This is a genomic window from Chthonobacter albigriseus (assembly GCF_013839445.1).
Lineage (GTDB): Bacteria > Pseudomonadota > Alphaproteobacteria > Rhizobiales > Pleomorphomonadaceae > Chthonobacter > Chthonobacter albigriseus.
In genome coordinates this window covers 1-56,797 of record NZ_JACDIT010000001.1, presented here as the reverse complement: position 1 = coordinate 56,797, position 56,797 = coordinate 1, and the positions used below count along the sequence as shown (strand labels likewise).

Here is a 56,797-nt window from a genome sequence, read left to right as displayed (position 1 = left end):
CGGCGACTTCGGCGTCGCCAACCAGCTGATCGAAGCCTTCGGCATCCCCGGCTTCGACTGGCTCGGCTCGCCCACGGGCGCCTTCATCGCCATCGCGGTGATGGACATCTGGCAGTGGACGCCCTTCTGCGCGCTGATCTTCCTGGCCGGCCTCTCCATGGTGCCGGTTGAGATCGAGGAGGCGGCCCGCCTGGAGACGCCCTCCAAGCTCGCCATGCTGCGCTACGTCCAGCTGCCCTACCTGCTGCCCGGCCTGACGGCAGTGCTGATCCTGCGCTCCGCCGACGTGCTGAAGCTGTTCGACATGGTGTTCGTAATGACCCGCGGCGGCCCGGGCTCGGCCACCGACCTCGTCTCGGTCTACATCCAGCGCGTCGGCTTCCGCGTCTTCGACATGGGGCTGGCCTCCGCACAGGCGATCCTGCTCCTCATCATGACCATCGTGCTCAGCCGGCTCTACATCCGCCTGCTCTACCGGGAGATCGAGTGATGCAGACGACGCTCGGAAGAACGCTGCACGCGCTCGGGCTGACGCTGGTCATCCTGTTCACGATGTTCCCTTTCTACTGGATGGTGACGTCCAGCCTGAAGGACCAGTCGGACCTGCTCGCCTCGCCGCCGGTGTGGCTGTTCGTGCCGACGCTGGAGCACTACGGCGAGATCTTCGCCGACCAGAAGGTGGTGAACGCCGTCATCAACTCGCTGATCGTCTCGGTCTCCACCACGGCGCTCGCCGTGCTCCTCGGCGCACCGGCCGCCTACGCGCTCGCCCGCTTCGAGTTCCGCGGCAAGCAGGACCTCTGGTTCTGGTTCATCTCCAACCGGATGATCTCGCCGATCGTGCTGGCGCTGCCGGTCTACCTGCTGGCCCTGCAGGTGAAGCTCCTCGACACGCACCTCGTGCTGATCCTGATCTACCTGACGTTCAACCTGCCGATCGTGGTGTGGATCTGCACCGACCAGTTCCGCTCCATCCCCAAGGAGCTGGAGCAGGCCGCGCGCCTGGACGGCGCCAACCAGTGGATCATCTTCCGCAAGATCTACGTGCCGCTCGGCATCCCGGGCATCGCGGTGTCGGCGATCTTCTCCTTCATCTTCTCCTGGAACGAGCTGCTCTATGCGCTTGTGCTGACTCGCAGAACCGTACAGACCGCGCCGGTGATCGCGACCAGCTTCATGTCCGGCTACGAGCTGCCCTGGGGGAAGATCATGGCCACGGGCACGGTGATCGTCCTGCCGGTGATCATCTTCGCGCTGCTGGTCTCCAAGCACATGGTCCGCGGCCTGACCATGGGCGCGACGAAATAGAAGGCATCAGGAGGAACGGGCGGACGGGCCCGACGAACAACAACAGCAAGGTGGGAGGGACCATGGGAACGCCGCTGGGCATAAACCTGTCGTTCTGCGTCAAGCGCTGGGTCACCCCGGAGCTCTGGGCGCCTGTGGTGCGCGACACGCTGGGCCTCGACCTCGTGCAGTTCTCCTTCGACCTGGTCGACCCGACCTGGCCCGACGACGTGCTGGCCGGCGCCGCCCGCGATATCCGCACCGCCGCCGACCGCCACGGCGTGACCGTGCACAGCGCCTTCATCGGCCTGGCCCACTATACCTTCAACCAGATGCTCCACCCGAACCCGCGCGTCCGCGACCTCGCCGAGGCGTGGCTCGTCAAGGCCTACCGCTTTGCCGCCAGCGCCGGCATCACCCGCGTTGGCGGGCCGCTGGGCGCGATCGCTTCCCGCATCGACGGGGTGGAGCCGGACAGCATCTCCGAGGCCGACTACCAGGACCTCCTCGCCCGCATGCTCCGTCTCGGCGCCGCGGCGCGCGAGGCCGGCATCGTCGAGCTCTACGTGGAGCCGACCCCGATGCGCCGGGAATGGCCGTGGACGATCGAGCAGGCCCGCCGCATGGCCGCCGACGCCAAGGCCTCGCCGGTGCCCTGGAAGTTCTGCGTCGACTGGGGCCACGGCACCTTCGAGCCGCTCTACGGCCGCTACCGCGGCACCATGGAGAGCTGGTTCGAGGCGATCGGGCCGGAGATCGGCGCTGTCCACATTCAGCAGACCGACTACCAGTACGACCGCCACTGGGACTTCACCGAAGCCGGCGCGGTGGATCCTGCCGCCGCCGCCGCCCTCCTGAAGCGCACCGGGCTTGCGGACCGCCCCGTCTTCCTTGAAGTGTTCTATCCCTTCGAGCGGGACGACGCGTCCATCCTGGCGGCGGTGAAGCGCTCGATCGAGATCCTGAAACCCGCTTTTGCGTGAGGGCCCCTTGAACGAGCGCGTGATGAGGGACGTTGCGGGCGATCCGCCCGACGCAGACGCCGAGCACATCCGCGCCCGGGTCGCCTGGTACTATTACGTCGGCGGCCTCACCCAGCAGGAGATCGCCGACCGCATCGGCATCACCCGCCTGCGCGTGAACCGGATCGTCGGGCAGGTGCGCACCGACGGCTCCGTCCAGATCGACATCCGACTGCCGCTCGCCCGCTGCGTTGCGCTGGAGGAGAAGCTGAAGGACCGCTTCGGGCTGATCGACGCCCGCGTCGTGCCCGCGATCGACGACACCCAGGATCTCCAGCGCGTCATCGGCGAGGCGGCCGGCGCGATGCTGGACCCGCTGCTCCTCGACGGCCAGGGCTTCGGCGTCGGCTGGGGCCGGACCCTCTCCGCTGCCATCAAGCGCCTGACCCCGCGACGCTTCTCCCGCGCCTGGGTGGCCACGCTGATGGGCGGGCTGACGCGCGGCTCGGGCACCAACACCTTCGAGGTCTCCACCGAGTTCGCCCGCGTGCTCGGCGCGGAGTGCTACTACGTGGCCGCGCCGATCTACTTCCCCTCCGAGGAGAGCCGGCAGGCGCTACTGGTGCACTACGGCCTCGCCGAGGCGCTGCGCCGGGCCCGTCTCGCCGACGTGGCGCTCGTCTCCTGCGGCGACCTTTCCAGCCGATCGCTGCTCGCCTCCACGCAGATCGTCTCGGAGAACCTCGCGGGCCTCAAGGAGTCCGGCGCCGTCGGAGACCTCCTCGGTGTCTTCCTCGATGCGGACGGCAAGCCGGTGGATCATCCGCTGAACCAGCGGGTGATGGCGCTGCCGCCGACCGACCTTAAAGCGATCCCCTCCACGATCCTTGCCTCCGGCGGCCTGCACAAGGCCCCGATCGTGCGGGCGATCCTGAAGGCCGGATACGTCAAGCGCGTGGTGACCGACGAGGACACCGCGGAAGAAATGCTCTGAGCCAAGACCGGAGACTGCCCATGACCTACCTCTTGGCCATCGACGTCGGAACCCTCTCGGCCCGCGCCGGGCTGTTCGACGCCTCCGGTCGCTTCTACGCCGCCGCGTCCTGCGGCTTCGAGCTGATGCGCCCGGCCGAACACCACGTCACCTACCGCATGGCCGACATCTGGCGCGCGGTGACCACGGCCGCCGCCGACTGCCTCGGCCGCGTGCCCGGCGCCGGCGCCAAGGTGGCCGCCATCGCCTTCGACGCCACCTCTTCGCTCTACGTGGAGACGGCCGACGGCGCCCCGCTCGACGGCGGCGGCGACGTGATCTGCTGGATGGATCACCGCGGCGAGCACGAGGCGTCGGAAGTGGACGCTACCGGGCACCGCTTCCTCGACAACGTCGGCGGCGCGATCTCTCCGGAGATGAACCTGCCCAAGCTGCTCTGGCTGAAGCGCCACCGTCCGGCCACCTGGGGCAAGGTCACCGCCGCGCGCGACCTTTGCGACGAGCTCGCCCATCGCACCACCGGCGTCGACCGCCATTCCGTCTGCGGCCTCGCCTGCAAATGGCCCTACCTGCCGAACGACCCGGAGCCCTGGTGCCAGGATCTCCTGGACCGTCTCGGCCTCGGCGAACTCACCGCAATGGGTCGCCTTTCTGAACGGCCGGGCCGCGTCGGCGAAGTGCACGGCCGCACGTCTGCTGACGGCGCAGCCGCGCTCGGCGTGCCGCCGGGCATCCCGGTCGCCGTAGGCCTGATCGACGCGGAAGCCGGCGCCCTCGGCGTGCTCGGCCGCGGCTTCCGCGATCGCATGAACGGTACGCTGCCGATGATCGGCGGCACTTCCACCTGCTACATGCCCTTCGCGGTCGATGAGCGGCGCATTCCCGGCGTCTGGGGTCCGTTCAAGGACGCGGTCTTCCCGGGCTTCTGGATGCACGAGGCCGGGCAGAGCCTGTCCGGCGCCGCACTCGACGCCGTCCTCGCCGATCATCCCGCAAGCCCGGGCAAGCCCTCCGCCGAACTCCACGCCGAGACCGCCAAGGCGGTGTTCGAGGCGCTCGAGGCCGAGGGTCCGGCCTTCGGCGCCCGCCGCCACGTGGTGCCCGACTGGCTCGGCAACCGCGCCCCGCTCGGCGACGGCCGCGTCCGCGCGCTCCTCACCGGCGTCGGCACGGAAACCGGCCGCCGCTCCTTCCTGGAGGCCTACTACGCCACGGCCCGGTCGCTCGCGCTGCAGAGCCGCCACATCCTGGAGCACCTGAACGCCCACGGATTCGCCATCGAGCGCGTCGCCCTCTCCGGCGGCCACCTGCGCAACCCGCTGCTGGTCCGCCTCTACCGCGACGCGCTCGGCGCGGACCTCGTCATCAGCGACACCGCCGAACCGGTGCTGCTCGGCACCGCCATGGTCGCCTCCGTCGCCGCCGGTACCCACGCCGACCTCTTCGCCGCCCTCGACGCCATGGCGCCCGAGCAGCGTGTTGAGAAGGCCGACCCGGCCTGGAAGGCGGCCCATGAGGACGCCTACCGCGCCTATCTCAAGCTCTTCGCCGTACGCAACGAGATCGAGGCGGCTGCCCGCCGGATCGAGTCCGCGGCGCCAACCCATGCCCAAGGAGCCGCCTGACATGTCGTTTCTGCGTCTGGACAACGTCGTCAAGAGATACGGCGACCACAAGGTCATCAACGGCGTCAGCTTCGGCGCCGAGAAGGGTGAGTTCGTGGTCTTCGTCGGCCCATCCGGCTGCGGCAAGTCCACCCTGCTGCGCATGATCGCCGGGCTGGAGGACATCACCGAAGGCGACGTCTCCATCGACGGCGCGGTGGTCACCAACGTGGAGCCCGCCGCCCGCCAGGTCGCGATGGTGTTCCAGTCCTACGCGCTATACCCGCACATGAGCGTGTTCGAGAACATGGCCTTCGGCCTCAGGATGGTGAAGACGCCGCAGCCGGAGATCGAGCGCCGGGTCAAGGAGGCCGCGCGGATCCTGCAGATCGAGCCGCTCCTGGAGCGCAAGCCGCGCCAGCTCTCCGGCGGCCAGCGCCAGCGCGTCGCCATCGGCCGGGCGATCGTGCGCAACCCCAAGCTCTTCCTGTTCGACGAACCGCTCTCCAACCTCGACGCCGAATTGCGTACCCAGATGCGCGTGGAGATCGCCCGCCTCCACCGCGACATCGGCGCCACGATGGTCTACGTCACACACGACCAGATCGAGGCGATGACGCTCGCCGACCGCATCGTGGTGCTTCGCGCCGGCCTGGTGGAGCAGGTGGGCGCGCCGACCGAGCTTTACGACAACCCGGCCAACACCTTCGTCGCCGGCTTCATCGGCTCGCCCAAGATGAACTTCCTGACCGGCACCGTCACCGCCGCCGAAACCGGCCGCGTGATGGTCGCCAACGCCAACTTCGTCGGCGGCTCGCTCGTCATCCGCCCGCGCCGCGGCGGCGTGCCCAAGGTGGGCGACATGGTGATCGTGGGCCTGCGCCCGGAACACCTTGATCTCGCCAGCCCGACGCCCGCCCTCCAGCTGCGCACCGACTTCGCCGAGAACCTCGGCGGCGCCACCCAGATCTACACCCAGCCCAAGGACGGCGAGATGATCACCATCGTCGCCCAGGGCCGCCCCAAGATCACGCCGGGCGAGACCCTGACCGTCGGCGTCGCCCCGGAGTACGTCTACCTGTTCGACGAGCGTGGCGTGGCAGTGTGAGGGGATGACAAAAGTAACGAGAAGAATACAGAAGTTGCTAGTCGAGCGGTCAGGAAGGGTGGGTACCGCCGGCTGACCGGACGGCGCCCACCGCTCGCCGCCCTCACTGCGTCTTCACTGCCTCGTCGCCGTCCAGGGCGAGTTCTGCCTTGCCGCGGAGGGGATCCGGCGCTTCGGCCACGGCGGGTGCGGTCTGGAAGTGCTTGTCGATGAAGGCGAGGCCGTTCTCGATCTCGCGGGCCCACAGCGACCAGACGTGGGCGCCGTCGGTGACGCGGAACTCGGCCGAGACGCCGCTGTCCTCCATCATCGTGTAGAGCGCGAAGGCGCCGCGCCACAAGGCGTAGCCGTCGTCGTCCCCGCAGGAGATGTAGAAGGCCGGCAGCTCGGCCTTCTCCTGAAGCCGCATGGCAAGCAGCGTGAACACGTTGTCGGCGTTGAAGTAGCGCCCCTCGAAGGGCTTGCCGAACGAGCCGGAGTAATGGTCGCCGACGGCCGGCAGGATCACCCCGGCGGTCACCGTCGCTGCATCCTGGCGTTGGAAGAAGGCGGCGTGCTGCGCTTCCTTCAGATCGTCGGGCGTCTTCTCCAGGTCGGCCTTCGGCACGTTCTGCCAGATCGCGCCGGAGAAGCTGGCCGACGCCACGTAGAGATCGGGGTGGGCGAGGGCGAGCCGCAGCGCGCCGAAGCCGCCCATCGACAAGCCGGCGATCGCCCGGCCCTCGCGGTCGCGCCGCACCGGATAGCTCGCCTCGATCGCCTTGCGCAGGTCGCGCGTGATCGCGGTTTCGTAGTCGCCGGGCCCGCCGCGCTCGGCGCTGTCGACGTACCAGCTGTTCTTGGCGTCCGGCATCACGATCACGGCCGGCCGGATCTCGCCGTCCGCCATCATGCGGTCGAGCGTCGCTTCCACATCGCCGAGGTCGGTCCAGGACCGCTCGGTGCCATTGTGGCCATGAAGGAGGTAGACCACCGGCCAGCCCTCGAAGGGCGCGGTGCCGTCGGGCGTGTAGACCGCCGTGTTCATCGGCGTATCGAGAGCCTGAAGGTCGAACGACCGGTAGGTGACGGTACCGGCGAAAGCCGGGAGGGTGCCGGCCATGAGAAAGGCCGTGGTCTTGAGAAGAACGCGCATGGGTGCTCCGAAAGCAATGTTTTCGGACGGTCGCGTCTTCGATTGTCTTTGAATTGTCCGCCACCGCACGGGCGGAGAAGAGCAAAAATGGCCCCCTCGCGAAACCTGTCGGTTTTCGCTTCGGGCGTTTTGGCCAGCCGCTATCCGCGCAGCCTGTCGCTACGCACCTCATCGGACGCAAAACGCCCGTCCAGGCGATTGGTTCCAGCGACCTGCTGAAAAAGATGAAGAGAGTGTTAAGGCCCGCCCGCGACCGAGCCGACAACGGCCATCGTCAGTTCATCGAGATCGATTCGGCCGGCGAGGGCGATTTTGTCCGGATTGTCGGGGTCGGGACGGTAGTCGCCGTTGCCGTCCGACAACTGGCGCTGCAACTCGGCCGCGAGCGCCTCGCGTATCTGATTTTCGATGTTCATGAGGTCGCCATCTCGTTGCGGATGGTGACCAACCGAAGCTTCGTGCAGTTGTTCCGCCGGGCTCAGGGCTGGGAGGTGCTGGTTGCCACGGAGACGGGGGTGTGGAACGCGCCGCTGCCGGCGATCGTGGTGGCGGCGATGAAGCCGAACACCGCGACGATCAAGACGACGTCGAGAACGGCGCGGGCGCGTTCGCGCGCGGTGCGGGCCGAGAGATGGCGGGTCCGGGGAGCGGTGAAACCGACGGGGCCGAGCGGCGTGTCGAAGGTGCTCATGGACAGGGCCTCTGTGCCGTTGGACATGGCCCTATTCTCGATAGGATTGGTCGTCTTTGTCCATTCCATATTGCGGCGGGATCGTGGCACGCTTTGCCCGCGGCACGGGCTCCCCCGGAATGAAATTCCTAACGGAGCGTTAATTGCCCGGCGGCTCGGCGGGCCCGGCGATCTCCCCGCGGCGCTGCAGGACGAGTGCCACGGTCCAGCAGAGGCCGGCCCAGGCCGAGCCGACCAGCCATCCGGCCAGCACGTCCGTCGGCCAGTGGACGCCGAGATAGACGCGGCTGAGCCCGACCAGGAAGGCGATGCCCGCGGCCGCGGCGAAGACGTAGATCCGCGCCGATCGCGCGCCCTGGACGCGCATCAGGAGTGCGCCGAGAGTCAGGTAGCAGACCGCGCTCAGCATGGCGTGGCCGCTCGGAAAGCTGGCGGTCTGCACGTCCACGAGGTGGGGCACGACGTCCGGCCTGTCGCGCTCGAACACGAGCTTCAGCCCGGTTGAGAGCAGCGCCCCTCCCGCGATGGAAAGGGCGACGAGCACCGCGGCGCCCTTGCGGCGGGTGATCAGGAGATAACCGACGGAAAGCAACGTGATCAGCGCCAGCACGGGGAACCCGCCGAGCGCGGTCAGATCCACCGCCGACCGCTCCAGCCAGGCGGGCCCGATCGGATCCGACGGGTCGGCGGCCGACCGCAGCGACAGGAGGACCATGCGGTCGATGCCGTGGGTCTCGTTCTCCATCACCTCGTCGGCGATGCCGATGAAGGCGAGCAGGAACCCCGCCACCAGAGTGGTCCCGAGGAGAACCTTGGCTTCGCGCCGGGCTATCTGGGCCCAGCGCGAAACAAGGGGCTGCCGGAGGGTTGCGGAGATCCAGTTCATCGGCAGGCGACGCCGTGACGATCGACGGCCCGGTTCTCTGCAGCCGATGGCATGGACGGCTCCTCAGCGATTCAGCGTGTTCGTGTTCCTGCGCCCGGCGATCATGCCCCAGATGACGAGGACGATCACGGCGCCGACGATGGCTCCGATCAGGCCGGCGCCGTCGTTGGGACCATACCAGCCGAGGGCCTGGCCGAGATAGGTGGCCACGAAGGCGCCGATGATGCCGAGAATGGTCGTCAGGATGAACCCGCTCGGCTCGTTGCGCCCGGGGGTCAGGAACTTTGCGATCACGCCGGCGATGAAGCCGATGATGATGGTCCAGATGATGCTCATGAGGGCTGTCTCCGATGTTGATGCGGAGACAACCAGCAGGAGCCTGTTTTGTTCGGACCGCGGCCGATCAGAAACCGTAGCTGCGCGGACGGAACATGCCGCGATCGATCTCGCGCTGGCGGTATTCCAGGTCGATCCGGTCGGACGACTCGTTGAGATAGGCGAGCTCGCGCTCGGTGGCAGTCATTCCCTTGAAGACCCGGGCGGCCCGCTTGAGGGGAGCGAACATCGGAGAAGCTCCTGTGTCTGGTCGTTGTTGATGAGCGGAATATGGCCCGTTCCTCTCAGTTCAGGCAGAGGTGATGTTGCAATGCACAAATGCGCCTGACGCATAGGAAGGCCGACATCTGGTAAGGAAGATGCAACGATTGCATGGGTCGCACCGCGAACCGCCGGTCTCCGGCGAGTGCCGGGATCGATGCGCTTCAAGCGACGGGCAAAGGTCGGGACAGTTGGCGGCTGCCGACGATGCGCTCGGCGCATCGGGTTTTTTGCGACGAGGCCTCGGAACAACGGCGGTCCCTGCCAGTACGTCCCTACCAGGAACACGACGAAACGGAGGCCTACCCGATGAAAGCTCTCTGCTGGCACGGCAAGGAGGACATCCGCTGCGACAGCGTGCCCGACCCCCGCATCGAGGAGCCGCGCGACGCGATCATCCGAATGACGAGCTGCGCGATCTGCGGTTCAGATCTCCACCTCTACGACGGCTTCATGCCGGGCATGAAGTCGGGCGACATCATGGGCCACGAGTTCATGGGCGAGGTGGTCGAGGTCGGCTCCGGCAACAAGAAGCTCAAGGTCGGCGACCGCGTGGTGGTGCCCTTCACCATCGTCTGCGGCGACTGCGATCAGTGCCGCCGCAGCAACTTTTCCGTCTGCGAGCGCACCAACCGCAACAAGGATCTCGCCGACAAGGCCTTCGGCCACACCACGGCCGGGCTGTTCGGCTACACCCACCTGACCGGCGGCTATCCGGGCGGCCAGGCCGAATACGTCCGCGTGCCCTACGCCGACGTTGGTCCGGTCAAGGTACCGAGCACGCTCACTGACGAGCAGGTGCTCTTCCTTGGTGACATCTTCCCGACCGGCTGGCAGGCCGCCATCCAGTGCGACATCGAGCCGACCGATACGGTCGCGATCTGGGGCGCCGGTCCGGTCGGCCAGATGGCTGTCCGCTCCGCGGTCCTGCTCGGCGCGCGCCAGGTGATCATGATCGACAACGTCCCGGAACGCCTGTCGATGGCCGCGGCCGGCGGTGCGATCACCATCAACTTCGACGAGGAGAGCGTGGTCGAACGCCTCAACGACCTGACCGGCGGCAAGGGTCCGGAGAAGTGCATCGACGCCGTGGGCATGGAGGCCCACGCTTCCGGCTCCGTCGACAGCCTCTACGACCGCGCCAAGCAGGCGCTGATGCTGGAGACGGACCGTCCGCACGTGCTCCGCGAGATGATCTACGTCTGCCGCCCGGCGGGCGTGCTCTCCATCCCGGGCGTCTACGGTGGGCTGATCGACAAGATCCCCTTCGGCGCCCTGATGAACAAGGGTCTGACGATCCGCACCGGCCAGACCCACGTCAACAAGTGGACCGACGACCTTCTCCGCCGGATCGAGGAGGGCGAGATCGACCCGTCCTTCGTGATCACCCACACGGCGCGGCTGGAGGATGGACCGGAGTTCTACAAGACCTTCCGCGACAAGAAGGACGGCTGCATCAAGGTCGTGCTGAAGCCATGAGGAGAAACCCATGACCCGGATGAAGACGATGCTCGGTTATGCCGGTGCGAAGAGGCTCGCCCGCGGCCTCGGCTGGTTTTCGATCGCGCTCGGCGCGCTGGAACTGCTGGCGCCCCGCCGCGTGGGGGACGCGCTCGGCATGCAGCACGAGAGCGGCGCGATCCAGGCCTACGGTGCCCGCGAGATCGCCTCCGGCATCGGCATCCTGGCTGCCCGCGACCCGACGCCCTGGATCTGGGCGCGCGTCATCGGCGACGCGCTCGATCTGGCCACCCTCGCGCCGAATGCCGATCCCCGCAACCCGCAGCGCCCCTACGTGCTGATGGCGATCGGGGCGGTCGCGGGCGTGGCTCTCCTCGACTACCTGTGCGCCGACGGCCTCGCCCGCAAGGAAGACGACCACCGCAGCCGCCGCGACTACGCCGACCGTTCCGGCTTCCCGCAGTCCCCGAACGCCATGCGCGGCGCGGCGCGAGAGCCCGAGATGGTGAGCACGGCGCGGCATTGACGGCAGGGCCGGGGAGGCAGCCGCCGTTCCATGACGGCGGGTAGGTGGCCTGCAAAAAAGGAATGCGGGGCCACCCGCCCGATCCTCGCCTCGTCTTCCCTCTTAACCGTCATGGTCCGCGAAGGCGGACCACCCACGACTTTGTCGGATCAGCCGGGCGGAACGCGAAGGAAAATGCGGGAGTGGTCCGCCTGCGCGGACCATGACGGCGGTAGCAGGTGCTTGCGACAGAGAAGCCGTGATTGGTCCGGCGTCGCGGACCAGGACTGCGTCCCCTCGGCTACCTGGTTACCGGCCGTCGGGCGTGCGCAGGCCGAACCACTTGTCGCGGACCTGCTGGTAGTGCTGCTCCGGCTTGTAGGCGGCGACCTTGAGACCGAGGCCGGTGGCGGAGAGACGGCCGACGGCGGACAGGACCGCGTAGCTCGCCACCACCACGTCGCGCTCGGCCTGGACCAGCGAGATCTGCGCCGACGTCACTTCCGCCTGAGCGTTGAGAACGTCCAGCGTGGTGCGCTGGCCGACGCGCTGCTCCTCCGTCACGCCCTCCAGCGCGAGCTGAGAGGCCTCGACCTGCGAGCGCGCCGCGGTCACCTGCGAGCGGGCCGCCTGCAGCCCGCCCCAGGCTGCAACGAGCGCCGCCTGGACCTGGTCGCGCGAAACGTCCACCTCGATCTTGCGCTGGCCGAGGATCTCCTTGGCCTCGCGGACGCGCGAATAGACCTGGCCGCCCTCGTAGATCGGGATGTTGATCCGGCCCACCACCTGGGCGCTGTTGCCTGTGCGCGCGCCGAAACCGTCTTCCCACGAGCGCTGCGCGGTCGCCTCGAGCGAGACGGTCGGCAGCAGTTCGCCTTCCACCACCTGGACGTTGAACGAAGCCACGTCGGCATTGAACTGCGAGGCGAGGATCGCCGGATGCTCGGCGCGGGACTGGGCGATCGCCTGGTCGAGCGAGCGCGGCAGCACGCCGTTCAGCACCTTCGCCCGCTGCAACCCACGCGGGTCGCGGCCGATGACCTGCCGGTAGGTGCCGGCGGAGGCCTCCAGGTTGGCCTGGGCGAGCGACACGGCCGAACTGGCGGAGGCCAGCCGCGCTTCGGATTGGGCAACGTCGGTCCGCGTGCCTTCGCCGACGGTCAGCCGGTCGTCGGCGGCGCGCACCTGCTCCTGAAGGAAGCGTACGTCCTGCTGCCGCAGCCGCAGGATCGCCTGATCGCGCACCACGTCCATGTAGGCGGTGGCGGCGTCGAGGAGCACGTTCTGCTCGGTGTTGCGCAGCGACTCGCGCGCGGCCCGCACGGCGGCTTCCGCGGCCTTCGTGCCGTTCACCGTGCGAAAGCCGCTGAAGATCGGCTGCGTGAGCGTGATGCCGGCGGACGCCGAGCGAAGCTGGCCGGAACCGGCCGTCGTGTCGGTGGAGGTGACGCCGGCATCGGCGAAGGCGCTGATCGACGGGCGGTAGCCGGCGAGCGCCTGGGGAACGCCCTCGTCCGTCGCCCTCGTCGAGGCGCGGGCGGCGTTCAGGGTGGGGTTGTTTGCATAGGCGGCGGCAAGCGCCTCGGTCAGGCTGTCGGCCCTTGCCGGTGCCAGCGAGGTCGCAAGGAACAATGCCGCGGAAAGAAGAAGTGCCCGGTTCGACGCCACGACATACCCCTTGGTCGGAACGGATCGCCCGTGCTCGGTCGCATCGGAATCGGAACCACGATCCAGGGCGAAGCAGCAGCGGTGCGTGAACAGAGGTAAAGGCTGTTCGACCGGGCGATCAAGGGGAGCCGGACTGACAGAACCGTGAGCGGAAACCAAATCCCGCGGCCATGGCATATCGGCAACAACGAATGGTTAACCTCGCCTGTCGAGGTTCGGTGACGGCCTGCCCAGGGCCTGTCAGGCTCATGTCGAGGTGAGAGGCCGGATAACGTCTAGGCGTCGCGCCGGCAGTTGCGACCGCCTCAGATCAGGCCGGTCGTGCGCAGGACCACGGCCCACATCAGGCCGGAAACACCGAGGGCGCCGACGAAGTACCAGCCCCGCGGGATGGCCGCTCCGGTATGCGCAGCTGCCTTGGCGGCGCGGCGGGCGGCGATGGACGAGCTCTGCATCAGAGTCTTTCTCCCTGTCTTCGCTCGACACTGCGCGCATGAAGGTTATCCGTCCCTCTACAGAAACCATAGAAACGCTGTGTAGATCCGGCCGGACGCGGTTTTGGTAAACGGACCATTGCTTCAATAAAGACAATTGTTGAACTGGGAGGATCCGAATTCATCATCAAAATGAGCTTAGATGGTCGCGCGAATTGATCCGGCGATTGTTGGTGAAGACTGCGTGGCAGCTCCATGAAGCCAGCATGATTCCGCCGGCGCCGGCAGGGAGGCGAGGGGGACCGACGTGCCGACGATTTCCGTGGCGATGGCGACCTTCAACGGCGCGCGCTTCATCGACGAACAATTGGACAGTCTGGCGCGGCAGACCCTTCCGCCGGACGAACTGGTCGTCTCGGACGACGGCTCCACGGACGACACCCTTGCCATCGTCCAGGCTTTCGCCGCCCGTGCGGCCTTCCCGGTGCGGGTCGTCCACAACGAACGGCGGCTCGGATTCGCCGACAATTTCCTCGGCGCCTTCGCCCGGTGTTCCGGCGACGTGATCGCGCTCTGCGACCAGGACGACGTCTGGCTGCCGCACAAGTTGGAACGGCTGAACGCGGCCTTCGCCGATCCGGCGGTGGCCGGCGTGGTGCACGCCGCCACCGTGGTGGATGCATCGCTCCATCCGCTGCCGGGCCGCCGCCTCGGGCCGACGGACGACGCGCGCTACAGCCCGCTCGCCCGCGATCCCTTCGACATCGACTTCGGCTTCTCCACCGCGATCCGCCGCACCGTCTTGACGCTGATCGACCCTGCGCGTCGACCGGGCGACCTCTTCCCGGAGTACAACGTGATGGCGCACGACCAGTGGACGCGCTTTCTCGCCGATGCTTTCGGCTTCACGGTCGCCATCGCCGAACCGCTCGCCCTCTATCGTCAGCACGGCTCGAACGTGGTGGGCGCCCCCGCTGCCGGCGCCGCCGCGATCGAGGCGCTCCGCAACAGCGCGGCCGCCGGTGCGGATCGATACGACTGGCTGCGCCGCATCGCCGCCGACCGGTCGCGCGTGCTGGCGCAAGCCGGCCCGTTCGCCGACGCGGTGCTTGAGGGTCGCCGCCTGAAGGCGGCGCGGCGCTACGCCCGCCTTGCGGCCAACCTCCACCGCCGCGCCGCCCTTTATCGGTCGCAGGCGCTGCACGAGCGGATGGCGGGAGTGGCGCGTCAGGTGGTGATGGGTGGCTATACCGGACGGATCACCGGCGGTCTCGGCCTTAAGGCGCTCGCCAAGGACACCGCCTTCGCTGTCGGGCTCATTGGATCGGCCTCCGCTCCGCTCCGGTCCCCCGTTGATGCCGCCGAATAGGCCGAGGGCCGGTCAGGGATTCAGCGCCGGCACCGCCCGCCCGATCCCGACGGTCGACCCGTCGGCGAGCTTGGAATAGGCGAGCGCGATCCCGATCAGCCGCGTGTCCTTGCCGTCGCCGATGAAGATCGGCGACCCGCTCGCCCGCCCCTTCAGGTCGCAGTCGTGCAGGAAGAGCGGCGTGCCGGGCGCCACGCCGAGCACGCGGCAGTTCTTCTGGACCGAAAGCACCGACGGCCGGTCGTGGTGGTAGCCGGCCAGCATGATCGGCTTGTTGACCAGGTCGGAAAGATCGCCTTCGAAGGGGACGGCCGGTTCGATCCCGTTCAGGGAACCGTCGTAGGACGTCACCTTCACCAGTGCCCAGTCGTCGAACGACGACGCCAGTCCGCCGCCCTGCATCGTCGCGGGGATGGCGGTCGGATGGTCCGACCCGAGCACGTAGGACTGGCCCTCCGCCGTGCCCTTGTGCCGGCCCTTCGAATAGCCGGCCACGAACAGGGTGAGCCGGGCGCGCGGCGGCCCGGACTGGCCCTTGGCCTTCGGGATGCAGTGGCGGGCCATCAGGATCGCATCCGGCGCGACCAGCGTCGCCGTGCAGAAACCCCCCGTCTTGAACACCAGCCGGCCGACCGTCATCAGCGGCCAGACATCCGGTTCGGTGGCGACCCGGTCGTCACGCCCGATGACGCCTTCCGCTGCGATTGCGGAGCCGAGCCCGGCGAGCAGGCAGGCCAGGAAGCCGAACGTGAGGCGCAAGGGCGGTCTCCCGAATCGCGGGGTTCGTGCGAAGATTTGACCATGGAGCGATCAGGCCACGACAGTAGGCATGCCCCGTCCCCGCTTCAAGCATCCGCTGTCATGATCGACCGCCTTCGCGGATACTGCCGGCCGAGCGCTGATTCTGCCGGAAGCGTGGGAGGGTAGGGGGACCATGTCGAGGCTGGGCGTGCCGCGCTGGCTGGTCGTGACCGTGGTCGCGGTCGCGGTGATCCCGCTCGGCAGCGTGTCGCAGACGGCGCTCGACCTCAGCGTCCTCCTCACGGCGCTGGTCTACGTCGTGGTGACCGTGTTCTGGCGCGAGCACATCGGCGCCCGTGACCTCTCCCGCACCGCGCTGGTGCTGGCCGTGCTTCTCGCCGCCTACGTCGCCTTCCAGGCGCTCGACCTTCCCGACAATCCCTTCACCCATCCCATGTGGAAGGAGACGGCCCCGATCACCGGGGCGGCCCGCCGGTCCATCTCGATCGATCCGGCCGCCAGCATCGCCGGGATCGGCGCCCTGGTCGCCCCTTTCCTGCTGTTTGCTGTCGCCGTCACCGCGGCGCGTGAAGACAGGTCGGCCGACCGTCTGCTGCGCGCGCTCGCCGCCTTCGGTCTGATCGTCGCGCTCTATGGGCTGTTCCAGCTGTTCTTCATGCCGGACAAGCAGCTCTACTTCCAGCGCCGCTACTTCTTCAGCACCTTGACCTCCGTGTTCGTGAACCGGAACACCACCGCCACCTTCCTCGGCATCACGCTCGTGGTGCTGATCGGGCGCATGGCCGGCGCCGGAGCGACGGTGAACTGGCCGTCCATGCTGACGCGCCTGACGACGCCGGGGCGCGGCGGCCTTTCCCGCCGCGAGTGGGGAGTGCTCGTGCAGGCGCTGCCGATCGCCGTCGTCGGCCTCTCCCTGCTCCTCACCGAGTCCCGCGCCGGCATCGCCGCCTCGGCCCTCGGCGTTCTCGTGCTGATCGCCGCGCTCGCCCGGCGCCGTCCCGGGCTGGACCTGGAGGGCGAACCGCCGGCCGGCGGCTTGCGCAGGGCCGTGCTCGTTGGCGCGGGGATCATCGCTCTGGTGCTCGCCGTATTCGGCGGCCGGGTGCTGGAACGCGCCCAGCAGGTGAGCATCGTGGAAGACCTGCGCTACTGCCTGCTGCCTTCGCTCGCCCGTGCCGCGGCCGACAACCAGCCCTTCGGCACCGGCTTTGCCACCTTCAAGCTCGCCTTCGAGCCCTACCGCGACGTGGCCTGCGGCCTCACCGGGGTGCTGGAGCGCGCCCACAACGGCTACATGGAGGGTCTGATCACGCTGGGCCTGCCGTTCGTTCTGGTGCTCGCGGTCGTCGTCCTCCTTCTGGGGCGCACCTTTCTGCGCGGCCTGAAGCAGCGCAACCGCTTCCGCTGGGCCGGCGCCACCGGTCTTGCCGTGCTCGCGGTGATGCTCGCCCACTCGGCGGTGGACTTCTCGCTGCAGATCCACGGCGTCGCAATGATGGCGGCGGCCGTGCTCGGAGCCCTGGCCGGCCTCTCCAGGGGGCGGTCCGCGGCGCCCGGATTCCGTTAAAATTCGATTTTATTTCTGCCCTCGGTTCGAACCCGGCTGCAACACGCGCTCCGGTAGGGTGCCTTCATCGCATCCCAAGAGGAGACCGAGATGCAGCGTTCTGCACTCGCGACCGTGGTCCTGACCTTCGGCCTTTTGACCTCCAGCCTGGCGCCCGCCTGGGCCGGCCCGGCGACCATCGCCGGCGCTTTCAAGGCGGCTTCCATGGCGCCGATGAACCCTAAGAAGGCGACGCTGGCCCCGATGGCCTACGTGATCTTCTGCTCCAAGAACCCCGGCGAATGCGCCCGCACCGGCGGCAGTGCCGATGTGGTTTCGCTCGACGACGGCATGGTTGCGCTGCTCGACCAGGTGAACCGCGACGTCAACAAGTCGATCCGCCCGAAGGCCGACCGCCCCAAGGGCCCGATGAAGGACATCTGGAGCCTCGCCCCGCGGGAAGGCGACTGCGAGGATTTCGCAATCACCAAGCGTCACCGCCTGATGGCGCAGGGCATCCCCAGTTCGGCGCTGCTGCTGGCGGTCGCCCGCACCTCCGACGGCGAGGGGCACGCGGTGCTCGTCGTGCGCACCAGCGACGGCGACGTGGTGCTCGACAACCGGACCAGCCGGATCCGCCCGTGGCGCGAGGCCGGCCTGTCCTGGGTGAAGATGCAGTCGCCCGAGGATCCGCGCCGCTGGGTTTCGCTCTGAGGCGAACCGCCGGCCGGCCGACATCTCAACGGGTTGTTTACCATAACGCGCGAAAACGGTTCCTCATCCGGTGGAGGGGAACCGCGTGGATCGGGAACCGGGCGAGGACCGCGCGCCGAGGGTGCGCACCGGCGGGGGCCTTGCCGTCCGCCTGCTGTCGGCGTTCACCGCGCTCGGGCTCGTCCCGCTCGCCGGCTTCTCCCTTCTCGTCGATCTCCAGAGCGAACCGCTCCGCACGGCCGCCACCGCCCTCCAGCAGGGCGCTCCCGTGGCGGACGACCGGGTGCAGCGTCATGCGGCCACCGGGCTCGCCTGGACGGCCGTGACCTGCCGTCCGGATGTCGTCGATGCCGCCGTCACCGCGCAACTGACCCATCTCGATCGCCAGGATCCAGCCGCGGACTACGACCGCTGGGAGAAGACCGCCGGCAACGCTCTGACCGTTCTGCGGCGCGCACTTTCCTGCAATCCCGGCGACGGGGATCTGTGGGCCCGCTACGCCGCCGTCCGCCGTTCGGTCGCGGCGAACCGGGCCGAGACGGCCCGGCTGCTCGCCCTGTCGCAGGTGCGCGCGCCGAGCACCTACGCTGCGGTGCAGGCCCGCTTCGCGGTCTGGCGCACGGCGCCGGACGTCTATCCGGCGGCGGCTGAGACCTTCCGCGCCGACCTCGCAGCGGTCGCTCGCTTCATGCGTGCGGACGAAGCGGCGCGGCTATTGACCGCGCTCCCCGATGCGGCGGTGCCCTACCTCGCAGAGGCCTCCCGCGACCTGCCGGCATCCCGCCTCAGGGACCTCTCCTCGAAAGGTTACCGGCCGCCGCCCCACTGACCGTCCGGGACTCCCTCCCCACAGCATCGATCGGACAAAAAAGCCCGGAGAACTGCGACACAAAAGTCGCGGCGCGACTCATTTCAATTCGCCTAGAATTTAAGGGTTTGGAATCCCCGTGCTCTTATCGTAATCAAAATGAGAATCGGGGAAACGACGGGTGGTCCATGTTGCGTTCTAGAAATCTCCTTCGTGTCACCGGCGTTCTGGCGGCACTGCTCACGGTTGCCGGCTGCTCGGCACTCCCACGGTCCGGTCCGGACGGCGGCGCGGTTGAATCCAGCGCGGTCGCGCGGCTGGGCAACCCCGGCGGCAAGACCGGCATCGACTACGTCCTCGTCGACGTCAACAAGTCGCTGATGAACTACGTCCTGGCCGCGCCGTCTCCGGCGAGCGCCACCTTCGGCATGCGTGGCGGCGGGTCTCCCGAACTGCCGCTCGGCGTGGGCGACGTGGTCTCGGTGGCCGTGTTCGAGGCGGGCGCCGGCGGTCTGTTCATCCCGGCCGACGCGGGCTCGCGCCCCGGCAACTTCATCACTCTTCCCAACCAGCGCATCGACAAGTCGGGCACGCTGACGGTCCCTTACGCGGGCCGCATCCAGGCGACCGGCCGCACCGTCGACGCGGTCCAGCGCGACATCGAGAACGCGCTCGCCAACCGCGCGATCGAGCCGCAGGTGCTGGTCACCGTGCTGCAGAGCCGCTCGGCCGAGGTTTCGGTGCTGGGCGACGTGAACTCTCCGGCCAAGCTGGAGCTGAACCCCAACGGCGAGCGCATCCTCGACGTGATCTCCCGCGCCGGCGGCCTCGCCACCCCGGGGGTGGAGACCTACGTCACGCTGCAGCGCGGCGGCCGCCAGTCAACGGTGCTGTTCGACGACATCGTCGCCAACCCGCGTGAGAACGTCTACGTGGTGCCGGGCGACACGGTCTACATCAACCGCGAGCGTCGGACCTACCTGGCCTTCGGCGCGACGGGCCTGTCCGGCCGCTTCGACTTCGCCGAGGCGAACCTGACGCTGGGCGACGCGCTGGGCAAGGCCGGCGGCCTGCTCGACGAGCGCGCCGATCCGACCTACGTGCTGGTCTACCGCCAGGTCTCCAAGGCGGAACTGGCCAAGGTCGGCGCCGACGTCACGCGCTTCACCGAGGACACGGTTCCGGTGGTGTTCCGCGCCAACTTGCGCGATCCCTCGGCCTTCTTCGCCGTGCAGCAGTTCCCGATGCAGGACAAGGACATCCTGTTCGTCTCCAACGCCAAGTCGGTGGAGATCACCAAGTTCCTCAGCGTCGTCAACACGATCACCTCCGGCACCGCCGGCCCGATCGCCGACGTCGCCAACGCCAAGTCGGCGATCCGCTCGATCGGCGACTGAGGTCTGGAACGCTGAACTCGACACTTCGGGAGCGCGGCAAACCGCGCTTCCGCACCCAGGGCGAAGGTCGGTTGCTTAACGTTTCGTTAGCATCCCGACTGGTAAACGGAGCGTTGCGGCGTTAATCAACATTTGAGAGGACGCCGCGAAAACATCGTTAAAGCCTTGTGAATACGCATCGGGCTGGTTAGCTTGAATTCACGTTGCTCGGCTTATTCGTCGATGAGGTCTCAAATGCGTTGCTCGATCGCTTCCTTCCGTAACTCGCTCCTCGGCGCGTCTTTCATCGCGCTGGCCACGCTTTCGGTTTCCGGCGCCGCGGCCCAGGACGTGGCTCCCGATGCGGCAGCGCCCGCCACCGGGCAGACCGACCCGCTCGTCACCGGTACGGTCGGCGGGGCGGACGTGGGCGGCGGCGAAACCGCGCAGGCCTGCTTCCTGCCGCCGATCAAGCTTTCGTCCGCTGACGTCTCCGAATTCCTGGCCGCTCCCGGCGCCATGCTGAACGACTATCCGGAAGGCGGCATCCAGATGTCGAGCCGCGTCCGCGCGCTCGCCGGATCCGACGCCGCCACGCTCGATCCGCTGCTCGCGCTCATCGCCACCGCCAACCTCGACCAGCGCGCCGCGATCGGCTCGGGCCTCGCCCGCGCCGCCATGGCCTGCGCCCCGTCCAGCGCGGCCTACGCCCAGCTGATCCAGCAGAAGGTGGCCGAGCTCGCCAACGACGACCTGCTCACCGCCTTCCTCTCCGCCTCCAACGACCTGGAGACCGCGGCTCTCGGCGCGGCGGGCGGCGGCGGCTTCGTCGGCGGCGCCCCGGCGCTCGGTGGCGTCGGCAACCCGGGCCCGAGCAACTCGGTGGAGGGCGACGAGTCCAACCCGAACCGCTCCGGCAACTTCCCGATCAACCGCCGCACCGGCAACTTCACCGTCGGTCTCGATGCCTCCAACGGCAACGCCGACGTGAGCCCGGTCAACCCGCTCTAAGGTTGGTCGACAGCACGAATGACTTCAGGCCGGGCCGCGTTCGAACGCGCCCGGCCTTTTTCGTGCGCCGCGCCGAAGGTCGCGCTTGCCTGCCGGGCCGACCGGGGCCATTTGACCAGTACAACGATCGATCCAGGCCCCGCGGCGCCGAAGCCCATCCGGGCTCAGCATGACGCTGTCGCTTCGCCGATCCCGTCAGGACATCCGGACACCATGAAAACAGCCACCGTCTTCCTCCTGGCCATGATCGCCGCCGTTCCGCCCGCCTCGGCCGACAGCGCGACGCCGAACTACATCTGTGACGGCACCACCACGCCGTGCCCGGAACCCTACGCGCCGAACGCCAACAGCCGCGACGCGGTTCGCCCGGGCAACATCCGCCGGAACCTCAACACCAACCGGCAGAACCAGATCAACCAGAACGCCCAGACGCCCTGCGGTCCGAAGCCGGCCAACCAGCAGCCGGGCACCGTGCGCAACCAGCCGGGCTGCTGAGCGCGATCGGATGAGCGGTGCGGTTGAAGGACTTTGCTGCATGGCAGCGACGGTTCTGATGGCGGCTTGCGCTCTGATCAAACATTTCCCATACTGCATAAGTTCGAATGGACCCGGATCTTGTCCGGGTGGCTCAGCCCGGCGCCTATCCCCGGGATAACCCTAGCGACGCGCCGGCGTTTCTCGTCCGGCGGTTCTCCATTGCGGATACGTTTGTCACTCGCTTGAAGTGAGATGGGCGTCCTTCGCCCTTCGAGTCGGCGTCGAGTTTCATCTTTTTCGATGAAGCTCGCTGGCTTGGATCTTTCTCGCGGAGAGGGTGGTTGGGGCCTTGTGCAGGCGAAACTCATGGAGAGGTCGCGCGGTTTTGTGGAGTAGACGATGCCTCGTTCGGGACATCGTGCCTATCGCGTGTTTCTCATCCGCGTCGCAGCGTGGTGCTTTGCTTTCATCGCCGGATATGCTGGCCTGCTCGCCGCCCTGAACTGGGCGAGAGCGCTTCCCCCACCGCCGTTCACCGGCACGGAATGTCTCGACGAAAAATTCGTTCTGCTGAGAAACGCTGAACTGGCCGACCGCGACCTGATCACTGTCGGCTCGTCGGTCACCTGGCGCAACCTGGATTTCCGCGAGGTCGAGCAGCGGCTCGCCGTGAAGCCGTTCAACACCGCGCCCTGCTACCTCTACACCAGCCAGGCCGCCTTCTTCGCCGACGTGCTCCTGGCGAACCTGCCACAGGTGCGCACGGTGCTGACCGTCGTTGCCCCGCGGGACTTCGAGGTCTGCGACGGTCCGGTCGATGCCTTCGCCGACCGCACGGTCCTGGAGGGCTTCATCTTCGGCCGAGACCGGTTCGAATGGATCTACGGCGCCAACCTGCGGCCGGTGTCCTTCGCCGAATCCGTCATCCGCCGCTGGACGGTGGGCGGCGGACCGGGGGACAAGCTCGCCATGGATGAGTATGGCTCCAGCTTCCTGAAGGCCAAGCAGGCCTGGGAGCCGCCGCCCGTTGTCGATCCCGATTGCATGGACGGCATGGCCGCGCTTGAGACGGTGGTCAATGCCCGCGGGGCGAGGCTGATCGTGGTCAGCTTTCCCTTGAGTCCCTCCTGGTCGAAGCGCTTCAACCCCGGCGGCCGCTTCATCGCCGGTTTCGAGCGCGAAATCCGGGGCCGCTTGAAGAACCCGTCCACCCTTTTCATCGGCTCCGACGCGTTCGAGGGCACGGACGACGACTACGCCGACGCGGTCCATCTGCTCGCCCCCGCCGTCCCGCGCTTCACGCGGGCCCTTGTCGACCGGCTCGATCCGGCCGTGCTCTGAAGGGGTTGAGGTCGCATGCTTTTCAATTCCTACGCCTTCGTCCTCGTTTTCCTGCCGGTCACCTTGCTGGTCTTCTTCAGCCTCGGCCGCTGGAGCCCGCCATGGGCGCGGCTGTTCCTGCTCTTCGCGTCCTTCGCCTTCTATGGCTACTGGGACATCTTCTATCTCGGCTTGCTGATCGTCTCGATCCTCGCCAACTACGGCATCGGTGCCGCCATCACTCGCCTGCGGACGGACGCGCCGGACCGGGCGAAGAAGATCATGCTGGCCGGCGTCGCCGCCAACGTCGCGTTGCTGGCCTACTACAAGTACACGACGTTCATCGTCGACAATGTTTCGGTGCTGACCGGCTACGACTACACGGTGCATTCGATCGTGCTGCCGCTGGCGATCTCCTTCTACACCTTCCAGCAGATCGCCTATCTCATCGACACCTGGCGCAGTCAGACGCGGCCCTACACGCTGGTCGACTACGCGCTGTTCGTCACATTCTTTCCGCAGCTCATCGCCGGACCGATCGTCCATCACGCCGACATCATCCCGCAGATCGAGAACCCGCGCACCTACCGGTTCCGGCCGCGGGACTTCGCGGTCGGGCTCTGCTTCTTCATCATCGGTCTCGCCAAGAAGCTGTTGATCGCCGACACCGTAGGGGTCCTTGCCGACCCCGTATTCGACGGCGCCCTCGTCAATCCGCCGACCATGGCAGCCGCCTGGACAGCGGTCCTGGCCTTCTCGATCGGGCTCTACTTCGATTTCTCCGGCTACTCCGACATGGCCGTCGGCCTCGCCCGGATGTTCGGCATCCGTGTGGCCTACAACTTCGCCTCGCCGTACCAGTCCACCTCGATCGTCGACTTCTGGAAGCGCTGGCACATCACCCTGTCGTCCTGGCTGCGGGACTTTCTCTACATCCCCCTCGGCGGGAACCGGAGGGGCCGCTGGCGGCGCCACTTGAACCTGATGATCACCATGCTGGTCGGCGGCCTCTGGCACGGGGCCGGGTGGACCTTCGTGATCTGGGGCGGCCTGCACGGCCTCTACCTCATCGTCAACCACCGCTGGCGCCACTTCACCGAGATCGCCGCTACGAGGGGGCGTCCGATCGTCGTCAGCCCCGTGCTCGGTTGGGCGATCACCATGGGTGCGGTCGGCTTTGCTTGGATCTTCTTCCGTGCGCCGACGCTTGACCATGCCGGCGTCATGATCGTCGGCCTCCTGGGCCTCAACCCGTTGCCACCGTCGCTGCCGCCGGAAACGGTCGCCAGTGCCGTAACGCCCCTTCTGGAACGGCCCTGGAACGAGATCGCCATCCGCGGCCTGCGCCGCTTCGCCGAGGCCTATCCGGAAGCGGTATTGCTGGTGGGGGCGGGCATCGCGCTGTTCCTGCCGAACTCGCAGGAGATCCTTGACCGGCCGGAGGGTCGCCGCCCGCTGATGCCGCGCCTCTCCGTGCCGACCTTTCGCCCCACGCACACCTGGGCGGCCGCCACGGCGTTTCTTCTCCTGGTGGCGCTCTCGCGCATGTCGGACGTGAAAGCCTTCGTCTACTTCCAGTTCTAGGCGGCCCTTCGCACCTTCCGGACCGGCTGCGACCAACGGCCTTAAGCTTCCGGTTCGGCGCGGTTCGGGGCCGTCCGGCGCAACAGGCGTGGGACTGCAGAGACCGCTTGCTCGGTCAGTGCCTTGAGGCGCGGCCGCAGGCCGAGGTGCCAGTGCTCCAGCCAGAGACGCCCGGCAGCGCTCGCTGCGATGCCGGTGTCCGCGACGGCCACGCACGTCGACGTCCACCGCGCCTTGTAGGGATCGAGCGGCGGCAGCAGGTCGTAGTGCGTCAGCCCGCTCTCGAAGCACCAGCGGATGGTTTCGGCCATCTGAACGCTGCCCGGGCTGGCGCGGGAGAAGTCCATGTCCAGCGCGCCGAGGAACGCCGCATAGGACGTGCCGACGCGCAGGCCGATCTCCATCGCCACGGGCCGGTCCGCCACGGCCAGGACGGAGACAGCCATCTGGTCGTCGCCAGCCTCCGCGAGTTCACCGAGCAGGACATCGGCCGCGCCGCTTGCAAGAGCCGGCGACAGGCGCCCCGTGTCGCGGATCCAGCGACGCTTGAGTTCCAGCGCAACCTGCGCCGGCCGACGCGCGTCTCGCCCGGTGTGGACCGCGAACGTGACCGGACCCGCCGCCTCAAGGTCACGCCGGCCGCGTCTCAGATTTTGCCGTTTCTTGGCGGGAAGGCTCGATAGGAAGGCCTCGAAGGTGCGGTGCGAGGCAAGATCGAGCACCGGCGCGCCATCGCTGGCGTATGGCGCGCGCCGGGCGGCGAGCACAGGGGCGAGGGCGCTGTCGGCCCGGACCCGGCGCAGCAGCAGGACGTCGAACGCGCCCGACCCGAGCGCCGCGGCGACGATGCCGGACACGGCATCGATGTCGCCGGGAATTCCCATCACATCGTCATACTGGGCATAGGGCGCGCCGAGGCCGCGTGCGATGCGCACCCCCGCCTCCCGTCGCACCGAGAGGGCGAGCAGGGCGCATGGCCGCCCGCCGCGTTCGGCGATCGCCACGACGGACCGCCCCTGGGCCGGCAGCCCGAGGGCGGCCTCGACGAAGGCGCGGCTCTGGAAAACGGTCGCCGGACATCCCCCAGTGGCTTCGATCGCCGTCCAGAGCCGGCCGGCCAAGGCCCGGTCCAGCGCCTCGACACGGACTGTGAGCGGTTCGGCCCGTACGGACCGGTCGAACGCCGCCGGTCCGAGCGGCAGATCCCGCGTATCCAGCAGCATCGCCCATTCCCCCTAAACCCGTGCACAATGGCGATCCTCGCCATCGGATAAGGATTTCTACGATAGGACGGTTGAACGAGGCTTTAAGACCGGGTCGACAGAGGCGAGAGGGTGGGCATTGAAACGAAAAAGGCCGGCGCGAGCCGGCCTTTCGAACCTGCGGGCGCCGTGCCGCCTACTTGGTGGTGGGCGTCAGCGCACGGCCGGAGGAAAGCCCCATGCGGATCATCTTGGCGTAGCGGGTCAGGAAGTTCACCGGCCACAGACCGCCGCCGTGCTCGCGGCAGAAGTGGAGCCACTCCTTCAGGGGAACACCTTTCGGGCTGAACAGGATGAAGCGCCAGTTGGCGAGCGTCAGCACCGACGTCTTGTGGACGTAGGCCTCGTTGTGCTCCTGCTGGCCGACAGGCTCCTCGCACTGGAAGATCCGGTACCCGGCCTTGCCGGCGCGCAGGCCGTAGTCGACGTCGCCGAAGGCGTGCGTGTAGGCCTCGTCGTGGATGCCGACGTCCTTCACGGCTTGCGCCGGGATCAGCACGCAGTTGCCGTGCATCGTGTAGCACTCGCTCTCGCCGTCCTCCAGCAGACGGTAGCGAAGCCGCGACACGCCGGGAGCGCGGGCATAGCCGCCGTAGGTCGTCTTGCCGGTGACCGGATCGGTGGTGCGGCCCACCATGATCACCTTCCGGCCCACCTCCGCCGCCTTTGCGGCATAGCCCTTCAACAGCGTCGAAATGGTGTGGGGCGCCATCGCCAGGTCGTCGTTCAGCCAGAGATAGAAATCCGGCTGGCTGGGGATCGCGTGCTGCCAGGCGAGCCGCATGCCGCCGTTCCAGAACCGGTTCCCGTCCCCGTGGATGATGGTGGTGTGCGGAAAACGCCGGGCGACCGCCGCCGCCGTCCCGTCCGTGCTCGCATCATCGACAAGGAAAACCTTGGCGTGGACGTCGTCCGGCACGGACCGGTGCAGGGCTTCGAGGCAGGCGAGGGTGGTCTCCCGCCTGTTGAAGCAGGTGATCAACACCGCGATCGAGGCTTTGTACTCGGACATGGCACACCCTTCCGGGGTTCAGGCGTTCGCCGAACGGCGGATCGGCTCGCTCAAACCGGCGACGGGAAACATGGCGTCCTGCTCGGCGCGCAGCTTGCAGATCAGCGTATCGGCCGGCAGTTCCACGTCGTCGTAGGTCAGCACATGGTCGACCGGCACCGGGCGCTTCAGCCGGGCGCCTTCGGCAAGGCCCATCGGCAGCAGGTTCTCGGCGCGGCTCGTCTCGTAGTTCTCGCCGACGCCGTAGGTGAGGTAGCCGCCCATGCAGTCGATCACGTCGCCCGGCTTCAGGTCCACCTTGGCGGTGGCCACCACGTCGACGCACGGCCCGTCCTTCGGCGCGATGATCACGTCGCGGCAGAGCGCGGTCCGGAGGATCGAGATGCCGAACTCCAGCGTGGTCATATGCCAGGCCGTGTAGAAGCTGTAGAGCGGGCCTTTTCCGAGCTTGCCAAGGTCGAGGTAGAAGGCCGCGTTGTCATCGCCTTCGTGGGTGGCAGCCAGCACGTAGATGCCGGGGCTCGGCTTGGCGCCGACCACGTAGTCGACAATGCCGCCGAGGGCGTTCACCTGGTCGAAGTCGTAGAAGCTCACCATCTCGTCCACGTGGCCGCCGGGCATGTCGCGCCCGAACATGCCGCGCTGCGGAACCTTGAGTCCCACCGCGTTGGCGACGATCGCCTGCTCGGCGGTCATCTTGGTGCCATCGGCGAAGCTCGTCACCATCGACGGCGTCTGGTTCCACTGCTTGGCGAACCCGGCCTGCGTGGTCGGGTTGCGCTTGGTGTCCTGCAGGCCCTTGATGTTGCCGCAGACCATCGGCCGAAGCCCCATCGACTGCACGTAGCGGACGAGGTTCATCGTCACGCCCGGCTGGTCGCCGTCGGCGCCGGTCAGGATCACGCCGGCCTTGTCGGCCTTCTTCTTCAAGAGCGGGCCGACCGTGGCGTCGAGCTCGACGTTGAGCGAGACGATGTCCTTGCCGGCCTCGATCAGGGCGCTGATCACGTGCGCCCCGTATTCCACCGCGCCGGTCGTCTCGAAGGCGATCTCGATCGCCGGCGAGCGGACGATCAGCATCGGGTCGTCGGTCACCACGCGCTTGCCGCGGGCGAGCGCATCCTCGAACGCGTCCTGCGACTTCGGCTCGACGATGTCGTCGCGGGAGATCCCGGCCTTCATGAAGGAGGCGATCGCCCGTTCCACGTTGCGATTGCAGATCGCGGCGTAGCGCAGCACGGGGATGTTGCGCTCGGCGTGGACGATGGCGCCGGTGGCCATGAAGCCGCTGCCGAACACCCCGACCATGACGGGCTTGCCGGTCGCTTCACGCTGCTTGATGGCGGTATCGACGATGATCATCGGTGGGAATTCCTGGTATCGCGTGATGCGGCGTCCGCGAAGGGACGCGTGTTGAGAAAGGTCAGGGCAGGTCGCGGAAGGCGTCGACGCCGTGCAGCGTGGGATCGAAATCCGGCCAGTTCGCGTCCTTCTGGGAAATTTCCTTGGGCTCGATCGGCCATTCGATGCCGAACCGCGGATCGTTCCAGCGCAAGCCCCGCTCGTGCGAGGGCGAGTAGAACGCGCTGACCAGATAGAGCGCCTCGGCATCCTCGGTGAGCGTGATGAACCCGTGGGCGAAGCCGCGCGGCACGTACATCATGCGCCGGTTCTCCGCCGAGAGTTCCGCCCCGAACCACTTGCCGAACGTCGGCGACTGCGGCCGCAGGTCGACGATGCAGTCCCACAGGCTGCCGCGGATGCAGCGCACGACCTTCACTTCCGCTGCCGGATGCAGCTGGTAGTGCATGCCGCGCAGGGTGCCCTTGATCCGGCTCAGCGAGTTGTTGGCCTGGACGTAGCGGGTTTCCAGGCCGGCCTTCTCGAACTCGTTCTCGCAGAAAACGCGAGCGAAGAAGCCGCGGTCGTCGGTGCGGGGTTCCAGGTCGATGGTGTAGCCGTCGTCGAGGGGAGATTTCGTGAAGATCATTTCAGTTCCCGATGAAACCGCTTGCGATGTACCGGACGAAGGTGGATCCAAGTCTGGAGTCCGGCTTTTATAGCGGAGCGGACTTAATACGAAGTAGTACACATCATCAAAGAGTGCGCAGGCGCAGCCACGGAAACATGCGTGGTGCCAGGGCGAAGATGGCGGGCTTCACGCCCACTTCCTTCCAGACGATATAGGCCTGGATGCAGTCGGCGATCAGCACGCCGAACAGGAACCCGAGCCCGCCGCCGGCGATACCGTAGATCGGGACGAGGATGAACGTTCCGACCAGCACCATCGCGCCGCGGTTCGCCTCCAGGAGAACCGCCAGCCGCATGCGGTTGGACAGCCAGAGCACCTCGCCGGTCGGCCCGAAGCAGGAGTCCACCACCAGCGCGGCGCAGAGGAAGAACAGCGGCCACTTCGCACCCGCGAAGTTCGGCCCGAAAAGCAGGTCGAGCAGGAACGGCCCGACCACCAGGACGCCGGCGACGCCCGCGATGGCCATCACCCCGCTCAAGAGCGCACCGAAATTCATCTGGTGCTGCAGCGCCGGGATGTCCTTGGCGCCGATCGCCTGGCCCATCCGCGCCGTGATCGTCACCACCGGCGCGTAGACCAGCGTCGTGTAGGCGTTGAACAGCGTCAGCGCCAGCGCGAACACGCCGACCTCGCTCAGCGACACGAACAGCGGCATCAGCACCGTCAGGACGCGGCGGTTCGCCAGGTTCAGCGTCACCGTGATGATGAACGGGCCGCCTTCCTTCATCACCGGCCAGATCAGCTCGGTTCCGAAATCGCGCAGCGCCATGCCCGCGCGGCGTAGGTAGAGCGCCACCACCGGAATGATTGCGAAGGCCCCCGCGGTGTAGATCCACAGGATCCCTTCCATGGTCGCATGCTCGGGACTCACCTGCGTGTAGACCACGACCCCCGCCAAAATCAGCACGGTGCGGGTCAGCGTGACGGTCTGGTAGAGGAGGTTGTGGCCGAAGCCGCGCAACGCGCCGCACAACGCGTCGCCGATCGCCACGCCGGCGATCTGCAGGCCGATCAGGAGCGCCGACATCGCGGTGATCGTCATCGTCGCGATGATGAAGCCGGCGAACGCCAGCGACACGACCGCCGAGACCCCCGTCACCGCGATCGAGGCGGCGGCGACCTTCCGTCGCGCGACGGCCGCCTCATCCTCGCTCTGGGATTTGCTGGTCTCGCGCAGGAGCACGTAGTGGAAGCCGAGGTTGGCCGCCGACGAGATGATCACGATGGCGTTCAGAAGCACGCTGAAGCGGCCGAAACCATCGGTATCCAGATGCCGCGTCACGATCACCGTGGTCATGAAGGCGATCGCCAGTCCCAGGATCTGGATCGCCATCACCGCGGATGACTCCAGGAATCGCCGATCGACACGGGCGAGGTAGGACCGGACTGACCGCTTCTCGGATGGCATTTATCAATGGCTCGGGTAAATTGGGACTGAATACTTATCGGTTTGCTTCACGATCCGCAGCTGCGAAACCGAACGGTGTCTCGTCCACAACGTTCCATGATGGGCCGAGCCGTTGTGTGCGGCGCGGCATGAAACTACGCAGGGGGCGGCGCGAGGGCAAGCCGTTTGACGCGGTATGGTTATCCACCGTCAACGACTTTGCAGCTGGACGCGCGGCGTGTTCAAAAAGCCTCACCCTGCTACAACTCTGATTTCTAATCATATGGTGAATGGCCCGGAACCTTCAGCCGCTTGAAAAGGTTACACGGAAAAGTGTAGCCATTCTGGCGGTGCGAACCTGTCGCCCCCCGCAAACAGGAGATTGATGTCCAACCGCTTTTCGATGATGATGAGAATTGTAGATGTGATGTTAGGGTATGTTTGACGCGCGCAGGCCTATTTTCGCCGCGCACCATCATGCCAGGTCCAGCGACCCCAAGTAAGTATAACAAAAATTGTTTCGAGGATGGCCCTGTCTAATTGAAGCTGTTCGGCTCGAGCCGTAGTTGAGTCCAGCGTAAGTATTTCAAGGGATTTGTGATGACCAGACGCGCTATCGTGTACGCTATCAATTATGCGCCGGAAATTGCGGGTGCTGGTCGTTGCACGGGTGAACTCGGCGAATTTCTCGCAGGGCAGGGCGTTGACGTGACGGTCGTTACCACGCCTCCGCACTATCCTGGCTGGACCATCACGGGCGACTACTCCACCTTCGGATTCACCTCTGAAAACCTTGCTGGCGTGCACGTCATCCGCTGTCCTTTGCTTCTGCGCAAGCCGATGCAGGGGATCTGGCGCATGCTGGCGCCGCTGAGCTTCGCGGTCACCTCGGCTCCGGCCTTCGTTTGGCAGGTGCTGCGCAAGCGTCCCGACACCATCATCTGTGTCGAGCCGACGCTGTTCGTCACGCCGCTGGCCCTCCTCATGGCCAAGCTGACCGGCGCCCGTTCGGTGCTGCATGTCCAGGATCTCGAGGTCGAGGCGGCCTTCGCCATGGGTCACCTGGAGGGCCGCGGCCTGTCCAAGCGCGTCGGCGAAATGTTCGACCGCTTCATCGTCCGCCGCTTCAAGCGCGTCGTCACCATCGGCGACCGCATGTCGGAGAAGCTGCTGCGCAAGGGCGTCAACCCGCGCCGCCTGTCCATCGTCCGCAACTGGGTCGACCTCGACCACATCAAGCCGATGGCCGGACCGAGCCCCTACCGGGCCGAACTGGGCATTCCCGACGGCACCGTGGTCGGCCTCTACTCGGGCAACATCGGCGTCAAGCAGGGTCTCGACGTGTTGCTGGAAGCGGTCGCGCGCGTCTGCGGCAAGATCGACATGACCTTCGTCATCGCCGGCGAAGGGCCCGCCAAGCAGGCCCTGATGGACCGCTTCGGCGCTCTGCCGAACATCCGCTTCCTGCCGTTCCAGCCCTACGAGCGGCTGGGCGAATTCCTGGCGCTGGCCGATCTCCACCTGCTGCCGCAGCAGGCCGACGTCGCCGACCTGGTGCTGCCGTCCAAGCTCGGCGGCATGCTGGCCTCCGGCAAGCCGATCCTGGTCACCGCGCAGGAGGGTACCGAGCTCGCCGCCTTCCTGAAGGACGCGGCGGTCATCGTTCCTCCCGGCGATGCGATCGCGCTCGCGGCCGCCATGGAGCGTTTCGTCACCAATCCGGAGGAAGCCGGCACCGCCGAGTCGCGCCTGCGGTTGGCCCGTCGCCTCTCCAAGCCGGAAGCGCTGGCGCAGTTCGAGAGCCTGCTGTTCGAAACCGAGCTTCGGGCCGAAGCACCGGCAACTGCCGCTCCGACGCGCGTCATCGCGCCGATCCACTCCGACACGTCGAAGCTCGTTCACAAATAAGGCGAACGGGGGCGGAATAAGCGTCCCTGCGGGGGCGTTCACGCTGGACGACAATCGGAGCTGGGATGCGATACCTTCCTCTGGGCGGCCTAGCGGCCGTGATGCTGGCCGGCCATCCCGCGCCGGCGGCGACCATCCTCGTGGATCCGACCCTTTCGCAGGAAACGCCGGCTTCGGTCCGCAGCCTGACGGCCGCGGTGGATCGTGCCCGTGAGATCCGCAAGGACGCGCCCGACGAGCCGATCGCCATCGAACTCGTATCCGGCGTCCACCGGGTCGACCGCATCATCTCCCTGACCCGAGCCGAGTCCGGTGTGCCGGGGACACCCTTCGTCATCCGCGGCGCAGCCGATGGATCCACTTCCGTCCTGGGCTCAGTCGCCGCCCCCACCCGTCCCGTTGCGGAGGCCGATTTGGCCGCTGCGCCTGACGTTGCCCCTGCGCTGCTCGGCAAGGCGCTGGTCGTCGATCTCAAGGACCTCGGCCTGCCCGGCGATCGCAAGCTGCGGCCGCGCGGCGCCTATGTCGGCACGCCGGATTCGGCTTTCGAGCTGGTCCAGAACGGCCGCCGTTTCCGCCCCGCCCGCTGGCCGGACGAGGGCTACTGGAGCGAGGCGACAGCCACCGCCGACCCCGACGGCTACCGCGTCACCGTCCCGCCGGAGCACGCGGCGGCCTGGGCCCGCGACCCCAACACGCTGCTCGCCGGTTATTTCGTGTCCGACTGGGCCTACGAAACGGTCCCGATCCTGCCGGGCGAGCCGGACGGCGACAGCCTGCGGATCGGCCGCTTCCAGGCCCCGCTCGACCTGCGCGAGGACATGCCCTTCCGCATCGCCGCGGTGAACGCGATCGCGGCGCTCGACCAGCCCGGCGAGTACTACCTCGATGCGGCCGCCGATCGCGCCATCTTCCTCCCGCTCGATCCCGGCGCGCCCGTCGAGGTCGCCGTCACCAAGAGCATCTTCGCGGTGAACGGCAGCAACAATCTGCTGATCGAGAAGCTGGAACTCGCCAACACCCTCGGCGATGTCGTCGCCTTCACCGGCGGCGACGACATCACCCTGCGCGACTGCGGCATCCGCAACACCGGCTCGCGCGGAGTCATGGTGGAGGGTTCCCGCCGGTTGACCGTCGAGCGCTGCGTCGTCGCCGACACTGCCGAGACCGGCATCACCGTCTACTCCGGAGACCGGCCGTCGCTCGGCCGCGGCGACGTCGTGATCGCCAACAGCGCCGTCGTCCGCTTCGGCCAGGACAGCCCCACCTACCGGCCGGGCGTTGAACTGCACGGCGTCGGCAACACCCTGCGCGGCTCCTACCTGGCGCACGGGCCCCACTCGGCCGTCGTCCTCGGCGGCAACGACCACCGGGTGGAGAACAACGAGATCGAGGACGTCCTGCGCGAAACCAACGACGCCGGCGCCATCTACATGGGCCGCGACTGGACGATGCGCGGCAACGTGATCACCGGCAACTACCTGCACGATATCGGCTGGGGCGCGCCGGAGCAGGCCTTCGTCACGGGCGTCTACTTCGACGACCAGTTCAGCGGCGTCGAGCTCACCCGCAACGTCTTCGTGCGGGTGCACCGCGCCGTCGTCCTCGGCGGTGGCCGTGATCACCTGATCAAGAACAACGTCTTCCTCTGGACGCGCCGCCCCGCCATCCATTTCGACGACCGGGGCCTCAACTGGCAAAAGGACATGACCGCCGGCGGCCAGCTGCGTCAGAACCTCGACGCGATGCCTTATGCGACCGAGCCCTGGAAGAGCCGCTATCCTGAACTCGTCAACATCCTCGACGATGAGCTTGGTGTGCCCAAGGGCAACCGAATCATAGGGAATGCCGCATTTGGCAAGCCCCTGCTCGAGTTCACCGATCCGGCAATCCGTAGTTATCTCACGGAAGAAGGCAATATAGAGCTTCCCGCCGACACACCCCCCGTCAAAAGTGACGATGACGGTGAGTTGGTAAACAACGTTATTAAGCTAAACGATACTTTGAAGGGCCTGTCGCTTGACCTCGCCGAGCGCCGTCGCATAATGCAAGATATGATTTACTTCAAATTACTCGATTAGCGGCGGTTGATTTGGGGTAGATGGTTAAAAAACACCGACGGAGGCCCGAAGTGTCCATCTGCTGTGAAGTAAGTGATTACACGACAGCGTAAGCTGTAGTCGAAGCTCACGCCGGCTAAAAGCCGGCCATCCACATTCAACTTCAATCGAAGTCCGATGCCGGCCCTGGCGCGGATCCATGTCTTTCGCGCCACCGCGCGAAGGATCCGGGATCCTTTGCCCTCGGCGGACCTGCCGACCACGGCGGCTATCGGAGCGTGTGCGTTAGAGGAAAGCGGCGATGGACGTCCCCACACCCACCATTCTTCCGACCGCGGCCGTGGTGCCGGCGCCGAGCGCCGCCCGGCGCGATATCGTCGGTGTCCAGTACCTCCGCGGCCTGGCGGCGCTGATGGTCGTGATCACGCACGCCGCCGGCATGATCGCCTTTCCGAAGTACTTCGGCGTCAGCCCGGGCAAGTTCTTCGAGATGGGCTGGGTCGGCGTCGACCTGTTCTTCGTCATCAGCGGCTTCATCATCAGCTACGCCACCTTTGACAGCCGCACCTACACGGCGCGGCTCGGCTTCGTCGACTTCATGATCAAGCGGTTCATCCGCATCATCCCGTTCATGTGGGTCTGTATCCTGGTCTACCTGGGTCTGCGTGTCCTCGGCCGCGGCGCTCCGGAAGACCTGCTGCCCTACTGGCGCGCGATCCTGCTGTGGCCGGTCGGCGAGGTGAAGCCCGACCAGATCTGGACCCTTCGCCACGAGTTCCTGTTCTACATCGTCTTCGGCCTGACCATGCTGATGGCCGTCCGCCGCACCTGGATCCTGGTGCTCTGGTGCGCGTCCCCGCTTGTCTACGTGCCGCTCCGCGATCTCGGCTACGTCGGCTTCTACGAGGCGCGCCTGCTCGACTTCTTCTGCAACCCGGCCAACGTGGAGTTCGGTCTGGGCCTGATCTTCGGCAACCTGCTGCTGCGCAACGGCTCGATCCCGGTTCTGCCCGGCAGGCTGCAGTTGCCCGTGCTGGTCGGCCTGTCGTCGCTGCTGATGGTGGCGACCTATGTCCTCGGCCTGGAGATCGGCGTGCTGCGAGACGTGCTTGTTCTCGGCTGCATGTCGGCGCTGATCCTCTTCGTCGGACTGGGGGTCACCCGCTGCGCCAACCCGATCGAGCGTCTCGCCCACGTGCTCGGTGACGCCTCCTATGCGGTCTATCTCATCCACCCCGCGATCATCTCGATCCTCCTCACGGTCTGGGCCAAGGTGCTTCCCGACACCAACGTCTACGTCGTGCTGGCCGGCGTCACCGTGCTCGCCACGGCAGGCGGGGTGATCATGCACTTCCTGGTGGAGAAGCCGTTGATCGCCTTCCTCAACGCCCACTTCGCGCCCCGCGCGGCGTCGGCCCGTACCGCGTGACGCGGCTCGGCCGGGTGGATCGGACAAGACCGAACCGCCCGGCCCGCTTACCCGGAAGCCGCGGAACGACAAGCAGTTTAATGCGAAGTTCATTATATCCTAAGTCGAAATCGGTTCCGGCAAATATGCTGCACCGCGTTAACGACGATCTCGTCTCTCGGCGGTAGGGTCTTGATGAAGGCGGCCCCTGCCGCTAGCCTCCCGACCGGAACACAATTTTAGGTGAGAATCGATGAAAGTTGCTTTGATTACCGGCGTCACGGGCCAGGACGGTGCTCTTCTCGCCGAGTCTTTGCTCGCCAAGGGCTATGTAGTACATGGCGTGAAGCGCCGGTCGTCGTCGTTCAACTCCGAGCGCGTCGATCATCTCTACCGCGACCCGCATGAAGGACGGACCTCCTTCTTCATGCACTACGGCGACCTGACGGATTCCACCAACCTGATCCGTCTCGTCCAGGAAACCCAGCCGGACGAGATCTACAACCTGGCCGCCCAGAGCCACGTGCAGGTTTCCTTCGAGACCCCGGAATACACCGCCAACGCCGACGGTATCGGTACGCTCCGTCTGCTGGAAGCGATCCGCATCCTGAAGCTGGAGAAGAAGGTCCGCTTCTACCAGGCCTCCACGTCCGAGCTCTACGGCAAGGTGCAGGAGACGCCGCAGAAGGAGACCACCCCCTTCTACCCGCGCAGCCCCTACGCCGCCGCCAAGCTCTACGGCTACTGGATCACGGTGAACTACCGTGAGGCCTATGGCATGCACGCCTCGAACGGCATCCTCTTCAACCACGAGGGCCCGACCCGCGGCGAAACCTTCGTCACCCGCAAGATCACCCGCGCGGTGGCCGCCATCCACCACGGCTTCCAGAGCACGCTGTGGCTCGGCAACCTCGACGCCAAGCGCGACTGGGGCAACGCCAAGGACTACGTCGAAGGCATGTACCTGATCCTGCAGCAGGACAACCCCGACGACTACGTCCTGGCCACCGGCGAGACGCACACCGTCCGTGAGTTCGTCGAGCTCTCCTTCAAGGAAGTCGGCGTCAATCTGGAGTGGAAGGGCGAAGGCGTCGACGAGGTCGGCTACGACGCCGCCAACGGCCGCAAGCTGGTCGCCATCGACCCGCGCTACTTCCGCCCGACCGAAGTGGATCTGCTGCTCGGCGATCCGGCCAAGGCCCGCAAGCAGCTCGGCTGGAGCCACTCCACGCCGTTCCCGCAGCTGGTCAAGGACATGGTCCAGTCCGACATCAAGGTCGTCGCGCGCGAGGCGCTGTCGCGCCGCATGGGCACCGAGTGATCGCATCGGGCGGCCCTCCCGGCCGCCTGCCTGACCTTGGAGGCGCGAGGCTTCGGTTGTCCGGAGTCTCGCGTTTTCGCATCAGACGGGCGGCCCGGCCCTTCGGCCCCCGCCGGTTTGGATCCGGTTTGCCGGTTCGGATGAAGCGATGACGGACAAGACCCCCGACCAACGCCTTGATATCCTCGACGCCTCCGAGACGGACGCGCTGCGCGGCGGCGCCAGCTTCTCGCTGGCCCATCGCATGCGGCGGGCGGTCTGGGGCGTCACCTGGCTGCTGCTCGCCTCCTGGACGCCTCCGCCCCTCCATCCCTGGCGGCGTCTCCTCCTGAAGGCCTTCGGCGCGAGAATGGGCCGGCGCGCGCGCGTCTACGGCAGCGCCCGGATCTGGTATCCGCCCAACCTGGAGATGGGCGACTACGCGGTGATGGGCTGGGACGTGGTCTGCTACAACCAGGACAAGGTGGTGCTGGAGGACTACGCCATCGTTTCCCAGTACAGCCACCTCGTCGCCGGCACCCACGACATCGACAGTCCGACCTTCCAGCTCTACACCAAGCCGATCCGGATCTGTCGCTACGCCTGGATCGCGTCCAACGCCTTCGTCGGCCCGGGCGTGACCGCCCACGAGGGGTCGGTGCTCGGCGGCTGCGGGGCGACCTTCAAGGACCTGGAGCCCTGGACGGTCTACGGCGGCAACCCAGCTAAGCCGCTTCGCAAGCGCCGCAATTTCCTGGAAACGACCTGAGCGGACCGGAGCCGGTCGCCGGCCGCCGCCTGCCCGGCGGCGCCGGTCAGAGCGCCTTGGGCCCCGGCGCGCGCTGCAGGACCTGGTCGAGCGGCGTCACCATCATGGACTCCGCCTCCTCTTCCGCCTCTTCCTCCTCCTGCTTGATCAGCGGGACGGAGTAGGTCAGCGAGCGATAGAGCCCTACCGCGATCAGGAACACGCCGGCCTTGTCGATCGACAGGAAGCCGCCGTTGCAGAACAGGCACATGAAGATGTAGACGCGCGTCGCGTTCTCCCGGATGCTGAGGAACAGCACCGGCACCAGGATGATCGCGACGAAACCGTAGCCGAAGAAGAAGTTCCACAACCCGTTGTTCAGGAACTCGCCCCATTTGATCGGATAGGTCACGATCGGCGCCAGCGTATACTCCATGTTCTCGAACGAATTACCGAACGGGAAGCGCGCCAGATACTCCGGCAGCAGCAGGAGTGGGCCGACGATGCGCACGAAGCCGGAAAGCTCCTGGCTCTGGTCCGCGATGTTGGTGATGCGCTCCACATAGTGGTCGAGCAGGCCGCTCCCGAGCAGGATCGAGCCGACCAGCACCCCGGAAAGCACGAACTTGCCCGGGGTGATGTAGCGCTTCTCCAGCGCGTAGTAGCTGATATAGACGCCCATCGACAGGAAGAACGACAGGCTCTGCGACAGCAGCATCACCACGGCGATGAAGAACAGCAGGACCCACGCGCGCCGCCATTCGTCGAGCAGCGGCGAGAAGGCGTAGAAGAACGAGAACAGCACGAACCCGAAGTAGGAGGGTTCCCCGAACGTCCCCATCGGCCGGATCTTGGAGTAGATCAGGTCCAGCTGGTTCGGCAGCGTGTTGGAGTTGGCGATGAAGTACTCGTGCGGAATGCCGAAATAGGTGCTTCGTGCGAAGTAGTAGGCCTGCACGATCGCCAGCATCGTCAGGCACACCGTCACGAACAGCGTGGCGTTCAGCGAACGGTCGATCAGCTTGCGGTCCATGAAGACCAGCATCCGCCCGAACAGCAAGGTGATGGCGAAGAAGATCAGCGCCTCGCGGCCGGTCCGCAGCGCCGCCTGCATGTCCGAGGCGAGCGGCGAGGTGATGATCGGAACCAGGGTCATCATCACGAACAGCAATGGCCGGTATCCGAAGTCTTCGACGAACCCGGTCATCAGCGTCCGGCGCCAGAACCACAGCATCGTCACCGCGATCAGCGTCGCGACCGACATCCAGTAGGACAAGCCCAGCTGGATGAAAGGGATCATCAGGATCTGCGGAACGAACATAGGCAGCGACTTTCGTGGTCCACGCGACCTTTATGACAGAGGACGCTTACCACAAGGTGTTGGTGCGGTCTCCCGGACGACGGAAACGGCTGGGCGTGCCGACGTCCTACGCGACATCGGCCGCCCGCGGCAAGCCTTCCCGGATCACGGCGAGCACGTTCCTGGCGAACTGCGTGACGTGAAAGCACTTCAGGAACGTGTCGCGCGCCTGCGCGCCCATCCGCTCCCGCTCGGCGCTGCTCAGCGCCAGGAAGCGCCGCATCAGCGCCACGGCGCCGTCCACGTCGTCGGTGGTGACGATGCCGGAGCCGGACGCCTCCACCTCCCGCCAGATGTTGACCTTGTTGGTGATCAGCACCGGCTTGGAGAGCGCCATCGCCTCCGCCACCACCACCCCGAAGTTCTCCTGATGCGAGGGCAGGATGAACGCCTCCGCGTGCCGGAACGCGCCCCACTTGGCATCGCCCGTCAGCATGCCCGGCCAATGGATGCGGTCCGCGACGCCCGCTTCCCGCGCCAGGGCCTCCAACGAGGCCTTGATGCCCACCTGGTCCGGTCCAGCGATCACGATGTCGACGTCGGGATGCTCGGCAGCGATCCGTCCGAACGCCTGGACCAGCAGGTCGCAGCCCTTCTTCGGATGGATGCGGCTGAGGAAGAGCAGGGTGCGTTTGCCCCGCAGCTGCGGCTGCGCCGCAAGAAAGGCCTCCACCTGCCGCTCCGGGTCGCCCTCCACGTCGGCGGTGCCGTAGCCCACCACCTTCTCGCGGATCCGGTAGGGGCGGAACTGGTTGCGCGCGAGCTCCCGCTCCTCCTCGGTGGTAAACAGCACGGCGGCCGCGTCGTTCAGCAGCGGGCCGTCGGCGAACAGCCAGAACGCCTGCTTGGCCAGGTGCTTCAGCGGCATGCTTTCCTTGAACCAGGGGTCAAGCATGCCGTGCGTGAACACATGATAGGGCACGCCGGCCTGCATCAGGCCGCGATGCGCGCCGAGCGACAGGTAGTTCCACAGGCCGTTGACGATCACCCCGTCATAGCGCCCGGCGTTGGCCGCCAGCCAAGGCGCCAGCCGGGGCGTGTAGCCATAACCGGCAAGGGGAGGGCGTCGCCCGAGCACCGTCAGGGATTTCGTGTTCGGCCCCATGCCGTGGATCGTCACGGCCGACCCGGTGACCCACGGATCGCGCGGATCGTCCTTGCTGACAACCTCCGTCACGTGGCCCATCCGCTCCCACTCCGCGGCGAGCTGGAGAACGCCCTCCACCGGGCCGCCGTCCTGCGGGTTCATCGAGGGAATGACGTGCAGAATGCGCATGGTTGTCCTTGGCCTGCCGACCCGATGCGGCGGTGCAGTGATTCCGAAGTTTCCCGATCATGTCCACAGGAACGCCAAAAGAGCGTGAATCCGCAGCCGTCCCCGTGCAAGCGCAGGCTGGAGCCTGTCCGGACCGCACAGCACGGTCGTGCGGCGGTTCACCATTTTCCATCCTTGTCGGCGAAATCTGTTGTGCGCTGCGCCAATTCGAGCTTAAATTGAGCACTCGATTGTAATGCTTTTATTTACTGCTTCGCTGACGGTGCAGATCAACTTAACACGGGCTTATCCAGCACTCGCTTACCAGCGAGAAGCGTGATCCCGTGACGTTGATCCGCCGGCGGGTTCGGTCCTGCTGTTTGGCAGGCGTCGTTCGTGATTGAGTAAGGCCGATGTTGCGTAGGTTCCAGCGGTTTCCATCGTCGTCTCCATCGCTCGGTCGCACCGGCGGCGCCGCCCTGCGCGGCGGGCTGAAGGGGAGGGGCTCGTGAGGCGTCTCCTCGGCAATCTCCTGAAGGCCCTCACGGCATCCGCCCCTGCCGTCAACGACGGTCGCGCCCGGCTTGAGTTCGATCTGGCCGACACCATCGTCTACGCCATCGGCGACGTGCACGGCTGCATGGAGCAGCTGCGCAAGCTGGAGGCGATGATCGCCGAAGACGCCAAGGCCTTCGAGGCCCCCAAGCTGATCGTCATGCTGGGCGACTATGTGGACCGCGGCCCGCAGTCCGCCGAGGTGCTCGACCACCTGACCATGCCGCCGCCCGCGGGCTTCAAGCGCATCTGCCTGGCCGGCAACCACGAAGTCGCCATGCTCGGCTTCCTGGAGGATCCGCTCAACAACCTGGATTGGCTGAGTTTCGGCGGCCTGGAGACCATCCGCTCCTACGGCGTCGACGTGCCGGAGGAGATGAACTCCCGCGGCGAGCTCAAGGCGGTGCTCGACGAGTTCTTCGAATGCGTCCCGGCCAGCCACCGCCGGTTCCTCAAGATGACCGCCATGTCGCTGGTGCTCGGCGAGTATCTGTTCGTCCACGCCGGCGTCCGTCCGGGCGTGCCGCTGGCCGACCAGGCCGCGGCCGACATGCTCTGGATCCGCAACGATTTCCTGCGGGCGCCGGTCGACATCGGCTACACCGTCGTGCACGGCCACACGCCCGTGGACGAGCCGGAGATCGCCCCGTCTCGCATCAGCGTCGACACCGGCGTATATCATTCGCGCCGCCTGTCGGCGGTTCGGCTCAATGCCGGGCCTCCGAAGGTCTTCATGTCGGACCGCGTCCCCCAGGTCGTCCCGCCTCTGGAGGCGGCGCCGGTGGAAGCGGCCCCGGTGGTGCCGATCGGCAAGGCGCCGCGCCGCCGCGCCTCGCGCCGGACCGGATGAGTTTCGTGCGCCTGTCGATGCCGGCAGGCTTTCCCAACAACGGGACGCCCTCGCTCGGCCGCGGCCGACAGGACCGACGCACCACCTCCCGCGTCAAGTCCCCCAGGAGATGACGACATGGCTGGTTTCGATCTGAAGGGTAAGCGCATCTGGGTCGCCGGCGACCGCGGCATGGTCGGTTCGGCCGTCGTCCGACGGTTGGCGACCGAGTCCTGCGAGATCGTCACGGCCGTCCGCGGCCGCGTGGATCTGCGCCGCCAGGACAGCGTGGAGCGCTTCATCGCCGACGAGAAGCCCGACGCGATCGTCGTCGCGGCCGCCAAGGTCGGCGGCATCCTCGCCAACGACACCCGTCCGGCCGAGTTCCTCTACGACAACCTGATGATCGAGGCGAACATCATCCACGCCGCGCACCAGAACGACGTGAACCGCCTCGTCTTCCTCGGCTCGTCCTGCATCTATCCGAAGTTTGCGCCGCAGCCGATGACCGAGGACGCGCTGCTCACTGGCCCGCTGGAATCCACCAACGAGTGGTACGCCATCGCCAAGATCGCCGGCATCAAGCTCTGCCAGGCCTATCGCAAGCAGTACGGCCGCGACTACGTCAGCGCGATGCCGACCAACCTCTACGGCCCGAACGACAACTTCGACCTCCAGTCCTCTCACGTGCTGCCGGCGCTGATGGTCAAGATCCACGACGCCCATGCCTCGGGCGCGCCCACGGTTCCCGTCTGGGGCACCGGCACCCCGCGCCGCGAGTTCCTGCACGTCGACGACTGCGCCGACGGCATCGTCTTCATCATGAAGTCCTACTCCGGCGCCGAGCACCTCAACCTTGGCACCGGCGTCGACGTCAGCATCCGCGAGCTTGCCGAAAGCATCGCCCGCACCGTGGGTTACCGCGGCGAGTTCGTGTTCGACACCAGCAAGCCCGACGGCACGCCGCGCAAGCTGATGAACGTCGACCGTATGAAGGCGCTCGGCTGGCAGGCGCGCATCCCGCTCGACGACGGCATCCGCACCACCTACCAGTGGTTCCTGGAGAACCGTCGCGCCCTGCGCGGTGTCGCCTGACATCCGGCCTGAGGCAGCACCCATCGCGGTCCGGCCCGGTCGGGGCGGACCTCCGGTCTCGCTCTCACGGCTTTATTGGCGGAGCCTTGTCGATCCGGTCGAAAACGGTGGCGTGCGCCGCCTTCCTTACGGGGTCGGCGAGCGCCGCCACCGTTTCCCGGATGATGCCGCGCAGGTCAGGCGAACCGTCGCGGTAGGCGATCGCGATCGCCTCGTCGGCGCCGGAAACCACCAACCGGCGCACGTCGTCCTTCAGCGGCGGCAGGAAGTCCTTGGCTCCGCTCGTCACAAAGGCGTCGGCGAAGATCACCCGGCGGAAAATCCCCGCGGGTTCGTTGGGCGTCGTGAACGACGACATCTCCAGCGCCCGCCGCACGCCGTCGCCCTTGTCCCCGCCGAGGTGCCGCGCCATCGCCAGCAGCAGCCACGCCGTGCCTTCGAACGGCGCGCAGCCGATCGAACGACGCGCCACCGTTTCGGCGGCTGTCACCGAAGCGGGGGTGGGCGTACGGCCGGCCACCAAGTCGGCGAGCAGGAAATCCACGCGGATGCTGTCGCTGGTAGCGAGCACATCCGGACGGCACGACCAGGCGGCGCCGTCGGCTGCCTCGGCCAGCCCGAGTGCCTCGGGCGGAACGGGCTTCACTGCCGAGGCGATATCCGTCCGCGCGGCGCCGGCGCTCGCACCGCCCGACGACTCCACGTAGGCCATCCCTCCCGCCCAGACGAGCGCGAGCAGCGCCAGCGACTGCAGCCCGTGCCGAGACACAGTCTCCGATCTGATCAGCGGCTGGCGTCCGAGCATGTCGCTCGTTTTCTGCGAAATTCGCGGCATTCCATTCCCTTTGCCCCAATCTAAGCGCCAACCAAGGACCGCGGCAACCACGTTGACCGGCTGACGATGCCGATCATTTCCTCTGCCGTGTGCACATTCGCGCCAGTCTCGGTTCTGGTCCTGGTTGACGGGACGTGGCAACCTTGGTTCAGCGTCGACCCCCAAACCGGTTCGGATGCCCGATGGCCCTGAAGGACCCGCCAGCCAAGCACGCCGTCCTGCTCTCGCTCTTCAGCGGGATCGTGACCCTTGCGACCTTCACCGCCGACTGGGGGGCCGGCTACGCGGCGCCGGTCGCCTGCGCGCTCCTCGGCCTCATGGTGTTCGTCTCGCTGCCGTCGTCCGACCTCAAGCCGATGGCGCGGCTGTCCGGACGCGTGGTGCTAGCCGTATCCGTGGTCTCCGTCCTCGCCGTTTTGCAGACCGTCCGGCTTCCCCTCGGCCTCGCCGACCCGATCTGGACCGAAGCAGGCAACGCGCTCGACGGAGTTTCCGGCGCCCTCGGCGTCCACCGCGGCAGCCCGCTGGTCGCGCTCGGCGCAATCGTCGCCGCCGCGCTGTCATTCCTTCTCGCCATGAACCTGACGCGCGACGAGAACAGCTTCTTCATGCTCTGGCTCGGCCTCGTCATGCTCGCCGGCGTCATCCTCGTCGGCCTGACGCTGGCCGCGCTTATCGGCGGCTGGTGGGGCGGCCCCGGCCTGCGGCTCGGGCCGGCCGCCATCGGCCCCTTTACGGATCGCGATGCTGCGGCCTGCTACTACGGCGTCCTGGCGCTCGTGGCCTTCGCGCTGCTCCGCTACCGCTATTCGCGCCTGCGCTCCGAAGCCGATGCGATGCGCTACTCCGCCTATGTGAGCGTGAAGCCCGAGACGAAGGCATCGATCTTCCTGCTCGGCGGCTTCTTCGTCATCTTCCTCGCGGCGTTGGCGTGGACGGGTTCGCTCGCCGGCCAGTTCTCCGTCGTCATCGGGCTGCTCGTCGTTTCCACCATCTACGCGGTGAAGCGTGCCAGCACCGCCCAGCGCCTGACCGGCACCTGGACCACGCGCGCGCTCGTGCTCCTGGTGATCGCCATCGCCCTTCTCGGCATGATGATCGCCAACGAGGGCGTCGCCTCCGCCTGCCGCTGGTCGGCGTCCTGGGAGGCGGCCAAGGCCAACCTGTTCCTCGGCAGCGGATTCGGAACCGCGAGGGACATCTTCCAGCTCTATCAGACCAGCGAATGCCTGCAGGAGCCGAACGCGCTGGTCCCGCACGACTTCTATCTCGCCGTCATCGCCTCCGGCGGCCTCGTCAGCCTGGCAGCCGTGGCCTTCGTCATCGCGGTCGCCGGCAGGGTGTTCGTGGCGGGCGTCGGTTCGCGGCAGCGCCTGCGGGTATTCCCCATCGCCTGCCTCGGCATCCTGGCGATGCTCATCGTCCATGCCGCCTTGGGTTTCCCGCTCCAGTATCCCGGTCTGGCGGTGTTCGTCGCGGCGGTCCTTGGAAGCGGCGCGTCCGTCTCGCTCGCCCGCCAGCCCGGCTCCGGCCAGAGGGTCGCGGCGGGGCCTGCCGTCACCGTTGCACCCGGCGCCACCGGCGCCGCGTCCGCGGCGCAGGACTGAACGGAAACCGGCCTCCCATCCTGTGCCGTTCGTTTACCAGCCCGAGAGTTCGCCGTTGCGATCCGCCGTCGAATTGTGGTGTTTGTATCCGAACGGATTTGCATATCGTTAAGCAGCTTTCGTTTGCAGGGGGCTCCCGAAGCCGCTGCTAACGCTATGTGCAGGTCCATGCGGTACCGCTGGAATGCGGTGCCCCGTGAAGCGGTCGGCCATGATCCCGAGACTCCTGTTGTTTCATGGAAACAACACAGGCTTTTCGAGATCCGGACTGGGCCGAAACTTGTGGGTGTCAGATCGAGTTCGGCGAATTTACGCCACATTCGGGATGATCCGTTCATCCCCATATGAAGAACGATGGACGGATCGTTCATATTTATAAGTACGCTCGTGCAAGCAAGGGATTGAGATGCTTAATACGATGAGCAAGCGACCCGAGGTCGTTCGCAGGACTGGCATCCCCCATCAGTCGGTGGAGAGCGCCGGGGTGGAGAACCTGCTGGCCTTCGCCCGCCGCCAGTGGCTGCTCGTCGTCATCTGCACGCTCCTGGGGGCCGCCCTGGGTGTGTTCTATCTCTCCTCCTCACAGCCGCTCTACACCGCCAGCGCCAGCGTCCTGATCGACAGCCGCAACGTGCCGCGTGTCGACACCAGCTACGATCCCCAGACCGGCGGCGGCATCGACAGCTCGGTCGCCGACAGCCAGGTCGAGGTGATGCTGTCGAACAACGTGCTCCTGGCCGTCATCGACAAGCTCGACCTCACGAATCACCCGGTCTACTCCTCCACCGGTCGCAACGCGGCCGCCAGCACGGTCAGCGAGGCCATCGGCTCCGCGCGCGAACTCACCACCTCGCTCTGGAACTCCGTGCGCGGCCTCACCGGCATCGAGGCAACGGACGAGCCGCTGCCCGACGAAGCGGCGACGCCCGCCCCGGAAGCCGCCCGCACCGACCCGGAAGCCCCGCTGGAGCTGATCGATTCCATCGATCCGGAGGACAAGGCCAAGCTCGCGATCATGGAATCGATCCGCCGCGGCCTGCTCGTCTCGCGCATCCGTCTCACCTACGTGATCGAGATCCGCTACACCTCGCCGGATCCCCAGCTTTCGGCCAACCTCGTCAACGCGGTCGCCAACCAGTATCTCACCGACCAGCTGGAGGCGAAGTACGAGGCCACTCGGCGTGCCGGCTCCTGGCTTTCCACCCGCATCGAGGAGCTGAAGCAGCAGTCGCTTTCCGCCGACCTCGCGGTGCAGAAGTACAAGGCCGAGAACGGCCTGATCTCCGCCGACGGCCGCACAATCAACGAGCAGCAGCTCGCCGAGATCAACAGCGAGCTCGTCGTCGCCCGCACCGACACCTCGCGCAACGAGGCCCGCTACAACCGGATCCGCAACATCATCGAGAGCCGCCAGACCGAGGCGGCCGTGTCGGAATCCATTGGCAACGCGGTGATCAGCGACCTCCGCCAGAAGTTCCTCGAGGCTTCGCGCCAGCTGAACGAGCTGGAGCCTCGCCTCGGCTCCGGCCACGTGCGCGTCGTCCAGCTGCGCAACGACATGAAGGAATCGCAGCGCCTGATCTTCGACGAGCTGCGCCGCATCGCCGAGAGCTACAAGAGCGACTACGACATCGCCAAGCAGCGCGAGATCGCGCTTTCCGCCAGCCTGCAGGCGCTCGTCGGCTCCAACGCCGCCGACAACCAGACCCTGGTCACCCTGCGCCAGCTGGAGCGGGAGGCGACCACCTACAAGAACCTCTACGAGCTCTTCCTGCAGCGCTACCAGGAAGCCGTCCAGCAGCAGTCCTTCCCGATCACCGACAGCCGCGTCATCACGCAGGCCGCCCCGCCCACCCAGAAGAGCAGCCCGAACAGCATGTTCGTGATGGCCTTCGCGGTGCTGATCGGCGGCACGATGGGCGTCGCGCTCGGCTTCCTCCGCGAGTTCAACGACCGCGCGTTCCGCAACGGCACCCAGGTCCGCCAGGAGCTCGACCAGGAGTTCTTCGGCGTGCTCACCAAGGTGCCCGTCAAGCGCCTGCGCCCGGCCGAGACCAAGCTCGACGAGAACGGCCGCAACCGCTCGCTCCGCCCGCTGTCGTCGGTCTACCGCCACGCCATCGAGAATCCCATGTCGGGCTTCTCCGAGACGCTGCGCAGCATCAAGCTGACCGCCGACATCTCCTTCCACGATCGCCGCTCCAAGGTGATCGGCATGGTCTCGTGCCTGCCCAAGGAAGGTAAGACCACGGTCAGCAAGAACCTCGCCTCGCTGATCGCCAGCGGCGGCTCCAAGACGCTGCTGATCGACGCCGACCTGCGCAACCCCGGCCTGACCCGCTCGATCGGCGGCGATGCCGAGGAAGGCATCATCGACGTCCTCGTCAACAACCGTCCGGTCAAGGACGTGGTGAAGATCGAGGAGGACACCGGCCTGCATTTCCTGCCGGGCGTCGTCCGCCGCCGCCTCTTCCACACCAGCGACGTGCTGGCTTCCAGCGGCATGCGTGACCTGCTCGCCTGGGCGCGCACCGAATACGACTACGTCATCGTCGACTTGCCGCCGCTCGCCCCCGTCATCGACGTGCGCGCCGTGGCCCACGAGATCGACGGCTTCGTCTTCGTCGTGGCCTGGGGCCTCACCTCCCGGCGTCTGGTCCGCTCGATCCTGCGGGCCGAGGACACGGTCAACGAGAAGTGCCTCGGCGTCGTCCTCAACATGGCCGACCCGCGCCGCCTCGGGAAGTATCAGAACTTCGAGGACACCGAGAACTACGTCGGCAACTACAAGAGCTACTACTACCGCACGTCGCGGTAACGGATCGGACGGCTCCTCCGGGGGCCGTCCTCGACTCTACGCCGCCCGAGGGACGGGCAGCTTTTCAAGGCGTCGGGTCCGGTTATTCGGTCGATCAGTTTCGTGCGCCGATCGCAGCCCGCGGAGTGTTTTGTTCGGGCGGGTGGTCGGCGGATGAGGAGTAGGTACGCATGCCCTTCGCGTCGGATCAGCCGCTCGTGGCCATCGTGACACCGTGCTACAACGGCGCGGAGTTCCTGCAGGAAGTGATCGACAGCGTCCAGGAGCAGACCTACCCGAACCTGGTTCACGTCATCCTCGACAATGCCAGCAAGGACGCTACCCCCGAGATCATAAAGGCCAACCTGGGCCGCCGCGTCCCCATCGTCACCGCGCGCAACCCGGAAGTCCTGTCGCTCCAGGCCAACTGGAGCACGGCCGTCAAGCTCGCGCCGGCCGAGGCCGAGTGGATGCGTCTGCTCTGCCACGACGATCGCCTGCGCCCCGACGCCATCGAGAAGATGGTGGCCGCCGCCGGCAACCGCGCCAACGTCGGCATCGTCACCTCGCAGGTCGAAAGTTCGCTCGGCGGCATCCCGAACCGCGGCCTGCCGGAAGATCGCACGATCTTCTCCGGCGCCGAGATCGGCGCCTCGATGATGACGCTGGGCTGGCTCGTCGTCCGCTCCGACCACGTCATGGTGCGCCGCCGGTTCATCGACGAACGCGATCCGTTCTACGACCTTTCCGTCCTCAGCTGCGATGTCGACGTCGTGTTCCGCATCATCTCCGGTCACGCGCTCGCCTACGTACACGAGCCGGTCGCCTGGGTGCGCGAACACGCGGCGTCGCAGACCAACACGACCGCCAAGAACGACGAGCGCGGTGTGCTGGAGTGGCACGTCTTCTTCGAGCGCTACGGCCGCAACTTCTTCACCGCCGAGAAGTTCGAGGAGGCCCGCGAGACCTACCGGCGCAAGTACCTGTTGCGGCTCTACGCCTGGCGCTATCTGCAGGGCCGCCGGGAACTCTTCGACAAGCACCGCGCCACGCTCGCCGAACTCGGCTGGAAGCCCGGCTGGGTGGACGTCCTCAAGGCAGCGTTCTGGTTCGGCCCGCACAAGGTTCGCCAGTACTTCAACCGCAAGGCCCATCGCGCGATGCTGGAGCGCAGCCGCCAGCGCCGCCAGTCGGGGCTCCGGCTCCAGGCCGACGCATGAATGTCCCCGCCGCAGGGGTCCGGCCGGTCCGGGCTCCGGCGGCGACCCGAGTGATCAACCCGCGGAAGACGCCTCGTCTTTCGCTCCCTGTGTTTGTACCGCGTTCATAGAAGAGCGAGATACCATGAAAGTCGTCATCTTTGCCGGTGGGTTTGGCAGCCGTCTCAGCGAGGAGACCTCGCTTCGTCCGAAGCCGATGGTGGAGGTCGGCGGCAAGCCGATCCTCTGGCACATCATGAAGATCTATTCCCACTACGGCTTCAACGATTTCGTGGTGCTGGGCGGATACAAGGTCGAGTTCATCAAGAACTACTTCCTGAACTATCACGCCATCAACAGCGACTACACCGTCGACCTGAAAACCGGCGAGATCCTGTGGCGCCGCGCCGAAACCGAGGACTGGCGCGTCACCGTGCTGGACACCGGCGTCGAGACCATGACGGCCGGCCGCCTCAAGCGCGCCCGCGAGATCATCGGCAACGAGCGCTTCCTGCTCACCTACGGCGACGGCGTCGCCAACGTCGACATCCCCGCGCTGATCAAGCATCACGAGGCGTCGCAGGCCTGGGCAACGCTCACCGCCGTCAGCCAGCCCGGCCGCTTCGGCGCGCTCGGCCTCACCGAGGACATGTCCAAGGTCCGCGCCTTCCGCGAGAAGGCGGCCGGCGACGGCGGCCTGATCAACGGCGGCTTCTTCGTCTGCGAACCGCAGGTGTTCGACCTGATCGACGGCGACCCGACCGTCTGGGAGCAGGAGCCGATGGACCGCATGGTCGAGCGCGGCAAGCTCGCGTCCTTCTGGCACAAGGGCTATTGGCAATCGATGGATTCGCTGCGCGACAAGATGGTCCTCGAGCAGCTCTGGGAGAAGGGCAACCCGCCCTGGAAGATCTGGTGACAAGGCGCCCGCTCGGGCGCCCATCACCGCAGCATCCCCGATGATACGAGTCCCCGCCCCCGAGCGGGGACTTTTTTGCGCCTCCATCCGGAACCCCGGGCATGAAAAAACCCGGCCGCAAGGGCCGGGTTCTTCTGATGCGGGCGTCCGCTACCGGGACGCTTGCCAGGGCCGTCAGGCCGCAGCGGTGATCGGCGCTTCCGGGTTGGTCCAGCGCAGGGCATCCGACAGGCGGCCCTCGTCGATCCAGCGCTGCAGCGTCCGCAGGCGGATGACGTGCGGGTTGGTGCGGAAGTCCTTGTCGGCCAGGCCGTAGGCGGTGAGGCCGCTGCGCAGGTCGCGCACCGCGTCGGCCAGCATCACGCGCGGCTGGTGCTGCGGGGCGATCTGCCGGTAGAGGCTGAAGTCCACCTTGTACGAGCGCTTGTCGGCCGGCGCGTCGAGGTTGATCGTCACCGTGGTGCCAGGCACTTCCTTGGCGACGGCCTCCGCGAGGTCCTTCACCTGGTAGTTCCAGACGTCGGTGCCGACGTTGACGGCGAGGTAGTCGCCACCCTGCGACTTGTCGCGGGTGATCGCCCACTCGATGGCGCGGGCCATGTCGGCCACGTGGATCAGCGGACGCCAGGGCGTGCCGTCGCTCATCACCTGGATCTGGCCGTTGACCAGCGCGCAGGCGACGAAGTCGTTGAGCACGAGGTCCAGGCGCAGCCGGTCGGAGAACCCGCAGGCGGTGGCGAAGCGCAGCGCCGTGACGACGCTGTTGCCGCGGTCCATCTGGGCCAGCGCCTGCTCGGTGGCAACCTTCGACCGCGCGTAGGCGGTCAGCGGCGCAAGCGAGTCGGTCTCCTTCTTGGCGCCGCCCTCGGCCGCGCCGTAGATCGAGCAGGAGGAGGCGAACACCACCTTCTTGACGCCGCGGGCGACCGCCATCTCGGCGATCCGCACCGCTGCGCGGCAGTTGATGTCGTCGGTCACCGCTTCGAAGCGGTTGCCCATCGGGTCGTTGGAAACGGCCGCCAGCTCCACCACGGCGTCGTAGCCGTCGAGCAGTTCCGGCTTCACGTCGCGCACGTCCATGAACAGCTGCTCGTCGAGCACGCGCTCCGGCAGGCCGACGCTGGTGAGGCAATGAGCGAACAGGCCGCTGTCGAGACCCGTGATGTGCGCATGCGGCATCACCGTGCGCAGATGACGGGCGACGATCGGGCCAACGTAACCCATGTTTCCGGTAATCAAAATCCGCATGACACCCTCGAATGCTAGGCTAACGGGACGACCCTGTCGGCAGACACGCCGTCCGGCCGGAATTACTCAAGACAAGCAACAGTCCATTTCGGCGCAATGAAGGCGAGGATACTGATCGCAATCCGATCTCATCCTTCGTCTTTGTCCACGGGGGACGCGCTGACCGGCCAACTGGTATCATTTCCGCCCGCCAGGATGGAAGCGCCACCTCCAACTTCGCCAGCAAATCCGGCGACATTTTGGAGTCGGCGTTAACGTCGACCGCCGAAAGGGGTTGCCACCCGCTCCCTGTTTGCCGTTTCTTTGGCGAATTGGATGATACGTTTTCGTCGTGATCTGATGACTGGCGCCCGCTGGGGCGCGATTGGGAATTTCTCATGGAACGAGTGGATTGCATCGTCATCGGGGCCGGCGTCGTCGGCCTGGCGGTGGCACGCCGAATGGCGATGGCCGGGGTCGAGGTCGTGGTGCTCGAAGGGGAGGGGGCGATCGGCACCCACACCTCCGCGCGCAACAGCGAGGTGATCCATGCCGGCATCTACTACCCCACCGGCTCGCGCAAGGCCGAGCTCTGCGTCCGCGGCCGCCACCTCCTCTACGGCTACGTCGAGAGCCACGGCATCAAGCACAAGCGCACCGGCAAGCTGATCGTCGCCACCACCGACGAGCAGGTCGGCCAGCTTGAGAAGATCCACCGCACGGCCCTTGCCAACGGCGTCGACGACATCGTCGAGATCCCGGCCGAGACCGCCCGCGCCTGGGAGCCCGAGGTGCGCTGCGCCGCCGCGCTGCACTCCCCCTGCACGGGAATCGTCGACAGCCACGGCCTGATGCTCGCCTATCAGGGCGAGGCGGAGGACCACGGCGCCGCGATCGCCTTCGAGACGCCCTTTCTGCGCGCCGAGGTCATCCCCGGCGGCTTCCGCGTCACCGCAGGCCGCGACGAGCCCGTCACGCTGGAATGCCGCTACCTCGTCAACGCCGCCGGCCTCTGGGCGCCGGACGTCGGCCGCGCGATCGAGGGCTACGATCCCGCGCACGCCCCTACCGCCTACTACGCCCGCGGCGTCTACTTCACGCTCGCCGGCAAGACCCCCTTCGGCCGGCTGGTCTACCCGATCCCCGAGCACGCCGGCCTCGGCGTCCACGTCACGCTCGATCTCGCCGGGCGCGCCCGCTTCGGCCCGGATGTCGAATGGATCGACGGGATCGACTACACCTTCAACGAGTCCCGCGTGGCGAGCTTCTACGAGGCGATCCGCAGCTACTGGCCCGGACTCGCCGACGGACGCCTGATGCCGGGCTACACAGGCATCCGCCCGAAGATCTCCGGTCCCAAGGATCCGGCCGCCGATTTCCTGATCCAGGGGCCGGCGACCCACGGCATCGAGGGCCTCGTCCACCTCTATGGAATCGAGTCGCCGGGCCTCACCTCTTCGCTCGCGATCGCCGACGTGGTCGCCGACGAGATCGGCCTCGCACAGCCTGTCACGGCAGCGCCCGCGCTGCGTGCATCGGCCTGACTGGAGACCTTCAGGAACCTATCGGTCCTGGTGAAACTCCGGAGGGTTTTCCGACCGTGAGTCGGCCGCAAAGCCCGACTGCGGTCCGTTCACGCGCCATTAACTCTAATTGCGTCAAAACCTTGGCTAAATTTTCGGGCTACGCGCCCATTTCTGTTGCATTGATGCAATAGCCGGTCGCCAAAGTGGCTGGGCGGGCCGCTCGGATCGTCTGCCACGCATGGCGCGCGCGGCCCGTTTCCGTATGATGCCTCCCAGTCCAAGGTTCTAGACGGGTGGGGCATGCTGCGCAGCTCAAAGACACTTCGTGTAACCGGCGTTCTGGCCGCTCTTCTGACGGTTGCCGGTTGTTCCGCACTCCCACGGTCCGGTCCGGACGGCGGCGCGGTTGAATCCAGCGCGGTCGCGCGGCTGGGCAACCCCGGCGGCAAGACCGGCATCGACTACGTCCTCGTCGACGTCAACAAGTCGCTGATGAACTACGTCCTGGCCGCGCCGTCTCCGGCGAGCGCCACCTTCGGCATGCGTGGCGGCGGGTCTCCCGAACTGCCGCTCGGCGTGGGCGACGTGGTCTCGGTGGCCGTGTTCGAGGCGGGCGCCGGCGGTCTGTTCATCCCGGCCGACGCGGGCTCGCGCCCCGGCAACTTCATCACTCTTCCCAACCAGCGCATCGACAAGTCGGGCACGCTGACGGTCCCTTACGCGGGCCGCATCCAGGCGACCGGCCGCACCGTCGACGCGGTCCAGCGCGACATCGAGAACGCGCTCGCCAACCGCGCGATCGAGCCGCAGGTGCTGGTCACCGTGCTGCAGAGCCGCTCGGCCGAGGTTTCGGTGCTGGGCGACGTGAACTCTCCGGCCAAGCTGGAGCTGAACCCCAACGGCGAGCGCATCCTCGACGTGATCTCCCGCGCCGGCGGCCTCGCCACCCCGGGGGTGGAGACCTACGTCACGCTGCAGCGCGGCGGCCGCCAGTCAACGGTGCTGTTCGACGACATCGTCGCCAACCCGCGTGAGAACGTCTACGTGGTGCCGGGCGACACGGTCTACATCAACCGCGAGCGTCGGACCTACCTGGCCTTCGGCGCGACGGGCCTGTCCGGCCGCTTCGACTTCGCCGAGGCGAACCTGACGCTGGGCGACGCGCTGGGCAAGGCCGGCGGCCTGCTCGACGAGCGCGCCGATCCGACCTACGTGCTGGTCTACCGCCAGGTCTCCAAGGCGGAACTGGCCAAGGTCGGCGCCGACGTCACGCGCTTCACCGAGGACACGGTTCCGGTGGTGTTCCGCGCCAACTTGCGCGATCCCTCGGCCTTCTTCGCCGTGCAGCAGTTCCCGATGCAGGACAAGGACATCCTGTTCGTCTCCAACGCCAAGTCGGTGGAGATCACCAAGTTCCTCAGCGTCGTCAACACGATCACCTCCGGCACCGCCGGCCCGATCGCCGACGTCGCCAACGCCAAGTCGGCGATCCGCTCGATCGGCGACTGAGGTCTGGACCTATCGGATCAGACGGGGGCCGCGGTATTCCGCGGCCCTTTTCTTTTGCCGCTGTCGATCGAGTTGCCAAAGGCAAGCGGAGGCGGCCACACGGCCGGCAGGGCCGAGCGGATTCGCGGGCCCGCAGAGCATCCCCCGCGTCCCGTCATGCCCATCACGTCGGAAAAATGGCGCGGCGCGCCGGGCCGTCAGCGCGGCAGCAGCGCCCGCCGTTGCTGTCCGGTCAGCCGCAGCGGCGTCCGGTCCGAGCCGGAGATCACGGCCAGGCGTCCGTTCGCCCAGCGCACCACGGTGAGCGCGCCGCCGAGCGCCAGTGTGTCGATGCCCACCCGAAGCCGCCCCACGCTCGGGAACTCGTGGGGCGTATGCCCGTGCACCACCATCACCGGCAGGCCGGGGCCGACCGTCAGGAATGGCTCGCGGATCCACATCAGGTCCGAATCCGACTGCTGTTCCAGCGGGATGCCGGGCTGCATGCCCGCGTGCACGAAGGCGACGCCCGGGCCCTCGATCATCACCGGCAGCATCTCCAGGAACAGGCGATGGCGTTCCGGAATGCCGGCCATCAGCGCTTCCGCCACCTTCGCCTGGTTTCCCGCCTTGAAGAGGGTCGACCGGTTCAACCCGTAGGACTGCAGCGTCTGCTCCCCGCCCATCAGCAGCCAGGGATGCTGCGGCGAAGGCGCCTTGAGGAACGACAGCATCGCTTCCTCGTGGTTGCCGCAGAGGCACATTCGCGCGAATCCCTTCGGGGGCTGCGAAAGGACGTGCTCCAGCACATGAGCCGACGCCGGGCCGCGATCGACGAGGTCGCCGAGGTAGAGGATCAGCTTGTCGCCCGGAATGCCCGCGGCATCCTCGTAGATGGCGTGTTCGGCGTCGAGCATGTCGGTATAGGCGCCGTGCACGTCGCCGATCGCATAGATGACGGGGTAGGGCGGTTCCAGAACCAGGCGGTCGCGCGCCGTCGCCGGGCGGACCAACTGCGGACGCTGGGTCGTGATCAACTGGGACAGCTTCTTCAGCATCAGCGCGTTACCCATCTACTCCAATGCATGCGCCTCCTGAGCCCCCCGTCAGCGCGCGGTTGGATCGCCCGGTCGCCCGTAAAGCGGCGAACAGGCGTCGTCCGTCAGCGTCTCTTGTAGACGTCGTCGAGCCGATCCACGTCGTCCTCGCCGAGATAGGCCCCGGTCTGAACCTCGATCAGCTCGAGCGGTATCTTTCCATGGTTGGCCAGCCGGTGCACCGTCCCGACCGGCACGTAGAGCGACTGGTTCTCGGTCAGCAGGCGTTCCTCCGTCCCGATCGTCACCGTCGCGGTTCCGCGGACCACCACCCAGTGTTCTGACCGGTGAAGATGGCGCTGGAGAGACAGCACCCCCTCCGGATCCACCACGATGCGCTTCACGGCGAAGCGCGGCCCCGAATCGATCCCCTCCACATAGCCCCAGGGCCGGTAGTCGCGGCGGTGCACCGCCACCTGGTCGAGGCCCGTGGCCTTCAACTGGTCGACGAGGCCCTTGACCTCCTGCGCCTTGTCCTTCGGCGCCACCATCACCGCGTCGGCAGTGGCGATCACCACGAGGTCGTCGGCGCCGATCACCGTGGTCAGGATCCCGTCCGAATGGATCAGCGAGTTCCGGCTGCCGCGCACCACGCCGTTGCCGTGGATCGCGTTGCCGTTCTCGTCCTGCTCCGTCACCTGCCAGATCGCGTCCCAGGCGCCCACGTCCGACCAGCGGAAGCGGCCGTAAACGACGGCGATGTCGCGCGTCTTCTCGATCACCGCATAGTCGATCGACGTCTTGCGGGCGGCCGAGAAGGCCGCCTCGTCGAGCCGGTGGAAGCCGAGGTCCTCGTGCGCGCCCACCACGGCCGCCTCGGCCGCCTGCAGGATGTCAGGCGCGAAGGCCGCGAACTCGCGGATCATCACGTCCGAGCGAAACAGGAAATTGCCGGAGTTCCAGAGAAAACCCGACCGCATGTACTCGATGGCCGTTTCCGCGTTCGGCTTCTCCACGAAGGCGTCGACGGCCCTGAGGTCCTCCTCCCCGTCGATCGGCGCACCGGGCCGGATGTAGCCGTAGCTCGTCTTCGGCTCGGTCGGCACCAGGCCGAACACCACGATCTGCCCCGCCTCCGCCGCCTTGGCGCCGAGCCGGATCGCGTCGTGGAAGATGGCGTCGTCCAGGATCACGTGGTCCGCGGCGAGCGCCATCACCAGCGATCCCGGCGCGCGCCGCTCCACGAACACCGCCGCCGCCGCCATCGCCGCCGCGCTGTCGCGCCGGGCCGGCTCCAGCACGATGGTCGCATCGACGCCGATGTCGCTCGCCTGCCGCCGCGTGAAGAAACGGAACGCGTCGCCGGTCACCACCACCGGCTCGGCGAAGAGGCTCGGCTCGCTGACCCGCCGCAGCGTTTGCTGATAGGTCGAGAGGTTGCCCACAAGCGGCTGGAACTGCTTGGGAAAGGCGTCGCGCGACACCGGCCAGAGGCGGGTGCCGGAGCCGCCGGCCAGGATCACGGGAACGATCTTCTTGTCGGTCATGTCTTGCTGCCTGCAGGGGATCGGGGCGCCGCGCGTCCCGCCCTCAGATGGTCTGGTTGTAGTCGCCGACTTCCGGGCTCTTCCGGAGCACGGCGTCGACGGCCT

The 56,797-nt window shown here is 67.0% G+C and carries 50 protein-coding genes and 1 other annotated feature (1 of these 51 cut by a window edge); of the genes, 30 read left to right on the top strand and 20 right to left on the bottom strand.

From position 1 onward, the window contains the following. From HZ321_RS00250 to HZ321_RS00225, 6 genes are all read left to right on the top strand, one after another. Positions 1–490, top strand: partial view of a carbohydrate ABC transporter permease gene (locus tag HZ321_RS00250; protein ID WP_181699052.1) — the 3' portion only. 464 nt of this gene lie to the left of the window's left edge; 490 of the gene's 954 nt are visible here — the last part of the coding sequence; its start codon lies off the left edge, out of view; its stop codon occupies positions 488–490. Next, positions 490–1,308 (top strand): carbohydrate ABC transporter permease, encoded by an 819-nt coding sequence (locus tag HZ321_RS00245; protein WP_181699051.1) that lies wholly within the window; start codon positions 490–492, stop codon positions 1,306–1,308. Before HZ321_RS00250 ends, HZ321_RS00245 begins: the two co-directional genes overlap by 1 nt. 62 nt (positions 1,309–1,370) lie before the next feature. Then, the gene (locus HZ321_RS00240) at positions 1,371–2,270 is read left to right on the top strand and encodes a sugar phosphate isomerase/epimerase family protein (protein ID WP_181699049.1); all 900 of its coding nucleotides are present in this window, start codon (positions 1,371–1,373) and stop codon (positions 2,268–2,270) included. 22 nt (positions 2,271–2,292) lie between these two features. After that, a complete protein-coding gene (locus HZ321_RS00235; protein WP_181699047.1) occupies positions 2,293–3,243 on the top strand; it encodes a sugar-binding transcriptional regulator in 951 nt (316 codons plus the stop codon). Positions 3,244–3,263: 20 nt separating this feature from the next. After that, a complete protein-coding gene (locus tag HZ321_RS00230; protein ID WP_181699046.1) occupies positions 3,264–4,868 on the top strand; it encodes an FGGY-family carbohydrate kinase in 1,605 nt (534 codons plus the stop codon). 1 nt (position 4,869) lies between these two features. Then, the gene (locus tag HZ321_RS00225) at positions 4,870–5,955 is read left to right on the top strand and encodes an ABC transporter ATP-binding protein (RefSeq protein ID WP_181699044.1); all 1,086 of its coding nucleotides are present in this window, start codon (positions 4,870–4,872) and stop codon (positions 5,953–5,955) included. A gap of 103 nt (positions 5,956–6,058) precedes the next feature. Here the strand turns inward: HZ321_RS00225 and HZ321_RS00220 are convergent, their stop codons facing one another. The 6 genes from HZ321_RS00220 to HZ321_RS00195 all read right to left on the bottom strand — a co-directional run bounded on the left by HZ321_RS00220 (position 6,059) and on the right by HZ321_RS00195 (position 9,232). Next, a complete protein-coding gene (locus HZ321_RS00220) occupies positions 6,059–7,090 on the bottom strand; it encodes an alpha/beta hydrolase (RefSeq protein WP_181699042.1) in 1,032 nt (343 codons plus the stop codon). Between the two features lie 236 nt (positions 7,091–7,326). Continuing rightward, positions 7,327–7,506 carry a hypothetical protein gene (locus HZ321_RS00215; protein WP_181699040.1) on the bottom strand — a complete coding sequence of 60 codons (180 nt, stop codon included), beginning with the start codon at positions 7,504–7,506 and terminating at the stop codon, positions 7,327–7,329. Between the two features lie 62 nt (positions 7,507–7,568). Further along, the gene (locus HZ321_RS00210; RefSeq protein ID WP_181699038.1) at positions 7,569–7,808 is read right to left on the bottom strand and encodes a hypothetical protein; all 240 of its coding nucleotides are present in this window, start codon (positions 7,806–7,808) and stop codon (positions 7,569–7,571) included. A 112-nt stretch (positions 7,809–7,920) separates the two neighbouring features. After that, positions 7,921–8,667 carry a phosphatase PAP2 family protein gene (locus HZ321_RS00205; protein ID WP_181699036.1) on the bottom strand — a complete coding sequence of 249 codons (747 nt, stop codon included), beginning with the start codon at positions 8,665–8,667 and terminating at the stop codon, positions 7,921–7,923. 63 nt (positions 8,668–8,730) lie between these two features. Then, positions 8,731–9,003: a GlsB/YeaQ/YmgE family stress response membrane protein gene (locus HZ321_RS00200; protein ID WP_181699035.1), complete on the bottom strand. Its 273-nt coding sequence runs from the start codon at positions 9,001–9,003 to the stop codon at positions 8,731–8,733. Between the two features lie 67 nt (positions 9,004–9,070). Continuing rightward, a complete protein-coding gene (locus HZ321_RS00195; protein WP_181699033.1) occupies positions 9,071–9,232 on the bottom strand; it encodes a DUF3563 family protein in 162 nt (53 codons plus the stop codon). A 341-nt stretch (positions 9,233–9,573) separates the two neighbouring features. Here HZ321_RS00195 and HZ321_RS00190 point away from each other — a divergent pair, with 341 nt between their 5' ends. Further along, the gene (locus HZ321_RS00190) at positions 9,574–10,743 is read left to right on the top strand and encodes a zinc-dependent alcohol dehydrogenase (RefSeq protein WP_181699031.1); all 1,170 of its coding nucleotides are present in this window, start codon (positions 9,574–9,576) and stop codon (positions 10,741–10,743) included. Between the two features lie 10 nt (positions 10,744–10,753). Then, on the top strand, positions 10,754–11,251 hold the full coding sequence (locus tag HZ321_RS00185) for a cyclase dehydrase (RefSeq protein WP_181699030.1): 498 nt from the start codon (positions 10,754–10,756) through the stop codon (positions 11,249–11,251). A 288-nt stretch (positions 11,252–11,539) separates the two neighbouring features. Here the strand turns inward: HZ321_RS00185 and HZ321_RS00180 are convergent, their stop codons facing one another. Further along, entirely contained in the window at positions 11,540–12,898 is a 1,359-nt protein-coding gene (locus tag HZ321_RS00180; RefSeq protein ID WP_342343788.1) for a TolC family outer membrane protein, read from the bottom strand. A gap of 305 nt (positions 12,899–13,203) precedes the next feature. Then, positions 13,204–13,353 carry a hypothetical protein gene (locus HZ321_RS00175; RefSeq protein WP_181699026.1) on the bottom strand — a complete coding sequence of 50 codons (150 nt, stop codon included), beginning with the start codon at positions 13,351–13,353 and terminating at the stop codon, positions 13,204–13,206. A gap of 286 nt (positions 13,354–13,639) precedes the next feature. On the opposite strand from HZ321_RS00175, the gene HZ321_RS00170 reads away from it, so the two are divergent. Then, on the top strand, positions 13,640–14,701 hold the full coding sequence (locus HZ321_RS00170; protein WP_181699024.1) for a glycosyltransferase: 1,062 nt from the start codon (positions 13,640–13,642) through the stop codon (positions 14,699–14,701). A 12-nt stretch (positions 14,702–14,713) separates the two neighbouring features. Here HZ321_RS00170 and HZ321_RS00165 read toward each other — a convergent pair whose 3' ends face one another. Next, positions 14,714–15,460, bottom strand: coding sequence for a trypsin-like serine peptidase (locus HZ321_RS00165; RefSeq protein ID WP_181699022.1), 747 nt, complete (start codon positions 15,458–15,460; stop codon positions 14,714–14,716). A gap of 175 nt (positions 15,461–15,635) precedes the next feature. Between HZ321_RS00165 and HZ321_RS00160 the strand changes: the two genes are divergently transcribed. The 8 genes from HZ321_RS00160 to HZ321_RS00125 all read left to right on the top strand — a co-directional run bounded on the left by HZ321_RS00160 (position 15,636) and on the right by HZ321_RS00125 (position 24,299). Next, a complete protein-coding gene (locus HZ321_RS00160; protein WP_181699021.1) occupies positions 15,636–17,030 on the top strand; it encodes an O-antigen ligase family protein in 1,395 nt (464 codons plus the stop codon). A 90-nt stretch (positions 17,031–17,120) separates the two neighbouring features. Next, the gene (locus tag HZ321_RS00155) at positions 17,121–17,723 is read left to right on the top strand and encodes a transglutaminase-like cysteine peptidase (protein ID WP_181699018.1); all 603 of its coding nucleotides are present in this window, start codon (positions 17,121–17,123) and stop codon (positions 17,721–17,723) included. 85 nt (positions 17,724–17,808) lie between these two features. After that, positions 17,809–18,552: a hypothetical protein gene (locus HZ321_RS00150; RefSeq protein ID WP_181699017.1), complete on the top strand. Its 744-nt coding sequence runs from the start codon at positions 17,809–17,811 to the stop codon at positions 18,550–18,552. Positions 18,553–18,719: 167 nt separating this feature from the next. Beyond that, positions 18,720–19,928 carry a polysaccharide biosynthesis/export family protein gene (locus HZ321_RS00145; protein ID WP_181699015.1) on the top strand — a complete coding sequence of 403 codons (1,209 nt, stop codon included), beginning with the start codon at positions 18,720–18,722 and terminating at the stop codon, positions 19,926–19,928. A 234-nt stretch (positions 19,929–20,162) separates the two neighbouring features. Next, positions 20,163–20,918 (top strand): hypothetical protein, encoded by a 756-nt coding sequence (locus HZ321_RS00140; protein WP_181699013.1) that lies wholly within the window; start codon positions 20,163–20,165, stop codon positions 20,916–20,918. Between the two features lie 213 nt (positions 20,919–21,131). Then, complete coding sequence (locus tag HZ321_RS00135) at positions 21,132–21,413, top strand: hypothetical protein (protein WP_181699010.1); 282 nt, start codon at positions 21,132–21,134, stop codon at positions 21,411–21,413. A gap of 106 nt (positions 21,414–21,519) precedes the next feature. Beyond that, positions 21,520–21,575, top strand: a sequence feature (sul1 is cis-regulatory element that is thought to sense ions involved in sulfur or methionine metabolism; They are found in Alphaproteobacteria). Between the two features lie 219 nt (positions 21,576–21,794). Beyond that, positions 21,795–22,736 (top strand): hypothetical protein, encoded by a 942-nt coding sequence (locus tag HZ321_RS00130; RefSeq protein WP_181699008.1) that lies wholly within the window; start codon positions 21,795–21,797, stop codon positions 22,734–22,736. A 15-nt stretch (positions 22,737–22,751) separates the two neighbouring features. Beyond that, complete coding sequence (locus HZ321_RS00125) at positions 22,752–24,299, top strand: MBOAT family O-acyltransferase (protein ID WP_181699007.1); 1,548 nt, start codon at positions 22,752–22,754, stop codon at positions 24,297–24,299. Between the two features lie 41 nt (positions 24,300–24,340). On the opposite strand, the gene HZ321_RS00120 is transcribed toward HZ321_RS00125, so the two are convergent. The 5 genes from HZ321_RS00120 to HZ321_RS00100 all read right to left on the bottom strand — a co-directional run bounded on the left by HZ321_RS00120 (position 24,341) and on the right by HZ321_RS00100 (position 29,938). Further along, positions 24,341–25,522 (bottom strand): GNAT family N-acetyltransferase, encoded by a 1,182-nt coding sequence (locus HZ321_RS00120; protein WP_181699005.1) that lies wholly within the window; start codon positions 25,520–25,522, stop codon positions 24,341–24,343. Positions 25,523–25,697: 175 nt separating this feature from the next. Further along, entirely contained in the window at positions 25,698–26,573 is an 876-nt protein-coding gene (locus HZ321_RS00115; RefSeq protein WP_181699003.1) for a glycosyltransferase family 2 protein, read from the bottom strand. An 18-nt stretch (positions 26,574–26,591) separates the two neighbouring features. Beyond that, positions 26,592–27,935, bottom strand: a complete 1,344-nt coding sequence (locus tag HZ321_RS00110) for an NAD(P)H-dependent oxidoreductase (RefSeq protein ID WP_181699000.1) — start codon at positions 27,933–27,935, stop codon at positions 26,592–26,594. A 61-nt stretch (positions 27,936–27,996) separates the two neighbouring features. Further along, positions 27,997–28,563 (bottom strand): dTDP-4-dehydrorhamnose 3,5-epimerase, encoded by a 567-nt coding sequence (gene rfbC, locus HZ321_RS00105; RefSeq protein WP_181698998.1) that lies wholly within the window; start codon positions 28,561–28,563, stop codon positions 27,997–27,999. A gap of 106 nt (positions 28,564–28,669) precedes the next feature. Then, positions 28,670–29,938 carry a lipopolysaccharide biosynthesis protein gene (locus tag HZ321_RS00100; RefSeq protein WP_181698996.1) on the bottom strand — a complete coding sequence of 423 codons (1,269 nt, stop codon included), beginning with the start codon at positions 29,936–29,938 and terminating at the stop codon, positions 28,670–28,672. A 654-nt stretch (positions 29,939–30,592) separates the two neighbouring features. Between HZ321_RS00100 and HZ321_RS00095 the strand changes: the two genes are divergently transcribed. The 5 genes from HZ321_RS00095 to HZ321_RS00075 all read left to right on the top strand — a co-directional run bounded on the left by HZ321_RS00095 (position 30,593) and on the right by HZ321_RS00075 (position 37,437). Beyond that, a complete protein-coding gene (locus tag HZ321_RS00095; RefSeq protein WP_181698994.1) occupies positions 30,593–31,900 on the top strand; it encodes a WcaI family glycosyltransferase in 1,308 nt (435 codons plus the stop codon). Between the two features lie 65 nt (positions 31,901–31,965). Next, complete coding sequence (locus HZ321_RS00090; RefSeq protein WP_181698992.1) at positions 31,966–33,981, top strand: right-handed parallel beta-helix repeat-containing protein; 2,016 nt, start codon at positions 31,966–31,968, stop codon at positions 33,979–33,981. Between the two features lie 280 nt (positions 33,982–34,261). Beyond that, a complete protein-coding gene (locus HZ321_RS00085) occupies positions 34,262–35,389 on the top strand; it encodes an acyltransferase family protein (protein ID WP_181698990.1) in 1,128 nt (375 codons plus the stop codon). A 232-nt stretch (positions 35,390–35,621) separates the two neighbouring features. Beyond that, complete coding sequence (gene gmd, locus HZ321_RS00080; RefSeq protein ID WP_181698988.1) at positions 35,622–36,689, top strand: GDP-mannose 4,6-dehydratase; 1,068 nt, start codon at positions 35,622–35,624, stop codon at positions 36,687–36,689. A 148-nt stretch (positions 36,690–36,837) separates the two neighbouring features. Then, positions 36,838–37,437 carry an LbetaH domain-containing protein gene (locus tag HZ321_RS00075; protein WP_181698986.1) on the top strand — a complete coding sequence of 200 codons (600 nt, stop codon included), beginning with the start codon at positions 36,838–36,840 and terminating at the stop codon, positions 37,435–37,437. Between the two features lie 46 nt (positions 37,438–37,483). On the opposite strand, the gene HZ321_RS00070 is transcribed toward HZ321_RS00075, so the two are convergent. Next, a complete protein-coding gene (locus HZ321_RS00070) occupies positions 37,484–38,716 on the bottom strand; it encodes a hypothetical protein (RefSeq protein ID WP_181698984.1) in 1,233 nt (410 codons plus the stop codon). Positions 38,717–38,843: 127 nt separating this feature from the next. Continuing rightward, positions 38,844–40,052 (bottom strand): glycosyltransferase, encoded by a 1,209-nt coding sequence (locus HZ321_RS00065; protein WP_181698982.1) that lies wholly within the window; start codon positions 40,050–40,052, stop codon positions 38,844–38,846. 487 nt (positions 40,053–40,539) lie between these two features. Here HZ321_RS00065 and HZ321_RS00060 point away from each other — a divergent pair, with 487 nt between their 5' ends. Continuing rightward, the gene (locus tag HZ321_RS00060; RefSeq protein ID WP_342343787.1) at positions 40,540–41,436 is read left to right on the top strand and encodes a metallophosphoesterase family protein; all 897 of its coding nucleotides are present in this window, start codon (positions 40,540–40,542) and stop codon (positions 41,434–41,436) included. A 117-nt stretch (positions 41,437–41,553) separates the two neighbouring features. Next, entirely contained in the window at positions 41,554–42,510 is a 957-nt protein-coding gene (gene fcl, locus HZ321_RS00055) for a GDP-L-fucose synthase (protein WP_280514435.1), read from the top strand. Positions 42,511–42,574: 64 nt separating this feature from the next. Here fcl and HZ321_RS00050 read toward each other — a convergent pair whose 3' ends face one another. After that, positions 42,575–43,315, bottom strand: coding sequence for a hypothetical protein (locus HZ321_RS00050; RefSeq protein WP_181698980.1), 741 nt, complete (start codon positions 43,313–43,315; stop codon positions 42,575–42,577). A 212-nt stretch (positions 43,316–43,527) separates the two neighbouring features. Between HZ321_RS00050 and HZ321_RS00045 the strand changes: the two genes are divergently transcribed. The 4 genes from HZ321_RS00045 to rfbF all read left to right on the top strand — a co-directional run bounded on the left by HZ321_RS00045 (position 43,528) and on the right by rfbF (position 49,867). Continuing rightward, complete coding sequence (locus HZ321_RS00045; RefSeq protein ID WP_181698979.1) at positions 43,528–44,952, top strand: O-antigen ligase family protein; 1,425 nt, start codon at positions 43,528–43,530, stop codon at positions 44,950–44,952. 418 nt (positions 44,953–45,370) lie between these two features. Then, positions 45,371–47,770 carry a GNVR domain-containing protein gene (locus HZ321_RS00040; RefSeq protein WP_181698978.1) on the top strand — a complete coding sequence of 800 codons (2,400 nt, stop codon included), beginning with the start codon at positions 45,371–45,373 and terminating at the stop codon, positions 47,768–47,770. A gap of 170 nt (positions 47,771–47,940) precedes the next feature. Further along, positions 47,941–48,969 (top strand): glycosyltransferase family 2 protein, encoded by a 1,029-nt coding sequence (locus tag HZ321_RS00035; protein WP_181698977.1) that lies wholly within the window; start codon positions 47,941–47,943, stop codon positions 48,967–48,969. Between the two features lie 124 nt (positions 48,970–49,093). Continuing rightward, the gene (gene rfbF / locus HZ321_RS00030; protein ID WP_181698976.1) at positions 49,094–49,867 is read left to right on the top strand and encodes a glucose-1-phosphate cytidylyltransferase; all 774 of its coding nucleotides are present in this window, start codon (positions 49,094–49,096) and stop codon (positions 49,865–49,867) included. A gap of 174 nt (positions 49,868–50,041) precedes the next feature. Here the strand turns inward: rfbF and HZ321_RS00025 are convergent, their stop codons facing one another. Next, positions 50,042–51,115 (bottom strand): NAD-dependent epimerase/dehydratase family protein, encoded by a 1,074-nt coding sequence (locus HZ321_RS00025; RefSeq protein ID WP_181698975.1) that lies wholly within the window; start codon positions 51,113–51,115, stop codon positions 50,042–50,044. 377 nt (positions 51,116–51,492) lie between these two features. Here HZ321_RS00025 and HZ321_RS00020 point away from each other — a divergent pair, with 377 nt between their 5' ends. Together HZ321_RS00020 and HZ321_RS00015 are read left to right on the top strand one after the other, a co-directional pair. Further along, positions 51,493–52,638: an NAD(P)/FAD-dependent oxidoreductase gene (locus HZ321_RS00020; RefSeq protein ID WP_181698974.1), complete on the top strand. Its 1,146-nt coding sequence runs from the start codon at positions 51,493–51,495 to the stop codon at positions 52,636–52,638. A gap of 282 nt (positions 52,639–52,920) precedes the next feature. Continuing rightward, positions 52,921–54,129: a polysaccharide biosynthesis/export family protein gene (locus HZ321_RS00015; protein ID WP_181698972.1), complete on the top strand. Its 1,209-nt coding sequence runs from the start codon at positions 52,921–52,923 to the stop codon at positions 54,127–54,129. 197 nt (positions 54,130–54,326) lie between these two features. On the opposite strand, the gene HZ321_RS00010 is transcribed toward HZ321_RS00015, so the two are convergent. Beyond that, complete coding sequence (locus HZ321_RS00010) at positions 54,327–55,181, bottom strand: metallophosphoesterase (RefSeq protein WP_181698970.1); 855 nt, start codon at positions 55,179–55,181, stop codon at positions 54,327–54,329. Positions 55,182–55,270: 89 nt separating this feature from the next. Beyond that, positions 55,271–56,692, bottom strand: coding sequence for a mannose-1-phosphate guanylyltransferase/mannose-6-phosphate isomerase (locus HZ321_RS00005; protein ID WP_181698968.1), 1,422 nt, complete (start codon positions 56,690–56,692; stop codon positions 55,271–55,273). Positions 56,693–56,797: the final 105 nt, after the last annotated feature.

Bases quoted from the DNA above. Each gene is read 5' to 3' on its own strand.
- HZ321_RS00245 (WP_181699051.1), top strand. From the start codon at position 490: ATGCAGACGACGCTCGGAAGAACGCTGCACGCGCTCGGGCTGACGCTG.
- HZ321_RS00240 (WP_181699049.1), top strand. From the start codon at position 1,371: ATGGGAACGCCGCTGGGCATAAACCTGTCGTTCTGCGTCAAGCGCTGG.
- HZ321_RS00235 (WP_181699047.1), top strand. From the start codon at position 2,293: ATGAGGGACGTTGCGGGCGATCCGCCCGACGCAGACGCCGAGCACATC.
- HZ321_RS00230 (WP_181699046.1), top strand. From the start codon at position 3,264: ATGACCTACCTCTTGGCCATCGACGTCGGAACCCTCTCGGCCCGCGCC.
- HZ321_RS00225 (WP_181699044.1), top strand. From the start codon at position 4,870: ATGTCGTTTCTGCGTCTGGACAACGTCGTCAAGAGATACGGCGACCAC.
- HZ321_RS00220 (WP_181699042.1), bottom strand. From the start codon at position 7,090: ATGCGCGTTCTTCTCAAGACCACGGCCTTTCTCATGGCCGGCACCCTC.
- HZ321_RS00215 (WP_181699040.1), bottom strand. From the start codon at position 7,506: ATGAACATCGAAAATCAGATACGCGAGGCGCTCGCGGCCGAGTTGCAG.
- HZ321_RS00210 (WP_181699038.1), bottom strand. From the start codon at position 7,808: ATGTCCAACGGCACAGAGGCCCTGTCCATGAGCACCTTCGACACGCCG.
- HZ321_RS00205 (WP_181699036.1), bottom strand. From the start codon at position 8,667: ATGAACTGGATCTCCGCAACCCTCCGGCAGCCCCTTGTTTCGCGCTGG.
- HZ321_RS00200 (WP_181699035.1), bottom strand. From the start codon at position 9,003: ATGAGCATCATCTGGACCATCATCATCGGCTTCATCGCCGGCGTGATC.
- HZ321_RS00195 (WP_181699033.1), bottom strand. From the start codon at position 9,232: ATGTTCGCTCCCCTCAAGCGGGCCGCCCGGGTCTTCAAGGGAATGACT.
- HZ321_RS00190 (WP_181699031.1), top strand. From the start codon at position 9,574: ATGAAAGCTCTCTGCTGGCACGGCAAGGAGGACATCCGCTGCGACAGC.
- HZ321_RS00185 (WP_181699030.1), top strand. From the start codon at position 10,754: ATGACCCGGATGAAGACGATGCTCGGTTATGCCGGTGCGAAGAGGCTC.
- HZ321_RS00175 (WP_181699026.1), bottom strand. From the start codon at position 13,353: ATGCAGAGCTCGTCCATCGCCGCCCGCCGCGCCGCCAAGGCAGCTGCG.
- HZ321_RS00160 (WP_181699021.1), top strand. From the start codon at position 15,636: ATGTCGAGGCTGGGCGTGCCGCGCTGGCTGGTCGTGACCGTGGTCGCG.
- HZ321_RS00155 (WP_181699018.1), top strand. From the start codon at position 17,121: ATGCAGCGTTCTGCACTCGCGACCGTGGTCCTGACCTTCGGCCTTTTG.
- HZ321_RS00145 (WP_181699015.1), top strand. From the start codon at position 18,720: ATGTTGCGTTCTAGAAATCTCCTTCGTGTCACCGGCGTTCTGGCGGCA.
- HZ321_RS00140 (WP_181699013.1), top strand. From the start codon at position 20,163: ATGCGTTGCTCGATCGCTTCCTTCCGTAACTCGCTCCTCGGCGCGTCT.
- HZ321_RS00135 (WP_181699010.1), top strand. From the start codon at position 21,132: ATGAAAACAGCCACCGTCTTCCTCCTGGCCATGATCGCCGCCGTTCCG.
- HZ321_RS00130 (WP_181699008.1), top strand. From the start codon at position 21,795: ATGCCTCGTTCGGGACATCGTGCCTATCGCGTGTTTCTCATCCGCGTC.
- HZ321_RS00125 (WP_181699007.1), top strand. From the start codon at position 22,752: ATGCTTTTCAATTCCTACGCCTTCGTCCTCGTTTTCCTGCCGGTCACC.
- HZ321_RS00120 (WP_181699005.1), bottom strand. From the start codon at position 25,522: ATGCTGCTGGATACGCGGGATCTGCCGCTCGGACCGGCGGCGTTCGAC.
- HZ321_RS00115 (WP_181699003.1), bottom strand. From the start codon at position 26,573: ATGTCCGAGTACAAAGCCTCGATCGCGGTGTTGATCACCTGCTTCAAC.
- HZ321_RS00110 (WP_181699000.1), bottom strand. From the start codon at position 27,935: ATGATCATCGTCGATACCGCCATCAAGCAGCGTGAAGCGACCGGCAAG.
- rfbC (WP_181698998.1), bottom strand. From the start codon at position 28,563: ATGATCTTCACGAAATCTCCCCTCGACGACGGCTACACCATCGACCTG.
- HZ321_RS00100 (WP_181698996.1), bottom strand. From the start codon at position 29,938: ATGGCGATCCAGATCCTGGGACTGGCGATCGCCTTCATGACCACGGTG.
- HZ321_RS00095 (WP_181698994.1), top strand. From the start codon at position 30,593: ATGACCAGACGCGCTATCGTGTACGCTATCAATTATGCGCCGGAAATT.
- HZ321_RS00090 (WP_181698992.1), top strand. From the start codon at position 31,966: ATGCGATACCTTCCTCTGGGCGGCCTAGCGGCCGTGATGCTGGCCGGC.
- HZ321_RS00085 (WP_181698990.1), top strand. From the start codon at position 34,262: ATGGACGTCCCCACACCCACCATTCTTCCGACCGCGGCCGTGGTGCCG.
- gmd (WP_181698988.1), top strand. From the start codon at position 35,622: ATGAAAGTTGCTTTGATTACCGGCGTCACGGGCCAGGACGGTGCTCTT.
- HZ321_RS00075 (WP_181698986.1), top strand. From the start codon at position 36,838: ATGACGGACAAGACCCCCGACCAACGCCTTGATATCCTCGACGCCTCC.
- HZ321_RS00070 (WP_181698984.1), bottom strand. From the start codon at position 38,716: ATGATCCCTTTCATCCAGCTGGGCTTGTCCTACTGGATGTCGGTCGCG.
- HZ321_RS00065 (WP_181698982.1), bottom strand. From the start codon at position 40,052: ATGCGCATTCTGCACGTCATTCCCTCGATGAACCCGCAGGACGGCGGC.
- fcl (WP_280514435.1), top strand. From the start codon at position 41,554: ATGGCTGGTTTCGATCTGAAGGGTAAGCGCATCTGGGTCGCCGGCGAC.
- HZ321_RS00050 (WP_181698980.1), bottom strand. From the start codon at position 43,315: ATGCTCGGACGCCAGCCGCTGATCAGATCGGAGACTGTGTCTCGGCAC.
- HZ321_RS00045 (WP_181698979.1), top strand. From the start codon at position 43,528: ATGGCCCTGAAGGACCCGCCAGCCAAGCACGCCGTCCTGCTCTCGCTC.
- HZ321_RS00040 (WP_181698978.1), top strand. From the start codon at position 45,371: ATGAGCAAGCGACCCGAGGTCGTTCGCAGGACTGGCATCCCCCATCAG.
- HZ321_RS00035 (WP_181698977.1), top strand. From the start codon at position 47,941: ATGCCCTTCGCGTCGGATCAGCCGCTCGTGGCCATCGTGACACCGTGC.
- rfbF (WP_181698976.1), top strand. From the start codon at position 49,094: ATGAAAGTCGTCATCTTTGCCGGTGGGTTTGGCAGCCGTCTCAGCGAG.
- HZ321_RS00025 (WP_181698975.1), bottom strand. From the start codon at position 51,115: ATGCGGATTTTGATTACCGGAAACATGGGTTACGTTGGCCCGATCGTC.
- HZ321_RS00020 (WP_181698974.1), top strand. From the start codon at position 51,493: ATGGAACGAGTGGATTGCATCGTCATCGGGGCCGGCGTCGTCGGCCTG.
- HZ321_RS00015 (WP_181698972.1), top strand. From the start codon at position 52,921: ATGCTGCGCAGCTCAAAGACACTTCGTGTAACCGGCGTTCTGGCCGCT.
- HZ321_RS00010 (WP_181698970.1), bottom strand. From the start codon at position 55,181: ATGGGTAACGCGCTGATGCTGAAGAAGCTGTCCCAGTTGATCACGACC.
- HZ321_RS00005 (WP_181698968.1), bottom strand. From the start codon at position 56,692: ATGACCGACAAGAAGATCGTTCCCGTGATCCTGGCCGGCGGCTCCGGC.